Below are 57,671 nucleotides of genomic sequence, written 5' to 3' on the forward strand. Positions count from 1 at the left end.
TTCCTCTGCTTCCCCTGCTTCCCCTGCTTCTGCTGCTTCCTCCTCCTCTCCGCGGTGTGCTCCTCTCCCGGCTCTCTCCTCGTGAACCCCAGCCATGCGGCGAGCGCGGCCGCGCCCTCCCTCCGCCACGTCCGCAGCCCCAGGGCTCCCGGTACGCCCACCGCGAGCAGCCAGCCGCCGGTCGCCATGCCCGTCTGCCACCAGACCGGGCCGAAGCGGGTGAGCGCGCCGACACCCAGCGGGCCGCCGGCCAGTTCGGCGAGCGCCGCGAGCAGCAGCGCGCACAGCAGCGCCGCCCGTGCCACCACCCCGGCCGTGCGCCCGGCCGACCAGCGCCGCCTGGCCGCCCTCGCCGCCACGAACCACGCCACCGTCACCCCGGCCACCACCGGCACCACCCCGGCCAGCCAGTTCGCCGGGGTTCCGGGACCGTGCTGCGGCACCGCCGCCAGGAGCGGGAAGGGCGGGAGCAGCGGTGCCGGATCCGAGGCGAGGGGGTTCACGAGATGCCCGGTGCCGAGCGCGAAGCCGGGGCCCGCGGCGTACGACGCCGACCACACCGCCGCGTTCGGGATCAGCGAGACGCAGAGGAACAGGACCGCGCACCGGCCCGACCAGCCCTCCGTCAGCTGCAGGAACGACGACCGCGCCACGTCGCCGTGCCCCACCAGTGACACCGCGAGCAGCAGCGCCCCGCCCCCGAAGAACACGGCCGTCCCGGCCAGGGACGCGCGGACGGCCGTACCCCACCGCACCCGCGTGTCGTGCCCGGGCAGCAGCCGGCGTGCCGCCCCGGGCAGCACCGGCACCAGACTCAGCAGTGGTTCACGCGGACGGCCGTACGCCGTCCACACCCCGGCGCCCGCCGCGGCCGTCGCGAGCAGCGGCAGACACACCGCCACCCATGGCCACTGGGGCCGCAGTTCGCCGCCGGACGCGTAGAGAGCGGCGCAGCCGCCGACGCCGAGGTAGCCGACGACGACCCCGGCCCATGCGGTACGGGCGCGGACCGGCGGCGGTACGCCGGCGTAGTCGCGTGGGTCCGGCGCGTCCACCGCGTCCCGCGCGCCCCGGTACAGCAGCAGCGCCGGAAGTGCGGGCAGCAGCAACGGCGTCACCCCGATGGGAGCCGGTACCGCGGACAGCGTGTCGGTGCGGACCAGTTCGACGCCGTGGGCGAGCAGCCACAGGGCCGCCGCGACGTGCAGCGCGCCGCCCGGACCGCTGTCGGGGTACGGCGAGCTGACCCACAGCGCGATCGCCAGCACGGCGAACGCGCCCAGCCCGAGCCCGGCCGCGAGCGCGCCGGCCGCCAGGCCGACGGCCAGTCTTGGGGAACGGTCGCGCACCCGGCGGAGCAGAGGCGACAACGACGGTCGGCGGGACAGCAACGACGGTCGGCGGGACGGCAACGACGGTCGGCGGGACGGCAACGACGGTCGGCGGGCGGTCATCCGAATCACGACCGCCATGCTCCCAACGACACGCGCTTTCCCGTCGTAACCGGCGAACAGCCGAAGTGTCGCTCAATATATGTTTATGTGCTTTTTCATAGGGAGGTGCGCCTGATGACACAGAGCTCTGCCCGTACCGACGAGGCCGGACCGTCCCCCGCCCTGACGCCCGCTCAGGCCTTCGACGCGCTCTACGCGTTCTGCGCCCCGGCCCTGGTACGGCAGACCTACCTGCTCACCGGCCGCCGGGAGCTGGCGCAGGAGGCGGTCGAGCGGGCCTTCCAACTCGCCTGGCAGAACTGGCCGCAGGTGGCCCGCGACCGGGACCCGGCCGGCTGGGTGCGGGCGGTGGCGCACGAGTGCGCGCTCTCCCCCTGGCACCGCTTCCGCCTGCGCTACCGCCACTCCGAACCCCCGCCGGCCGACGCGGCCGACCGCGCGCTCCTGGAGGCACTGCTGAAACTGCCGTCGACATACCGCCGCACGCTGCTGTTGTACGACGGCGTCGGCCTCGACCTGCCGGAGACCGCGGCGGAGACGGAGGCGAGCACACCGGCGGCGGCCAACCGGCTGACCCGCGCGCGGCGGCTGGTCGCCGACCGGGTGCCGGAACTCGCCGACCCCGCCGCGCTGAACCGCCGGCTCGCCGAACTGGCCTCCACGGAGCGGCTGCGGGCGGCCCAGCCGCCGCCCACCGTGCGGACCTACGCCGAACGGCAGACCCGTTTCTGGACCCGGTCCGCGCTCGCCTTCACGGCGACGATCATCGCGGCGACGACCCTCACGTTGCGGACGGCGCCGACGCACTACGAGGCACCGATCGGTCCGGCCCAGGCGATCAGCGGGGTCCCGGCGGAGGTGGGACTGGGACCGCTGTCCGCCGGGGAGCGGGCACTGCAGGCGAAGCTGCGGAAGTCGGCCGAGAACGGACCGGAGAGGTTGGTGCCGGTGGCGAGGTAGCCGTCGTTCGGGTGCGGGCCGGTGGGGGTTGCTCGCGCCCACGCGGCGGCAGCCGCAAATCGATACAGCCCCGCGCCCCTTACGGGGCGCTGCAAGCGCGGGCGAGCGAAACGCCGGTAGGCCCGTCCCCACCCCGGGGAACGGGCCTACCGACGTACCTCTATGGCGTTGTTCAGCCGGCCAGGATCTCGCGGGCCAGCTTCGCCGTCTCGGTCGGGGTCTTGCCGACCTTGACGCCCGCGGCCTCCAGGGCCTCCTTCTTCGCCTGGGCGGTACCGGACGAACCGGAGACGATGGCGCCGGCGTGGCCCATGGTCTTGCCCTCGGGCGCGGTGAAGCCCGCGACGTAGCCGACGACCGGCTTGGTCACGTTCTTCGCGATGAAGTCGGCGGCCCGCTCCTCGGCGTCGCCACCGATCTCACCGATCATCACGATCAGGTCGGTGTCGGGGTCGGCCTCGAACGCGGCGAGCGCGTCGATGTGCGTGGTGCCGATGATCGGGTCGCCACCGATGCCGACGGCGGTCGAGAAGCCGATGTCACGGAGCTCGTACATCATCTGGTACGTCAGCGTGCCGGACTTCGAGACCAGGCCGATACGGCCCGGCTTGGTGATGTCGCCCGGGATGATGCCGACGTTGGACTGGCCGACGGTGATGATGCCGGGGCAGTTCGGGCCGATGATCCGGGTCTTGTTGCCCTTCTTGCCGGCGTACGCCCAGAACGACGCCGAGTCGTGCACGGCGATGCCCTCGGTGATCACGACGGCCAGCGGGATCTCGGCGTCGATGGCCTCGACGACCGCGTCCTTGGTGAACTTCTCCGGCACGAAGATGACGGAGACGTTGGCGCCGGTGGCCTCGATGGCCTCCCTGACGGTGCCGAAGACCGGTACCTCGGTACCGTCGAAGTCGACCTTCTGTCCCGCCTTGCGCGGGTTCACGCCGCCCACGACGTTGGTGCCGTCGGCCAGCATGAGCTTGGTGTGCTTCATGCCCGTGGCGCCGGTCATGCCCTGGACGATGACCTTGCTGTCCTTGTTGAGCCAGATAGCCATGGTGTGTTGTGTCCTCGTCCTGAGTGCTTACTTGGCGGCGTTTGCCAGCTCGGCGGCCTTGTCGGCGGCGCCGTCCATGGTGTCGACGCGCTGCACCAGCGGGTGGTTGGCGTCGGTGAGGATCTTGCGGCCCAGCTCGGCGTTGTTGCCGTCGAGGCGGACGACGAGCGGCTTGGAGACGTCCTCGCCGCGGTCCTCCAGAAGCTTCAGGGCCTGCACGATGCCGTTGGCGACCTCGTCGCAGGCGGTGATGCCACCGAAGACGTTGACGAAGACCGACTTGACGTCGGGGTCGCCGAGGATGATCTCCAGGCCGTTGGCCATGACCTGGGCGGAGGCGCCGCCGCCGATGTCGAGGAAGTTGGCGGGCTTGACGCCGCCGTGCTTCTCACCGGCGTACGCCACGACGTCCAGGGTGCTCATGACGAGACCGGCGCCGTTGCCGATGATGCCGACCTCGCCGTCGAGCTTGACGTAGTTGAGGTTCTTCTCCTTGGCGGCGGCCTCGAGCGGGTTGGCCGCGGCCTTGTCGTGGAGCTCCGCCCAGTCCGCGTGGCGGAACTCGGCGTTGTCGTCCAGCGACACCTTGCCGTCCAGGGCGATGACGTCACCGGAGGCGACCTTCGCCAGCGGGTTCACCTCGACGAGGAGGGCGTCCTCCTTGATGAAGGTGTCCCACAGCGTGACCAGCACGTCGGCGACCTTGTCGGCGACCTCGGCCGGGAACTTCGCCGCGGCGACGATCTCCTTGGCCTTGGCCAGGTCCACACCGTCGATCGCGTCGATCGGGGTCTGGGCGACGGCGTCGGGGCGGGTGGCCGCCACCTCCTCGATCTCCATGCCGCCCTCGACGGAGGCGATGGAGAGGAAGGTGCGGTTGGCACGGTCGAGGAGGAAGGAGACGTAGTACTCCTCGAGGATCTCCGGGGCGGTCTCGGCGATCATCACCTTGTGGACCGTGTGGCCCTTGATGTCCATGCCGAGGATGTCCGTCGCCCGGGCGACGGCCTCGTCCGCGGAGGCGGCCAGCTTGACGCCACCGGCCTTGCCGCGGCCACCGACCTTCACCTGCGCCTTGACGACGGACTTGCCGCCCAGACGCTCGGTGATCGCGCGCGCCGCCTCAGGCGTGTCGATGACTTCACCGGCCAGCACCGGTACATCGTGCTTGGCGAAGAGGTCCCTCGCCTGGTACTCGAACAGGTCCACGCGCTTCCGTCCCTATCAGTGATCTCGCGGTTCGTTGGATGCGTGGGCGTGCCGCGAAGGGCAACGTGACGTCCGCGTGTGTCACAAGGGGGGCGCACACGGTGTCCGAGCGCGCGGCATGTCCGTCTCGCAGGTTATCGCCGCTCACGGGGGCTCCCTAAATCGAGGGTCACACCTGAGCGGTGATACCTGTCACATGATGCCGGGTATCCCGGGTTCTCGTGGCACGGCGTGCCGTCTTACGTGCGATGTGCGAGGCCTCACCGGGCTGGGGTTGGCCCGGTGAGGCCTCAGGCCCCTCGCGGGGATGGGCGGCCGGTCCCCGCCCCTGGGGGACCGGCCTGCCCGTACCGGGGGGTGACGGACCGGCCGGACCGACGGCATTCGGCCGTCCGGGCGACCACCCCCCGGAGTCAGACGGAGTACGTCCCGGCGTCCTGCTGACCGCCGACGTACTCCGGGCTCACGGCCCCACCGGCCACGCCCCGCACGGCCTCCTGCACGACCTCCTGCACGGCCTCGGGAACGAAGGAGGGGAGGGGGCCGAACAGGTGGTCGACGCCGTCCCCTGGGACAGCCGGGGAGGCGGTGTCCACGACGGCCACGGTGACCTCGGCGGCCGCGGGGTGGGGGGTGTGCGCGACCCGGGCGGCACGCGCGGTTCCGATCTCGGCCTGCGGCTGAGGCTGGACGTGGGCATGGGCGTGAGGCTGGGCGTGGGCCTGGCTCCGGGCCTTCTCGCCCGCCTTCTCGCCCGCGCTCCCCCTCTCCCTTGCCTTTGCCGCGCGGGCCGCCCGGGCGCCGTAGATGGCCTCGGCGGCCCGGATCTTGGCGGCGACGGTACGGCCGGTCTGGCCCGTGGTGGCCTCCGGTCCGGCGGCGGGTGTGAAGACGGAGCGGCGGATGTTCTTGTTCATGCGTACGTCAGTCCTTCGGGGCTCCGGTGCGTTCGGGACGCGGCCGCGGAGCCGGGAGGCTTCCGGGGGTGCTGGAAGCGCGGCTGGGGACATCGCCGTCCGGAGAGGTTCGGAGGAGGAGCCGAGGGAGGGTTCCAGGGGTCCGGACGGGCGGGCAGACCTGTTCCGCCCCCGCGCGACAGGTCTGTGGCGGGGAAGGGGGTCGCCGGCCCTAGCCGGGGAAGACGGGGATGTCCCGGTACCTGTCCGGGGTCCCGGCGGCGTCCAGACGCGCGGCGGCACCGGGCACGAGCCTGAGCGGCGCCCGGTCCGTGAAGGTCACGGCATACGCGTCACCGTGTCGGGAGGGGCTGCCGTCGACCGCCGACTTGCCCAGCGCGCCGTCCGGGTCTCCGGTGGGCGCGGGGTGGGTGGGAGCGTCGACGGCGCGGGCGGCACGGTGGCCGCCGGTGTGTGCCGCCGTGTCGGGCGCGAAGGCCACGGCGGTGATCCGCGGCCCGTACGACACGGCGGTGGTCGCCGCCGCTTCCTTTTCCGTGCGGGGCTTGTCGTGCCCGGCGTCGTGCGTGACCGGCGTCCGCGGCTGCGCGGGGCCTGGCGCGGGCGTCACCGGTGCCGGTGTCGGTGCCGACTCGACCGGTGGCTCGGAGACGACGGGAAGCTCCGGCACCTGAACCACGGGCAGCTCCGTCACCTGCCGCACCGTCTCGGTGAGCGTCTCGGTCAGGGCCGAGGTGACGGGAGAGTCCACGGCGGCGGCCACCGTGTCGGTCACGGACCGGACGACCTCGTGGACGCCGTCCACCACCGGCACCACCGGCACCCGATGGGGCGTCACCGCATCCCGCGGCGGCGCCTTCTGGGGCACGACCGACGCCAACGACGCCAACGACGGAGTCGCAGGCACCCCCTCGGCCGCCTGCGCCTGCTGCCCGCAGAGGAAGCCGAGTGCGAGGAGTCCACCGACCAGCAGCGCCAGTTGCAGCGCACGCCGTCCCGGCGCCGTGCGCAACACGCGCACGACGGCACCGGGCACAACTGCTGGCGAAGTCAAGACGGGGAGGATCCTCCCGTGCGGCGGAACAGAGCAGAGGGGGCCCAACGGCGTGAAGGCCGGTGAAAGAGCCGTGGAGACTTCGATCCTTGCACGGGACTCCGGAGGTTGCGCAAGCCCCCCGTTACCGATGGATGGTCATGTCCGTTTTGACGACCGGTGCCGGACATCGCCGAGTCGACAAGTCACCCCCGGGACGCGGCATCACACGGTGTCCGGCACCGGAATCGGCCGCTTCTCGATCGCCGCCGCCATCACCTCGGGGAAGAGATCGGGCGTGCAGGCGAACGCCGGTGCCCCCAGCGCCGCGAGCGCGGCCGCGTGCTCCCGGTCGTAGGCCGGCGCCCCCTCGTCCGACAGCGCCAGCAGCGCCACGAACTGCACCCCCGACGCCTTCATCGCCGCGACCCGCTTCAGCATCTCGTTCCGTATCCCGCCCTCGTAGAGGTCGCTGATGAGGACGACGACGGTCTCCGCCGGCCGGGTGATCTGCGACTGGCAGTACGCCAGCGCCCGGTTGATGTCCGTACCGCCGCCGAGCTGGGTGCCGAACAGGACGTCCACCGGGTCGTCCAGCTGGTCGGTGAGGTCGACCACCGCGGTGTCGAAGACGACGAGCCGGGTGTCGATCGACCGCATGGACGCCAGCACCGCCCCGAACACCGAGGCGTACACCACCGACGCGGCCATCGACCCGGACTGGTCGATACAGAGCACCACCTCCTTCTTCACCGACTGCGACGCCCGCCCGTACCCGATCAGCCGCTCCGGCACGATCGTCCGGTACTCCGGCAGGTAGTGCTTGAGGTTGGCCGCGATGGTGCGGTTCCAGTCGATGTCGTGGTGGCGTGGCCGGTTGATGCGGGCGCTGCGGTCGAGGGCGCCGGTGAGGGTGGCCCGGGTGCGGGTGGCCAGCCGCTTCTCCAGGTCCTCGACGACCTTGCGCACGACCGCCCGTGCCGTCTCCTTCGTCGTCTCCGGCATCGCCTTGTTGAGCGAGAGCAGGGTGCCGACCAGGTGCACGTCCGCCTCCACCGCCTCCAGCATCTCCGGTTCGAGCAGCAGCGAGGCCAGCCCCAGCCGGTCGATGGCGTCACGCTGCATGACCTGGACGACGGAGGACGGGAAGTAGGTCCGGATGTCCCCGAGCCAGCGCGCCACCGACGGCGCCGACGCGCCGAGCCCCGCCGAACGCTCCCGTCCCGACTGCGGTCTGTCCCCTTTCCCGTACAGCGCGGCCAGCGTCCCGTCCATCGCCGCGTCCCGCCCCGACAGCGCGCACCCGGTGCCGTCGGCGGCCTCGCCCCCGAGCACCAGCCGCCACCGCCGCAGCCGCTCCCGCGCGGGACCGCCGGTTTCGGCGCCGGCGCCGGCGCCGGTGTCGGCGTCGGTGTCGGCGTCGGTCACGTCCGTGGTCATCTCCCCGCCCCCACAAGGTCGTTGTCCGGTTCCTCTGCTTCTTCTGCTTCGAGTACATCGAGGCCGAGCAGCAGGCGCAGCACCGGCAGTACGGCGTCGGCGCGCCCGGTGTCCGCCTCGGCGCCGAAGCCCGGCGCCCCGCCGGTCTGCCCCGCCCCCTGGAGCCGCTCCCCCGGGCCACGGCGCACCAGTTCGCCGATCGTCCGGCGCACCCCCGGCTCGTACACCGAGAACGTCCGCCGCAGCAGCGGCAGCACGTCCGTGAACGCCTCCGCCGGCACCCCGGTCAGCCAGGCGTCGACCAGGCCGAGCAGCCGCTCGTCGTGCACCAGCAGCATCCCGCCCCCGCCGCTGCCGCCCACGAACCCCTCGATCCAGGCGGCCGCGTCCGCCGGCGGGGTCCCCGGCGAGAGCACCAGCCCCATCAACCGCGCCGCCTCCTCCGGACCCAGCTCCCCCTCGTCCAGCAGAATCCGCACGGCCCGCCCGCGCAGCACCCCGGGCACGGTCTCCCGCCCGGACAGCGTGCGCAGCACGGCCCGCCAGCGGCGCCGCAGGTCACGATGGCCGGAAGGGGACAGGACACCGGTGCCGTCCTCCGATGCCGCCGCGGTCTCGGTCTCCGTGTCCGTCTCCGTCTCGCCGAGCAACCCCACCGCCGTGTGCACCGCGTCCACATGGCCCCGCATCTCCTCCGCCGCGTCCGCGTCGAGGGCGGCGCAGGCCGGTGGGAGCCCGACGAAGACCCGCTCGGCGAGGCCCGCGGCGACCTCGGCGAGCGCGCGGGTGTCGGTGCCCCGGACGTCGCCGTAGCGCAGGGAGCGGACCAGGGCCGGCAGGGCCTGGGCGAGATGGCCGACGTCCGTGTCCAGCGCGGCCCGGTCGGCGAGCGCCCGCATCACCACCGGCAGCGCGTCCGGCAACCCGGCGAGCAGGCAGTGCTCGGCGAGCCCGGTGACATCGGCGAGGGCACTCGCGTGCACCGCGTCGGCCTCGGCCCTGGCCGTCGCCGCGCCCTCGACGGTCGTCCCCCACACCCCGGCCTCGGCCACCCGCACCGACAGCTCCGGCTCCCAGCACAGCCGCCACGTCTCCCGGAACGTGCCCGTGCTCCCCCGCGACCGCACCGGCTCGCCCCAGCCCACGCCGAGCAGCCGCAGCCGGTGCAGCAGCCGGCTGCGCCCGGCGTCGGTGTCCTTGCGCAGGTCGAGCTCCAGCTCCCGCTCCAGCGCCTCCGGTTTGAGCCTGAGCCGGCGCTGCTCCCGGACCAGGTCCCGCTGCAGCGGCACCGCGGGCGCCGCCTCCGGCACCTCCCCCAGCACGTCCCCGACCACCAGCCGGTCGTGCACCAGCGCCAGCGGGACGTCCGAGCCCTCGCACAGCACCGCCCGCACCGCGTCGGTGGTCTCGCCGAGGCCGGGCAGCGGGCGGCCGCGCATCACGGCCAGCGTCTCGGCCAGCCGTACCGCTTCGATGACATGGGCCGAGGAGACGATCCGGTCCTCCTCGCGCAGCAGTCCGGCCACCTTGGTGAGCCACCGCTCCACCGGCCGGTCCGGGGCGCGGAACAGATGTCCGTACCAGCCCGGCGAGTCGACACCGGCGCCGTATCCGCTCGCCCGGGCCAGCCGGCGGTTCGTCCACGGCACCCAGGTCATGTCCGCCTTGACCTTGGGCAGCCCCTTCAGCAGCTCCCGGTCGGCGGCGACGGTGCTCTTCGCGCGCAGCGCCGGCACGTGCCACGCCCCGCACACCACCGCGACCCGCTCCCCGAACTCCCGCTGCGCTGCGCGCAGTCGCAACCGCATATGGGCCTCCCGCACGGGATCCCGGTCGCGGCCGCCGGCCCCGTATGTCTCCCGCAGCGCCTCCATCGCCTCCTCCACCGCGGCGAACGGCGCGAACACGTCCCGCTCCCCGGCCCCGCCCCGGTGCTCGACGACGTCCTCCCACCAGCGCTCGGGATCGTCGTAACCGGCGGCCTCGGCGAGGGCGGCGAGAGGGTCGACGCGCAACTGCCGGTCGGTGGCGGACTCGTCGGCCGCATCGGGCTGCTGCCGCCCGGCGTCGGGCTCATCGGCCGCATCGGGCTTCCGCTGCCCGGCACCGGGCTCGTCGGGCTCTGTGTCGGGGATCGCGACCGCTTCCCCTTCTTCCCTCCCCCAGGCCAGCGTGTGCGTGGCCGGCAGGTCGATGAAGCGGGCCGGGACCTCGTGCTCCAAGGCCCAGCGGACCGCCACCCACTCGGGGCTGAAGTCCGCCAGCGGCCAGAACGCGGAGCGGCCGGGCTCGTCCACGGCGTGCGCGAGGAGCGCGACCGGTGGCCGCATCTCCGGGTCGGCGGCCAGCGGGATGAGCGCGTCGGCCTCGGGCGGCCCCTCGATCAGCACGGCCGGCGGCCGGGCGACGTCCAGCGCGGCCCGCACCGCCCGCGCGGAGCCGGGCCCGTGGTGCCGTACCCCGAGCAGCAGCGGCCCGGGGCCGGGCGACCGCCGCCACGCCGTGTCGTCGCTCATGCGCTCACCTCGCGGCAGGCGCGGTAGAAGTCCTTCCAGCCGTCCCGCTCGCGGACGACCGTCTCCAGGTACTCCTGCCAGATGACCCGGTCGGCGGCCGGGTCGCGGACGACGGCCCCGAGGATGCCGGCCGCGACGTCGCCGGCCCGCAGCACGCCGTCCCCGAAGTGGGCCGCCAGGGCGAGGCCGCCCGTGACGACGGAGATCGCCTCGGCCGTGGAGAGCGTGCCGCTCGGCGACTTGAGCTTGGTGCGGCCGTCGGCGGTGACGCCGTCGCGCAGCTCGCGGAAGACGGTGACGACCCGGCGGATCTCCTCGATGCCCTCGGGCACGGCCGGCAGGTCCAGGGAGCGGCCGAGCTGGTCGACGCGGCGGGCGACGATGTCGACCTCGGCGTCCGGGCTCTCCGGCAGCGGCAGCACCACGGTGTTGAAGCGGCGGCGCAGGGCGCTGGAGAGGTCGTTGACACCCCGGTCGCGGTCGTTGGCGGTGGCGATCAGGTTGAAGCCGCGGACCGCCTGCACCTCCTGGCCGAGCTCGGGAATGGGCAGGGTCTTCTCGGACAGGATCGTGATCAGCGTGTCCTGCACGTCGGCGGGGATCCGGGTCAGCTCCTCGACTCTCGCCGTCATCCCCTCCGCCATGGCCCGCATGACCGGGCTCGGTACGAGGGCGTCCCGGCTCGGGCCGTGGGCCAGCAGCTGCGCGTAGTTCCAGCCGTAGCGGATGGCCTCCTCGGGGGTGCCGGCCGTGCCCTGCACCAGCAGGGTCGAGTCGCCGCTGACGGCGGCCGCCAGGTGCTCGGAGACCCAGGTCTTGGCGGTGCCGGGCACGCCGAGCAGGAGCAGGGCGCGGTCGGTGGCGAGGGTGGTGACGGCGACCTCGACGATGCGGCGCGGGCCGACGTACTTCGGTGTGATCACCGTGCCGTCCGGCAGCGTGCCGCCGAGCAGATAGGTGGCGACCGCCCACGGCGACATCTTCCAGCGGGCCGGGCGGGGCCGGTCGTCCTGCGCGGCCAGCGCCGCCAGTTCGGCCGCGAAGGCGTGCTCGGCGTGCGGCCGCAGAGCCTCCGCGTCCGCGGCAGCGGCGGCGCCCGCGCTCCCGGTCACAGTCACGGTCGCGGTCGCGGTCGCGGTCGTACTCGTGTACGCGTTGGTCGGGTCGGTCGGTTCCACGGACACAGTCATGGCTGAGGCCCCCTCCAGCTCGGCCGGTTCGGATCTGGTGTCCACCGTGCACCACGCCACTGACAATCGCTCTGACCTGCACGAACATGCCCGTCGGGGCGATTGTCAGTGGCGGGATCTACCTTCGATGGCATGACTCAGCAGGGGGTGCGCTGGAGTGCGGACCAGGTGCTGGCCTTGGCGCCTGACGCCGCGTCACGCAAAGCGGGAAGCAAACTCGGAGCGGCCGGGCCGTGGTCCGGGGCCGGGAGTTGTGAGGAGGGGACGGTATGGGGACTGTGCAAGGGCAGCGGCAGCAAGCCGTACCAGACGATCGTGGACATCGCCGACCCGGCGGGTCCCGCCTACAAATGCAGTTGCCCGAGCCGGAAGTTCCCCTGCAAGCACGCCCTCGGACTGCTCCTGCTCTGGGCGGGCGAGGACGACTCGGTGCCGGCGGTGCGGCAGCCGCCGGACTGGGCCGAGCAGTGGATCGCGGGCCGGCGCAAGCGCGCGGAGGACAAACGGCCGGCGGACGGCGGGAGTTCCCCGGCCGCCGCTGACCCGGAGGCGGCCCGGCGGCGGGCGGAGAAGCGGGCCGAGCGGGTCACGGCGGGTGCCACGGAGCTGGAGCAGCGCCTGTCCGACCTGCTGCGCGGCGGCCTGGCCGCGGCCGAACAGGCGGGGTACGGACTGTGGGAGGAGACGGCGGCCCGCATGGTCGACGCCCAGGCCCCCGGACTGGCCGCACGGGTGCGGGAGTTGGGGGCGATACCGGGCTCCGGTCCGGGCTGGCCGGTGCGGCTCCTCGAGGAGTGCGCGCTGCTGCACCTCCTCGACCAGGCCTGGCTGCGCCGGGACCGGCTCCCGGCGGGCCTCGCGGCCACGGTCCGCTCCCGTGTCGGCCTGCCCGCCCCGGCGGACGGCCCGCCGGTGCGCGACCGCTGGCTGGTCCTCGCCCAGTACGACACGGCGGACGCGAAGCTGACGACCCGCCGGATCTGGCTGCACGGCGCCGACTCGGGCCGTACGGCACTGCTCCTCTCCTACGGCGCGGCCGGCCGCGCCCCCGAGCTGGCGCTGCCGGTCGGCCTCGCCCTGGAGGCGGAGCTGTCCGCCTATCCGGGCGCGGGGCAGCACCGGGCGGCGCTGGGTGAGCGGTTCGCCGCACCCGCACCCCTGTCGACACGGCCGCCGGGCGTGCCGACGGCGCAGGCGGTGGCCCGGTACGGGGAGGCGCTGCGCGAGGACCCGTGGCTGGAGTCGGTGCCGGTGACGCTGGCCCGGGTCGTGCCGGTCCGGGACGGCGACTCCTGGCAACTGGCGGACGCCGAGGGCGAGTCCGCGCTGCCGCTCGCTCCCGCCGCCCGTTCGGGGCCGGGGCTGTGGCGGCTGGTCGCGCTCTCGGGCGGCGCCCCGGTCACGGTCTTCGGCGAGTGCGGCCACCGCGGCTTCACCCCGCTGACGGCCTGGCCGGAGACGGCGGGCGAGGCGGTACCGCTGTGCTGACCCGGCCGGCACCCGAACCGGATACCCGGCACCACCGCACCGCACCCGAACCGACTCGCGGAACTCGCGGAACTCAGGGAAACGGAAGGGGAACCCCGTGACCACTTGGGAGGATCTCGTCACCACCGCTCTGCTGGGCACGGACCGGCGTCCGCCGGCGACCGGCGGGCCGGGCCGGGAGGCTCCGGTGACCCTGCTGGACGAGGCGGCCGTGGCGACCGTACGACGACGGGCCGGGCTGCGTCCGGCACCGGCCGCGCCCCGCCCCGAACCGGCCGCCGAGGACCCGCGTCCCGCGCTGCCGGCCGCCGCGGCCCGCCGGCTGGCGATGCTGCTCTCCGACCGTCCCGGCATCGCGGCCGGCAGCCGCCGGGGCACCTCGCCCGACCTGATGGAGCTGCTGCCGCAGTGGCTCGCGGCGGCCAACACACGCGGGTTCGCCGCGCCCCCGCAGACGCTGCCCGCACTGCTGGACGCGGCCCGGGGCCGTACCGACCTGCGGCCCGCCGCGCTGGCCTTCGCCGGACCGCGCGCCCTGTGGCTGGCCCGGCTCAACCAGGACTGGCGGTTCGCCCTGCGCGCGGCCCCGGGCGGCGGCGCGGCCCTGCCCGGCCCCGAGGACGCCGACGCGATACGGCAGCTGTGGCAGGAGGGGCTGTTCGCCGAGCGGGTCGCGCTGCTGGCCGCGCTACGGGCCCGGGCGCCCGAGGCGGCACGCGAGCTGCTGGCCGGGACCTGGGCGACGGAGCGGGCCGAGGACCGGCTGATGTTCCTGGACTCGCTGCGCACGGGACTGGCCGCCGGGGACGAGCCGTTCCTGGAGCAGGCGCTGTCGGACCGGAGCCGCAACGTGCGGACGACGGCGGCGGAGCTGCTGTCCGCGCTGCCCGGCTCCGCACTCGCCGGGCGGATGGCGGTGCGGGCCGGATCGTGCGTGGCGGTCGACCACACCGGGGACGGCCCGGCGATCGCGGTGGAGGCACCGCCGGAGTGCGACCCGGGGATGGAACGCGACGGGGTGGTGGCCAAACCGCCGGCCGGGCGCGGCGAACGGTCGTGGTGGCTGGGGCAGTTGGTGGAGGCGACCCCGCTCTCCACCTGGCCGGCGCGGCTCGGCGGCCGTACGCCCGGGGAGATCGTGGCGCTGCCGGTGGCGGACGGCTGGCAGGGCGAGCTGCACGCGGCCTGGTGCCGGGCCGCCGTACGGCAGCGGGACGCCGAGTGGGCGCGAGCGCTGCTCGGGGTTCCGGCGGCACCGGAGGCGGGCGGTCCGGGCGCGGTGTCCCTCGCCGAGCGGGCCAAGCTGCTGGGCACACTGGAGGGACCGGAGCGGGCCGGCTGGGTGGCCGGCTTCATCGCGGCGCACGGCCTGTCGGAGGCGTTCCAACTGCTCGGCGTGTGCGCCGTACCGTGGTCCGCGCCGCTCGGCCGGTCCGTGGTGGACGCCCTCAACATCGCGCGGGACGCGGGGAGTTACCCGTGGAGCTTCAGCGGGGTGATGGGCCTGGCCGAGCGCTGCCTGGATCCCGCGGAAGCCGGCCGCCTGGACGCACTCCTCGCGGTACCGGACGAACGGGAGGACGCGTCCCCGGGAGCCGGCGGCTACTGGGCGGAGGCCTTCCAGCGCCTGGTGACGACACTGAGACTACGAGCAGCCATGCTCGCGGAGCTCAACCCACCCGCCCCGTAAGGGGCGCCCGAGGGGCGCCCCGAAAGGGGCGCGGGGAACTGCGCGACCAGCCACGACGGCGCCGCAGCCCACACCCGACCCGCACCCCCCAAAGTCGGCCCCCCGCGAACGCGGCCTACGCCTCTGTCGGCTGCCGGACGTTCTCCCGCACCCACTCCACGATCGACGCCGTCGTCGCCCCCGGCGTGAAGATCGCGGCGACGCCCTTCTCCTTGAGGGGGGCGATGTCGTCCTCGGGGATGATGCCGCCGCCGAAGACGAGGATGTCCTCGGCATCGCGCTGCTTGAGGAGGTCGATGACCGCGGCGAACAGGGTGTTGTGGGCGCCGGAGAGGATGGAGAGGCCGATGGCGTCGGCGTCCTCCTGGATGGCCGTGTCGACGATCTGCTCCGGCGTCTGGTGGAGCCCGGTGTAGATGACCTCCATGCCCGCGTCGCGCAGCGCCCGCGCGATGACCTTGGCTCCGCGGTCGTGGCCGTCGAGCCCCGGTTTGGCCACCACCACACGGATCGGGCCGGCTGCCACACCCATCACTGCCTCCATCACCATGAAACGAACACGCCACCATCCATGCGTACCGAGAAGTACCGCACATTCGGCGCGTTCCGCCACCCGTCCCAAGTGAACGAACGTTATCTCCAGCATCCCGCAACCGGCAGTTTCGCGGAGGTTACAGAGGGGGAAATCACACACAGCGGGACACGTCAGGGAGCCGCAGCGTGGTCCGCGGGGACGGTACGGGCACGCGACGCGGCATGTCGTCGTACCCGGCCACCCCCGCCACCTCCGCCCGGCCTCCCCATGAGGGCACACGGGGGACGGAGCCGTCCTCGGCGTGCCGACAGGAGGTCGGCCGATGAAGGTCACCGAGGTACTGGACCCTTTTCTCCCGTTCTGCCGCCGCCTCCTGCCCAGCAGTCTCGCCGGCCTGTCGCTGGCCCTCCTGAAGTCGACCGCCCTGGAGGCCGCGATCCTGGCCGGGCATCTCCTGCTCTACCCGACGGGCCTCACCCCGGAGCGCCGCCCGCCCGCACCGCCGGCACCGTCCGCGGAGCCTGACGGCACGGTCCGGCTGCCGGTGCGGCCGGCCCCGCCGGTCGTGCTGCTGCACGGCTTCATCGACAACCGCTCGGTCTTCGTCCTGCTGCGCCGCACCCTCGCCCAGCACGGCGGCCAGCGCGTCGAGTCACTCAACTACTCGCCGCTGACCTGCGACATCCGCACCGCCGCCGAACTGCTCGGCCGGCACATAGAAGAGATCTGCGAGCGCACCGGCAGCGGCCGGGTCGACATCGTCGGGCACAGCCTCGGCGGGCTGATCGCGCGCTACTACGTCCAGCGCCTCGGCGGCGACCTGCGCGTCCGCACCCTGGTGACGCTCGGCACCCCGCACTCCGGCACCCGGGTGGTGCCGCTCGCGGACGCGCACCCGATCGTGCGGCAGATGCGCCCCGGTTCGGAGGTGATCGAGGAGCTGACCAGGCCCGCACCCGGTTGCCGTACCCGGTTCGTGAGCTTCTGGAGCGACCTCGACTCGGTGATGGAGCCGGTGGAGACGGCCCGTATCGACCACCCGGACCTCATGGCGACGAACGTGCGGGTGACCGGGATCGGCCACCTCGCCCTGCCCGTCCACCCGGCGATCGCGTCCGGTATACGGCAGGCCCTCGACGAGACGTATGCGGAGGAGCGGATCGCGGGCGGTCTGACGGTGGCCTGAGGGCGAACCGGGCGGGCGAGGACCGTCCGGCAGAGCCCGTTTGGCCCCACCCGCGCTCGAACACTCCTCGAACACAAGGCCAAACCCGCGCCCGTCGTCCCCCGAAACACGGGCGAATGCCCGTTTCCCGAAACAGCGAAACCTGTTGAAGATTGTCGCGCCCGTATACCGCCGGGTACAGTCGCCGCACTGCTCTGGCAGCCCCTGTTGTCGAGGCGAAAGAGAAGTTGGTGAACGACCGTCACCCGTCGGGGACCATGACCACCCCGGCCCCGGCTTCCGACGCCGATCCGGCGCACTACGCGCCGTACGGCACCCAGGAAGCCCAGTACGGCGACTTCACCACGTACGGCGACCACACCGCCACCGGCGCCTCGTTCCACAGCGACCCGCTCTTCGGCAGCCTCCCGGGCGAGAGCCAGGCCACCGGCGCGTACGACGCCACGCAGTGGCAGACGGCCGGCGGCCAGACGCTGAACTACGACCCGTACGCGGCCCAGCACCACGCCGCCTACGACTCCGGCGCCTACGACAGCACCGCGTGGACCGTCCCGGCACCGGCGCAGGAGACGGTCGCCGACACCGGCGGCCACTGGGACGCGAGCGCCTGGCTCCAGCCCGACCAGTCGGCCATGGCCGGTGCGACCCAGCAGTGGGAGTGGGGCACCCAGGCCTTCGACACCGGCGTGTACGACGCCACGCAGTGGAACTCCGACGGCACCCCGGTACAGACCGCCAGTTCCTCCGACGAGTCGGCGACCCAGATGTTCGAGCAGCTCCCCTACGAGGAGTTCGGGGAGTTCGGGGAGTCCACGGAGAACTTCCCGGGCGACGGGGAGCTGACCGCGACCGGCGAACTGCCTGAAGTAACGCCACTGCTGGACGACCAGGAAGAGGTCACCCCGGTCGTCCCGGTCACGCCGTCGGCGACGACCCGCGCGGGGGCGCGTTCCCGCCGCCGTACGCCTCCCAAGCGGTCCGCGCTGCTGACCGTCGCCGTGCCCTCGGTGTGCGTGATGGGGGTCGCCGGGATCGCGGCCGCCTCCGTCGGCAGCCTGACCGACGACGGCAAGGACACCACGGCCTCCGCCTCCGACACGCAGTCGGTGAAACCGTCCGCCGCCAACAGCAAGCTGGACGCCCAGCTGCGGACGCTCTCGGCGGGTGCCGACGACTTCGCCGACCGGGCCAGCCGGACGCAGGAGCGCATCGACCTCAAGGCCCAGCAGGAGTCCGAGAAGAAGAAGGCCGCGGCCGAGGCGGCCCGCAAGGAGCGGCTGCGCCCGAAGTACGTGCTGCCGGTCACGCAGAGAGGGCTCAGCGCCTACTTCGGCCAGGCCGGCGTGAACTGGATGTCCGTCCACACGGGCATCGACTTCCCCGTCTCCTACGGCACGACGGTGATGGCCGCGACCGACGGCGTCGTCTCCACGAAGTGGAACAGCGCCTACGGCAACATGATGATCGTGACGGCGAAGGACGGCACGGAGACGTGGTATTGCCACCTCTCGTCGTACCGCGTCGCCGCCGGTACGACCGTGAAGGCCGGCGATCCGATCGCGTACTCCGGGAACTCCGGCAACTCGACCGGTCCGCACCTGCACTTCGAGGTGCGGCCGGCCGGAGGCGCCGCCATAGACCCGCTGCCGTGGCTGCGCAGCCACGGGCTCGACCCGACCTGATCGGCGGGCCCCGCCGCAGCGGGGCCCGGAACTACAGCTTCTCCACCGGCGCGTACCGCAGCAGCAGCCGCTTCGGCTTGGCGTCGCCGAAGTCGATCGTCGCCTCCGCGTTTCCACCCGTGCCCTTCACCGCGACGACCGTGCCGAGGCCGAACTGGTCATGGGTGACGCGGTCGCCGACGGCCAGCGAGACCGCCGGCTTCTCCGAGGTCCGCCGGGTGGCGAAGCCGGACGCACCCGAGGCCGAGGAACGCGAGCGGCTGGAGGAGAGCGAGGCCGCCACGCCCGCCGCGGGCCCGGCGGAGACCGGCGCCATCGCCCCGGTCCGCTTCCACTCCAGATACGCGCCCGGGATCTCCTCCAGGAAGCGCGAGGGCGGGTTGTACGACGGCTGGCCCCAGGCGCTGCGCATCGACGAACGGGTGAGGTACAGCCGCTCCCGCGCACGGGTGATGCCGACGTACGCGAGCCGCCGCTCCTCCTCCAGCTCCTTGGTCTGGCCGAGGGCGCGCATGTGCGGGAAGACGCCGTCCTCCATGCCGGTCAGGAACACCACCGGGAATTCGAGGCCCTTGGCGGTGTGCAGGGTCATCAGGGTGATGACGCCGTCGCCGTTCTCGTCCTCGTCGGGGATCTGGTCGGAGTCGGCGACCAGGGCCACCCGCTCCAGGAAGGCGGCGAGCCCGGCCGGCTGCTCGCCCTCGCCCTCGCCGGACTCCTGCTCGAACTCCAGCGCCACGGAGGCGAGTTCCTGGAGGTTCTCGATGCGGGTCTCGTCCTGCGGGTCCGTCGAGCTCTGCAACTCGGCCAGGTACCCGGTGCGTTCGTAGATCGCCTCCAGGACCGTGGCCGGTCCGGCGCCGGACTCCACGACCGTACGGAGGTCCTCCATCAGCGTGTTGAACCGCTTGACCGCGTTCGTCGACCGCGCGGCCATGCCGTACGCCTCGTCGACGCGCTTGAGCGCCTGCGGGAAGCTGATCTTCTCGCGCTGGGCGAGGGCGTCGATCATCGCCTCCGCGCGGTCGCCGATACCGCGCTTGGGGACGTTCAGGATGCGCCGGAGGGGGACGGAGTCCTCCGGGTTGGCCAGCACCCGCAGGTAGGCCAGGACGTCCCGGACCTCCTTGCGCTCGTAGAAGCGGACGCCGCCGACCACCTTGTAGGGCAGGCCGACGCGGATGAAGATCTCCTCGAAGACACGGGACTGGGCGTTGGTGCGGTAGAAGACGGCGACATCGCCCGCCTTCGCCTCGCCCGCGTCCGTCAGACGGTCTATCTCCTCGGCGACGAACTGCGCCTCGTCGTGCTCGGTGTCGGCGACGTAGCCGGTGATCTGCGCGCCCGCGCCCGCGTTGGTCCACAGGTTCTTCGGGCGGCGGGACTCGTTGCGCTCGATGACCGCGTTGGCGGCGGAGAGGATCGTCTGTGTGGAGCGGTAGTTCTGCTCCAGGAGGATCGTCGTCGCGTTCGGGTAGTCCTCCTCGAACTGGAGGATGTTGCGGATCGTCGCGCCCCGGAAGGCGTAGATCGACTGGTCGGCGTCACCGACGACACAGAGCTCGGCGGGGGGCAGGTCGTGCTCGCCGGACGGGGTGTCGGTCTCGCCGGCGCGCGCGCCGGTGCCGACCAGCTCGCGCACCAGGGCGTACTGGGCGTGGTTGGTGTCCTGGTACTCGTCGACCAGGACGTGCCGGAAGCGGCGGCGGTAGTGCTCGGCGACGTCGGGGAAGGCGCGCAGCAGGTTGACCGTCGTCATGATCAGGTCGTCGAAGTCGAGGGCGTTCGCCTCGCGCAGCCGCGACTGGTACATGGCGTAGGCCTGGGCGAGGGTCTTCTCGAAGCCGTCGGTGGCCTGGGCGGCGAAGTCCTCCTCGTCGATCAGCTCGTTCTTCAGGTTGCTGATCTTGGCGCTGAAGGACTTCGGCGGGTACCGCTTCGGGTCGAGGTCCAGGTCGCGGCAGACCAGGGCCATCAGGCGCTTGGAGTCGGCCGCGTCGTAGATCGAGAAGGAGGAGGTGAAGCCGAGCTTCTTGCTCTCCCGCCGGAGGATCCGCACGCACGCGCTGTGGAAGGTCATCACCCACATCGCGTTCGCGCGCGGGCCGACGAGGTGCTCGACCCGCTCCTTCATCTCGCCCGCGGCCTTGTTGGTGAAGGTGATCGCGAGGACCTGGCCCGGGTGCACCTGGCGCGCGCCGAGCAGGTGGGCGATGCGGTGGGTGAGGACCCGGGTCTTGCCGGAACCGGCACCGGCCACGATGAGCAGCGGGGAGCCGGCGTGCACGACGGCCGCCCGCTGGTTCTCGTTCAGCCCGTCCAGGAGCGCGGCCGGGTCCAGGGCCGGGCGGGCGGCGCCGTCGCGGTAGTAGGCGTCCCGGTCCGGGGGCACGTCGAACTTCCCGCCGAACAGATCGTCCGGAATCGACTCCGGAGTGTGCTCGTCCTCGGGCGGCGGCGGAGGTTCCTCGTCATGGCCGCGGGGGGCCTGGAGGCTCGCCAGGAAGCTGTCGTCAAAGAGGCTGCTCATCGCTCTCCGAGTCTAGGGCGCCCCACCGACAACCGGCCGCCGCCCCGAAAACTCGCCCGGGTAACCGAACAGATCCGCTCCGTCACGGCAGGCCGAAACACACCACGGACCCGCGAGTGCCCACCGCAAACCACCGGCACCCTTCCGGACAAGTCGCCCATTCCACCCCATATGAGCCCACCTGAACGAGCCCTAACAACAAGGTCACGAAAATGTATCGGGCATATCGCGCATCAAACTTCACAGAGGCCACACGAGTTGGTTAGCGTGCCGGACAGGCCGTACGACCTCCACCGGCGAACATCGCCGGGCCGCACGGCCTCCGCCGAGTCCGGGGCGCCGCCGCGCATCCGGAGCCGGGGACCCACACCGATCCCGGGGTGAATCGGTCCCGCCTCCCCTCCGGGGAGCGGACCGTAGGGCAACCCTTCCGAACCACCCGCCCGAACCCGACAGCTAACTCGGTAGGCGGAACACTGGAAGGAGTCGCCTCAGTTGGCGTCGCACCGCAAGTCCCGGCCGTCAGGAACGCGCGCGGCGGGCATACGCACCCCCGCGCTGGCCACCGCCGCCCTCACCTCCGTGGCCCTGTTCTCCCAGACGGCCGAGGCCGCACCCTCCGCGGACGGCAAGCCGAGCCTGGAGGAGGTGGAGAAGAAGGTCGACGCCCTCTACCGGCAGGCGGAGTCGGCGACCGAGAAGTACAACGCGGCCAAGGAGCGCACCGGCGAGCAGCGCAAGCAGGTCGACACCCTGCTCGACGACGTCGCCGAGCGCACGGACCGGCTGAACAAGGCGCGTGAGGAGCTGGGTTCGTTCGCCGCGGCCCAGTACCGGACCGGAGCCGACGCCCCCGACACGGCGACCCTCCTGCTCGCGGACACCCCGCAGGACTACTTCGACCAGACGCAGCTGATGAGCCGGCTGACCTCGCGCCAGAAGGACGCGGTCGACGACTACGTCACACAGCAGTCCGCGACCATGAAGAAGCGTCAGGAGGCCGCCCGGAGCCTCGAAACGCTCACCGAGACGCAGGACGACCTCAAGACCGCCAAGACCACCGTCCAGACGAAGCTGGCCTCCGCGCGGGAGCTGCTGTCGCAGCTGACGGCCGCGGAGAAGGCCCGGCTGGCGGCGATCGAGAAGCAGCAGGAGGAAGCGGCGGCCCGCAAGGCGGCGGAGCTGGCGAAGCAGCAGGCCGCGGCCGCCGACCAGGAGGCCTCGTCGTCCTCGACGTCGAGCGGCTCCTCCTCGGGCTCCGGCTCCTCCTCCGCCTACGCCACCAAGGCCGCCAAGGCGATCGCCTTCGCCCGCGCGCAGATCGGCAAGCCGTACGTGTGGGGCGCCACCGGCCCCGGCTCCTACGACTGCTCCGGGCTCTCCCAGGCCGCCTGGAAAGCCGCGGGCGTCTCCCTGCCGCGCACCACCTACGACCAGGTGAACGCCGGCACCACCGTCTCCCTCGCCGACGCCCGACCCGGCGACCTGGTCTTCTTCTACGACGACGTCAGCCACGTCGGCATCTACATCGGCAACGGCATGATGATCCACGCCCCCAAGCCCGGCGCGTACGTCCGGGAGGAGTCGATCTACTACGGCGGCGAGTCGATCATCCACAGCGTGGTACGCCCGGCCTGACCCGCCGGGGGCGCCCACCCCCCCCTCGGGCGCCCCCCTGTCACTCCCCACACCTGCACTCACCCCAACGATCCGAGCACCACCTCGCGCATCCCCCTCCTCACGCGCCTCGTGCCACTCCCCTCACGCCCCCAGCGCTCCGAGCGCCACCCCGCACTTCCCCCGACACGCGCCCCCGACCTTCTCCTCACGCCCCCTCGCACCCCACCGAGCCCGAGCGGCGCGCCTCGCACGCCACCGAGTCCGAGCGGGGTGCGCTCGCGCCCCTGTCCCGCGACCGCGGGGTTTTCGGGCTGCACGCGCGCGTGGCCCGTTCGTGCTGTGGTCGGCCCTCCCTAGCATCAGCGGCATGTCCGGTATTTCCCCCCTCTGCGCCTGGTGGGCGCAGCGTCCGCCGGCGGCCGGGGCCGCTGTGATGGCCACCGGCATCATGTCGGTGGGCTTGCACCTGGCGGGGGCGGAGACCGTGTCCCGGGTGGCGCTGGTGCCGGTCTGTGTGATGTGGGTGGGGCTGGCCGCGGACTTCGTCGTACGGCTGGCGCTCGATCGCCGGCGGTGGGCGGCGGAGGCGCGGACGCCGGGCGCGCTCACCGCCGTGGCCGCGACGACGGTGCTGGGGACGCGGTTCTCGGCGCTCGGGTGGCAGACCCTCGCCGAGGCCCTGCTGGCGCTGTCGGCGGTGCTGTGGCCGCCGCTGCTGGTCCTCGTCGTGCGGCACTGGAAGCCGCGGATGCCCGGCGCGGTGTTCCTGGCCTGTGTGGCCACGCAGGGCCTGGCCGCACTGGGAGCGACGCTGGCGGCGGCCGTGACCACGGCGTGGCTCGCCCACCTCTCGCTGGTCCTCTTCTGGCTGGGGCTGGCGATGTACGGGCTCGCCGTGCCCCGGTTCGAGTGGCGGCAGCTCGCCGAGGGGCCCGGTGACCAGTGGGTGGCGGGCGGCGCGCTCGCGATCTCCGCGCTGGCCGGGGCGAGGCTGCTGGCCGCCGACAGTGCGCGGCTTTACCTGTGGAACGACGACGACCGCGGTGTCCTGCGCACGGTGACGGTGGCGCTGCTGGTCCTGGACCTGGCCTGGTACGTCGTCCTGCTGGCCGCGGAGGCGGCGTGGCCCCGGCTCCGTTACGACGTGCGCCGCTGGGCGACGGTGTTCCCGATGGGGATGACGGCGACGGCGACGCTCTCGGTCGCGGCCGCCGTCGGCGGCCCGTGGCTGAAGTGGCCGGGGCGGGTGCTGGTGTGGGTCACGGTGGCGGCCTGGCTGACGGTGGCGGCCGGCGCGGCGGCGGCCGCCCGTGCCGGCCTCAGGAAGGCCCGCTGAGGATGCCGGGGATCAGGTCCACAGGACGGCGATGAAGATGTTCGCCACCGTGAGCAGTCCCACCAGCCCGAAGGCGCCCTTCTCCACCTTCTCGTCGTCCCGTTTCACGTAGACGAGTCCGAGGATCACGATCAGCAGGGCGAGCTTCACGCCGATCTTGACGGTGTTGACGTGGTGGTCGTCGGCCTCGTTGAGGCCGACCAGGATCACGCCGGTCGCGAGCATGGTGAACGCGCCGTGCAGCATCCCGGGGACGAACCGGGCCGTGCCCTGGCCCATCGCCTTCATCTGGGTGAGGAAGCCGCCGAGGAGCGCGGCGATGCCGATGATGTGCAGGCCGACGAAGAGATGGATGAGTACGTCCATGGCTCCGGAGCCTAGTCAGGGCCGTACGGGGCACCGGGCACCGCCCCCTCCCTCCACGCCCGCCATGCCGCATATATGCACCCCATAGCACCCCGCGTCCCCCGTCAGCCCCGGAACCGCCTCTTCGGTCATCCCGTCCCGAGAAGCCGACGGCTCCGGACCGGAATCCCGGTCACATACCGTCGGGTAACGATCCGGTCACGCCAATTCCGCGCATCGCGTTACCGAGCCGACACACGCGGGCCTAGCGTCCTCCCCCAGGTGACCGACTCCCCACCGCCGCCCGGGCCAGGGGCGGCAGTCGGACACCTCCGCCGAGAAGGTCCGGCGGCGGTCCGTTCCCCCTGTGCGGGCCGCCGCCGGACGCGCAATCCGCAGTCCCCCGCGGCCGTACGGGCGCTCCCCTGGCGTTCGGACGGGCGGGACGGCGGTCGTACGAAAGGACGGGACAGTCCAGGTGGCAGCGCACCGCAAGCCCCGACAGCGCTCGCTCAGCGGCAACACGGCCCGCACGGCCGTCACCCTCGCCCTGGCGGGCGCGGCCACCGCGACGGCTTTCGAAGGGACCGGAAACGCCGAGCCGCAACTGACACCGGCGCAGGTGAAGGCCAAGGTGGACCAGCTGTACCAGGAGGCCGAGGCGGCCACCCAGAAGTACGACGGAGCGAAGGACAAGGCCGACTCGGCCGAGCGGCGGCTGAAGTCACTGCAGGACGAGACCGCCCGCGCGCAGGAGCAGCTCAACTCCGCCCGGGACGCGCTCGGTTCGACGGCGGCCGCGCAGTACCGCGACGGTGGCATCGATCCGGCCTGGCAGCTGGCGCTGTCCAGCGACCCCGACCGGTACCTGGACGACGCGGCGTTCGCCGAGCGGGTCGGCGACCGGCAGGCCGGGGCGGTGGCACGGGTGCGCCGGCAGCTGCGGGAGATCGAGCAGCTGCGCGGCGCGGCGCACGTGGAGCTGACCTCGCTGCGGTCCCGGCAGGCCGAGCTGAAGCGGCAGAAGACCGCCGTCAACGGCAAGCTCGGCGAGGCCCGGCGGCTGCTGTCACAGCTGTCGCCGGGGCAGCGGGCGGCGCTCACAGCGGACGACGGCACCGGACGTGCCTCGCGCTCGGCGTCGGACGGCCGCGCCCCCCTGGCCGCCGACAGCGTCGCCGCCCCCGACTCCCGTGCCGCGGCCGCCGTCGCGTACGCCTACTCGAAGCTCGGCAGCCCCTACGTCTGGGGCGCGACCGGCCCCGACGCCTTCGACTGCTCGGGCCTCGCCCAGGCCGCCTACCGCTCCGCCGGCGTCTCCATCCCCCGCACCACCTACGCCCAGATCGACGCCGGCCGCCGCGTCTCCCGCTCCGAACTCCAGCCGGGCGACCTGGTGTTCTTCTACTCTGGCATCAGCCACGTCGGCATCTACATCGGCAACGGCCAGATGATCCACGCGCCCAACCCGTCGGCGCCGGTGCGGATCGCCCCGATCGACGAGATGCCGTTCGCGGGGGCCACGCGGGTCGTGTGAGCCCCCGGCGGGTCTCCGTGAACGCAGGACCCTCGCGGACCCGCCTCAGACCAGGCGCCGCGCCGTCGCCCAGCGGGTCAGCTCGTGCCGGTTCGACAGCTGCAGCTTCCGCAGGACCGCCGACACATGGGACTCGACCGTCTTGACGGAGATGAACAGCTGCTTGGCGATCTCCTTGTAGGCGTAGCCGCGCGCGATGAGGCGCAGGACCTCGCGCTCGCGCTGGGTGAGGCGGTCGAGGTCCTCGTCGACCGGCGGGGCGTCGGTGGAGGCGAAGGCGTCCAGGACGAACCCCGCGAGCCGTGGCGAGAAGACGGCGTCGCCCTCCTGGACCCGGAAGATCGAGTCGACCAGGTCGGTGCCGGTGATCGTCTTGGTGACGTAGCCGCGGGCACCGCCCCGGATCACGCCGATCACGTCCTCGGCCGCGTCCGACACGGACAGCGCGAGGAAGCGCACCGGCTGCTCGGCGTCCGCCATCAACGGGGCGCACCGGCGCAGTACCTCGACCCCGCCGCCGCCCGGCAGGTGCACGTCGAGGAGGACCACCTCGGGCCGGGTCGCGGTGATCACCGAGACCGCCTGGTCGACGTCGGCGGCCTCGCCGACCACCTCGACGCCGGTCTGCTCGGTCTGGCCGATCTCGGCCTGGACGCCCGTCCGGAACATCCGGTGGTCGTCGACGAGGACCACACGCACCCGACGCCCTGCCTTGTCCGCGCCTTCCGCCGGGCCGTTCGCCGGGCCGTTCGCCGGGCCGTTCGCCTCGGTCGCGTCGCTCATGACGTCTTCTCCGCCCTCTCCATCTCCAGCTCGACCTCCGTGCCGCCGCCCGGCACGGACCGCAGCCGTGCGGTTCCGCCGTGGCGCTCCATGCGGCCGATGACCGATTCTCTGACACCCATGCGGTCGGCGGGTATCGAGTCGAGGTCGAAGCCGGGACCACGGTCGCGGACGGAGACGAAGACCGTCCTGCCCTCGACTTCGGCGTAGACCTGGACGGCGCCGCCGTCGCCACCGTACTTGGCCGCGTTGACCATCGCCTCGCGCGCGGCCTGCATCTGTGCGCCCGTCCGTTCGTCGAGCGGGCAGTCCCCGACCACCACGACCTCGATGGGGACGCCGTGCTTGTCCTCCACCTCCGCCGCGTTGCGCCGCACCGCGTCGGCGAGGGTGGTGGGCTCGTCGGCCTCGTCCTTGCCGGTGCCCTCGGGTTTGTAGAGCCAGGTGCGCAGGTCGCGCTCCTGGGCGCGGGCGAGGCGGCGCACCTCGCCCGCGTTCTCCGCGTTGCGCTGGATCAGGGTGAGGGTGTGCAGCACGGAGTCATGGACATGGGCGGCGACCTCGGCGCGCTCCTGGGCGCGGATGCGCATCAGCCGCTCCTCGGAGAGGTCCTGGGTCATCCGCACGAGATACGGACCGGCGAGCAGCGTGATGCCGACGAGCACGGCGAGGGCCGCCTGGAGCACCGCGCCGATGTGTGCGGCCGAGCCCTGCATGACGAAGACGCCCGAGACGCCCGCGGTGACGAGCAGGACACCGACGCCCGCGCGCAGCAGCGTGAGCGTACGGCGCCGGCTGCCGACCTCGACCCAGCGGGCCCGGCGGGCGTTGTCCGCCTGGCGCCAGACCAGGGCGACACCGGCGGCGACCAGGACCATGGGAAGGAGATAGGCCTTGGCGCCGCCGGTCAGGTTGACGCTGCCCACGAACACCATGGACACGATGACCATGAGGAGCAGGGCGACGATCTGGCCGCGGTCCGGTTTGCGGGCGACGAGTCTGCGGCGGCCGTCCGCCGAGGTCTCGGTGGCGACCAGGGACGGCGGCTTCTGGTCGCCGACCCCGCCGACGCCGAGGGGTACGAAGAACCAGAACGCGGCGTACAGCAGCGCGCCGAGGCCGTTGGCCATGAACAGGCCGACGAAGACGAGCCGCACCCAGACCACGGGCAGGCCGAGATGCCCGGCGAGGCCCCGCGCCACTCCGCCGAGCCAGCGGCCGTCGCTGCTTCGGTAGAGCTTGCGCGGCGGCCGCGGGTCGTCGAGGGGCACTGCTGCGGCTTCCGGCATGCCATCGATGTTCACACGCCCGGAGTTGCGGAGCATCAGGGTAGGCCCCCGAGACTCCCCTGATCTTCCGGTTTCCCCGCGCCGGCTCCTGGTTCTCCTGCTGATTTTCCTGCTGGTTCCCCCGCGGCGCGGGCCCGGGTCTCCGTCGCCGCGGCGCCGTTCGAACGCTTCCCGGCCCGGCCTCGGGGCCGATTTCAGGGTTCGGCCAGGGTCATCCCGACTGCCGTTGCGGCGGCACGGCGGTCACCATTGACTCATGACTGATCACGAGCACGCCGCGACGGGTCCGGGACCCGGCCCCGGCCCGCGGCCCGCTGCGGGCACCGGGCCGTCGGATGCCGCGCCCGCCGCGACGGAGTCGGCCGCGACGGGGGCCGGCGCCGGCGGCGCCGGCACGGAAGCCGTCGACGCGGCCTCCCCCCGGTTCCGGCGCGATCGCCGGCACAAGATGATCGCGGGCGTGTGCGCGGGGCTCGGGCGCCACACCGACCTGGACCCGGTGATCTTCCGCATCACCTTGGCCGTGCTGGCCGCGACGGGCGGCATCGGCCTCCTCTTCTACGGCTTCGCCTGGCTCTTCGTGCCGTACGAGGACGACGAGGAGAACGAGGTCCGCAAGCTGCTGACCGGCCGGGTCGACGGTCAGGCCCTGGCGGCCGTGCTGTTCGCGCTGGTCGGCTGCGGAGTGCTGCTGAGCATGATCGGGAACGGCCAGGTGCTGGCGTTCGCCGTCGTCCTCTCCCTGCTGCTGGCCGGTGCCGGGTACTGGTCGCGGCGGCGCGGCGCCCCCGACCCCGACCCGCTGTCCGCCCAGGCCGTCGCCGACGCCCCGCCGGAGGCCCAGGCACCACCGATCCAGATCTCGTACCCCTCGTGGTGGCGCGACCCGATCGTCAAGGACGGCACACATGTCGGAGGTACCGGCTATCTGTGGGGCCCGGGCGACGCCCGCGGCCGGGACGCCCCGGGAGTCGACTTCCGGCTGAGCACCCCGTGGGTCCACGGCCAGGACACCCGCGCCCGGCAGACCCCGCCCCCGAAGCCGCGCGGACCGCGCTGGATCGGCGGCTGGATCTTCCTGTTCGCCCTGGTGGCGGGCAGCCTGGGCACGGGCCTGACATGGGACACACACCCGCTGGGCACCAGCCTCCAGACCGGTCTGGCCTGCGCGCTGATCGTGTTCGGGCTGGGGACGGCGCTCAGCTCGTTCCTGGGACGCACGGGGGCCGGCTCGCTGTTCCTGGCCCTGCTCACGGCGGCCCTGCTGGCGGTCGCGACGGCCCTGCCGTCCGACATCAGCACCCACTGGAGGCGGATGTCCTGGACCCCGGCCACGGCGGCGGAGGTGTCGTCGGCCTACGACCTCGGGACGGGTGTGGCCACGCTGGACCTGACGCACATACGCATCGCCGAGGGAAAGACGGTGTCGACGTCGGCCGAGGTGGGTGCGGGTCAGCTGAAGATCGTCGTGCCGGCGGACGCGACCGTGCGGATGAGCATCGACGTGGGGGTGGGCGACATCCAGTTGCCGGGGGACGACAAGAAGGACGTGGACGTGGAGCCGGGCAAGCACAAGGACGTGACGCTGCCGCCGACGAGCGGAGCGAAGAACGCGGGGACGCTGGACCTGGATCTCCAGGTCGGCGCGGGACAGGTGGAGGTGACCCGTGCTGCGGCATGAGTTCCAGCCCGGACGGCTGGTCGTCGGTGTCTTCCTGACGGCGGCGGGGATCGCCTACGCCGGTGACGCGGGCGGCTGGTGGGACACCGAGTGGTTCGCGGTCATCCCCGTGATGGTGGCCGGCCTCTTCCTGGCAGGGGTGACCGCGGCCCTGACCCGGGCGATACGCAGGCGCCGCGGTACACCGGAAAGCTAGGAGCAGAGCCGGCTAGAGGCCGAGGGAGGCCCGTGCGGAGCGGTGTCGGCGCCGGGCGCGGAGCATCGCGTCCAGGGAGAGGTAGGGGGCGCCGGCGAGGACCAGGGGCAGCCAGGCCATCAGGTAGGCGAGGTCGTTGCCGTAGTAGTACGGGGAGTTGGCCCAGCTGATGGTCAGCCAGAGGCTGAGCGAGATCAGCGCGCCGCCGAGCGCGGCCAGGCGGGCCAGCAGGCCGAAGAGGGTGCCGAGGCCCACGGCCAGCTCGCCGATGGCGATCGCGGTGCCGAAGCCGACGGGGTTCTTCAGCGCCAGGTCGACCAGGGCCGGGATCGCGGCTGAGTCACGGACCGCGCGCATGGTGTCGCCGATGGACCCGGACCCGCCGGATTTCAGGAAGGCGCTGTCGGTCAGCTTGTCCAGGCCGGCGTAGATGAAGGTGACGCCCAGGAAGATCCGCAAGGGAAGGAGGGCGTACCGGGTGGCGGTGTCCCGCAGTCCGCGGTCGCCGTCGAGATACGGGGGGTGCGTGTCCGAACGAATGCCGTGAGTCATCGCCAGTAACCGCCTCTCGCCGCTGTGCCCAGGCCCCTCAACAGACCATACGTACGACAACCGCGACCCGCTCAACCCTCTCCCGGACGTTTTTCCGAATTTCGGCCGGACCCAGACATGCGGGAGGGGGGAGAAAGGAGGGCAAGAAGGGGCAGATGTGGACTCGACCGGTTCTGGTCCGGGAGGCCCGAAGAGGTGACGGGGTGACGACGGAGGCGGGCGGTCCGTCACCCCCGGCGGTTCAGCCACTCCCCGGGGGGGCGTCGGCTCGTCGGCGGCTCAGCCGCGACAGGGCGTCGGCTCGTCGGCCGGTGCGGTCACTCCGTCACCTCGACCACGCACCGGTTGGTCGCCACTCCGGCCGCCGTCACCACCTGGACCTCGACCCAGCCGGGCTCCACGTCGGCCGGGACCGGAACGGTGAGGACATGGTCCGCGGGGTTGCGGAAGCCGCCGGTGACGGGGACCAGGGGGACGTGGACGTTGACGGCGCCGATACGGACGACCATGCGGGAGAGGCGGTCGGCGGTCTGAGCGCCGGGCGGGACGAAGCCGGTGCCGCGGATCTCGATGTCGTCGCCGGTGCGGATCGGAGCGTCCAGGTCACCGGCCTCGCGGGCCCGGACGACGGAGAGGATCACCGGGCGGCCGCCCTCGGCGTACTTGCCGGCCAGGTAGGTCGCGGCGGAGATCAGGACCACCGTCGCGAGGCCCCAGGGCAGGTCGGGGAGCTGGTCGGGGCGGCGCGCGAGCCGTACGGCGGCGAAGAGCAGGGCGACGGCGCTGATGACGACGTACTGGATGTCGGCGAAGGTGCCGCGGCCGGCGTCGTCGGTGAGCAGGTCGGCGGCGCGGGGGCGGTGGGCGCGCACCTTCTGCAGGCGCTGGCCGACGATGCGCAGGCCGACCACCCGGCGCACCAGGACCGCGATGCCGCAGACCACGGCGAGGACGGTCACCGCACCGGCTCCGCGCGCGAGGTCGAGACCGGAGATGAGGGCGTCACGTTCGGCGGGAGAGGAGGCGGCGGCCAGGCGGCCGGCCAGGACGAGGACGGCGTACACGACGAACAGGACCCAGGAGGCGGCGACGGTGCGGGAGGTGGACATCCGGTTGTCCTCGCCGATGACGGGGGCGAGCACCCCGCCGCGCGAGCGGTGGAACCAGGAGGCGGCGGTGAGAGCGAGGGCCACGACCAGGGCGGCGAGCAGTCCGGCGGTGCGGGCGCTGGTCCAGCCCGCGCCGATGGCGGTGAGGGACTGGGTGAGGAGCATGATCACGACGGCTGCCCAGACGGTGCACGCGGTGCGCAGCCAGAGGCGGGCGAGCCAGGCCTCACCCTCGGCACGGCCGCGTTCGGCGACCGCCTCGGCGGACTGGGTGAGTTCCTCCGAGACCCACTGGCGGGAGGCGGAGGCCGAATGGGCCACCGCCGCGGGCAGCCCCTGCCCGGCCGCGAACTCGTCGCGTTTGAGGAGGAATTCGGCGACCGCCCGCCGGTGCCCCTCGCGTGCCCCGTGCGGACAGTCCCCGCACGCGCAGCCACCCCCGTGGACACCCGAACCGGCGCCCTGCCTCGCCTCCTGCACCGCCACGCCCGACGCCCGCCTTCCCCACGCCCGGGGCACGCCGCGCAGGGCCCTCCCCGGGGCTCGACGACGCCGTGCAACTCCCTTGTGTCGAGAGCGAATTGTGCCCTACGCCACGCCATTCGCGAGCAGCAGGTTGGTCACGACGAGTGAAGGTACGGCAGACGTGTTGACCCGGCTGCGAGAATTTCCCCATGGCCGAGATCATCCAGCGGGACGGGACCTGGGCCTTCGACGGCAGCACAGTCCGGATCACGCCTGGACGCCACCGTTCCGTGCCGCTGTTCCGGCAGACCTACGGGGAGATCGCCGTACCCCTGGAAGCGGTGTCGGGGGTGGTGTACGAGCCGGAGCGCAAGCGGGGGCGGCTGAGGATGCGGCTGCGCGAGGGGGCGGACCCGTTGTTGCAGGCGACGGGCGGGCGGTTGCCGGAGGCGGCGGATCCGTACCGGCTGACGGTGGACGGGGACCGGTCCGGGGTGGCCGAGTACGTCGTGGCGGAGATCCGGCAGTCGCTGCTGCTGGACCAGGTCCCCAAGGAGCCGACGAAGACGTATCTGCTGCCGGGGCCGCCGGTGCCGGTGTCGGTGCGGTCGTCGGACGGCACGGTGTCGTTCGACGGTACGCAGGTGCGCGTCGACTGGGCCGACACCTCGGACCGGGTCAAGCGGGCCACCGGGCCCCGGATCATCGGCATCGGCGATCTGGTGCAGGTGGAGTGGCTGCCCAACTCCGGCCACGAGGACGGCTTCCTGCGGTTCGTGACCCGGGAGACGGTGTTCTCGAAGCTGCCTGCCGAGCGCGACCCGTACGCCCTCGACCTGTGGGGCAGCGTCCGCCGCGACCTGCTGACGGCGCTGGTCGCGGCGGCGGTCACGGCCCGGCTGCCGCATCCGTCGACCCGGCCGGGCACGGAGTACACCGACCGGAACCGGGACCGGCCCGCGGTGCCCGCGCCGCGCCGGTCGGCCGACCATCACGACGTCCTGCTGCGCCGGCTGCGGGAGCTGGGCGAGCTGCACCGGGACGGGGTGCTCACGGACGAGGAGTTCGCGCTGACGAAGGCGGCCGTGCTGCGGAGCTTCTGAGCGGCGGGCCAGGCGGGTCCGGCGAAGTCCGCTGCGGTTCGGCAGCGCCCCTTCGGGGCGCTGGGGGTACCCCCAGCCGAAGGCTGGGGGAGGAACTGCGCGACCAGCCACGACGGCGCCGCAGACGGCAGACGGCAGACGGCACATCGCGGCACTTCCAGCGGAGCGCTTAGCTGAGCAGGTCCGGTTCGCTGCGGCTGATGTCCTGCCACAGGGGCTGGTAGTTGATCCAGGCCACCAGGTCGCCGCCGAGCTGTTCCCGGGTGGCGACGGCGAGCTTGTGGTCGATGAGCAGCGGGCGGCCGGCCGCCTTGGCGGTCAGCTGGACCTGCGCGGACTTCTCCATCGACAGGAACCACCAAGCCGCCGCGTCCACCGAGTCGCCGACGGTCAGCAGCCCGTGGTTGCGCAGCACCAGCGCCTTGCGGGAGCCGAGGGCGGCGGCGATGCGGCGGCCCTCCTCGGCGTCGACGGCGACGCCGGTGTACGAGTCGTAGAGGGCGTGGTCCTCGTAGAAGGCGCAGCTCTCCTGGCTGATCGGGTCGAGCAGGTCACCGAGGGCGGACAGGGCGCGGCCGTGCACGGAGTGGCAGTGGGCGACGGCGACGACGTCCGGGCGGGCCGCGTGCACCTGGACGTGGACGGTGAAGGCGGCCTGGTTGACGTGGTAACGGCCCTCGATCACCTGGCCGTCCTGGTTGGCGAGGACCAGGTCACCGACGGTGACGTGCTTGAACGGCATGCCGAACGGGTTGACCCAGAAGCAGTTCGAGTATTCGGGGTCGCGGGCGGTGATGTGCCCCGACACCCCGTCCTCCAGTCCGGCCCGGCCGAAGATCCGCAGCGCGCCGGCGAGCCGCTCCTTGCGATGCCGGCGCTCGTCGTCGAGCGAGTCGTACATCGGCGGCATCGCGAACTGGAGTTGGTCGGTGGGCAGCGGAAGGGGCGGAGTCGGCCCGTGCATAGGTCCTCCAGCACTGGGTTTGTGTTACGGCCGGAAGTTACCGCCGGTCAGTGCAGGAAAACAGAGCTGTTCTGTAAAGATGACGCGCGCGAGCAGATCGCGACAGAAGATGTCGGGAATCGGCGGCTCAGCGACCCGTACGACACACGTCGAAGAGGTGGCGCCGCCGGAGCCGTGCCACCTCTTCTTCAGCTTCTTCAGCCTCTTCCGCACCGGGCGCGATCTGACGCGCCCGGGCCTACTCCCACTCGATGGTGCCCGGCGGCTTCGAGGTGACGTCGAGGACGACCCGGTTGACGTCCCGGACCTCGTTGGTGATCCGGGTGGAGATCTTCGCGAGGACCTCGTACGGCAGGCGGGACCAGTCGGCCGTCATGGCGTCCTCGGAGGAGACCGGGCGCAGGACGATCGGGTGGCCGTAGGTGCGGCCGTCGCCCTGGACGCCGACCGAGCGGACGTCCGCGAGCAGGACCACCGGGCACTGCCAGATGTCGCGGTCGAGGCCGGCCGTGGTCAGCTCCTCGCGGGCGATCGCGTCGGCCTCGCGGAGCAGGTCCAGACGCTCCTTGGTGACCTCGCCGACGATCCGGATGCCTAGACCCGGGCCCGGGAACGGCTGGCGCTGGACGATCTCCTCCGGCAGGCCGAGCTCCTGGCCGACCATCCGGACCTCGTCCTTGAACAGCTTGCGGAGCGGCTCGATCAGCTTGAACTCGAGGTCTTCCGGCAGGCCGCCGACGTTGTGGTGCGACTTGATGTTCGCGGTGCCGGTGCCGCCGCCGGACTCCACGACGTCCGGGTAGAGGGTGCCCTGGACCAGGAACTCCACGGCCGGGCCGGCGTCGGCGATGATCTCGGCCTGGGCCTGCTCGAAGACCCGGATGAACTCGCGGCCGATGATCTTCCGCTTCTGCTCCGGGTCGGAGACGCCGGCGAGGGCGTCGAGGAAGCGGGCTTCCGCGTCGACGACCTTCAGCTGGACGCCGGTCGCGGCCACGAAGTCCTTCTCGACCTGCTCGGTCTCGCCCTTGCGCATCAGGCCGTGGTCGACATACACACAGGTCAGCTGGGAGCCGATGGCCTTCTGGACGAGGGCGGCGGCCACCGCGGAGTCGACGCCGCCGGACAGGCCGCAGATGGCGCGCTTGTCGCCGACCAGCTCGCGGATCGCGGCGACCTGCTCGTCGATGACGTTGCCGGTGGTCCAGGTCGGCTTGAGGCCCGCGCCCCGGTACAGGAAGTGCTCCAGGACCTGCTGGCCGTGCGTGGAGTGCATGACCTCGGGGTGGTACTGGACGCCGTAGAGCTTCTTCTCGTCGTTCTCGAAGGCGGCGACCGGGACGACGTCCGTGGACGCGCTGACGGTGAAGCCCTCGGGGGCGGCGGAGCAGGCGTCGCCGTGCGACATCCACACGTGCTGCTCGGCGGGGGTGCCCTCGAACAGGGTGGAGGCCGTCTTGGAGACATGCAGGTCGGTACGGCCGTACTCGCGGGCGCCGGTGTTGTCGACGGTGCCGCCGAGGACCTGCGCCATCAGCTGGAAGCCGTAGCACATGCCGAAGACGGGGACGCCGGCCTCGAAGAGCTCGCGGTCCAGGCGGGGGGCGCCCTCCTCGTACACGGACGAGGGGCCGCCGGAGAGGATGATCGCCGCCGGGTTCTTGGCGAGCATCTCGGCGACCGGCATGGTGCTGGGCACGATCTCGCTGTAGACCCGGGCCTCGCGGACGCGGCGGGCGATGAGCTGGGCGTACTGCGCGCCGAAGTCGACGACCAGGACGGTGTCGGGAGCGGCGGCAGCGGGAGTCGCTGATGACACGGGGTGCCTTCCGGCGGTCGGGCGGGGGTCTGTGTCACCGATTCTAACGGGGTGGCTGTCGGGCACCTCGCCGTACGCCGGGGGCTCCGCCCCCGGACCCCCGGTCCCATGCCCACCCACCACCCGACTCGGCAAACCAGAAACTGACCGCCCCACCCGACCCGGCCAGCCAAAAGGCGCCCCCGGCCCGGTCGGCCAAAGCGCGCCCCCTGACCCGGTACGCCAAAGGCCCCCTGCCCCGGTGGGCCAAGAAGTAGCCCCCCTGACCCGCGGTACGCCAAAAGGTCCCCCCTGACCCGGTGGGCAAAAAGCCCCCCCGACCCGGTAGGCCAGGAAATAGACCACCTGACCCGGTAGGCCAGGAAGTAGCCCACCCGGCCCGGTCCGCCGGGGCGGTTCTGTGGCATACTCGCCCCCATGCTCACTCAGACGACCTTCCTCTTTACCTATGGCGACCGGCCCACCGGCTGCCATGGTCGTGCTGCTTGAGCTACTGACAAGCGACTTCCCCAGGCGCCCCGGGCCGACAAGGTCCGGGGCGCCTGGTGTTTCTCCGGATCCTGTCGCTCCGGGGCACCGCACCCCTTCCGACGAGGAGCCCCCATGAACGCGATCGACGTGACCGGTGCCCGTACCCCCGAGGCCGCCGAGGTGATCAGCGGTGCGCGGCAGCGCATCGACGCGCTCGACGACCGGATCATCGGTCTGATCCAGGAACGGATGGCCGTCTCCGCCGTTGTCCAGGAGGCACGGATCACCTCCGGCGGCCGCCGGGTGAACCTCTCCCGGGAGATGGAGATCCTCGGCCACTACAGCACGGCGCTCGGCAGGCCCGGCACCGCCCTCGCCATGACGCTCCTGGAACTGTGCCGGGGTCGCATCTGAGTCGGGCGGATCTGGAGTTCGGGGGCCTTCTCACCCGTACGGCGCGTGACCGGCCCGCGAACCGCTTCGTTGGTGGGGTGTCCGTGTCAGCCAGGGGCGGGCCCGAAAGAACCACGCGTGGCTTCACTGGGGCGATGAGGCGTACGGAACGTGCCGTGCGTCGTGGGACCTCGCTCCAGTCAAGTGACCGGACGGCAGGGGACAGCAGCCCGGTCACCCAAGAGACGGCCGGCTCCGGGGACGCCCGGGGCCGACCGGCGGAAAATTGCAAAAATGCATAAGGGCTGGGTCAAACGGTTGCGGAGGCCGCGTGCATCCAGCACGATGCGTAGAAGGCTCGCAAGGGTCTTCGGAGTTCCCAAGTCCCAGTTCAGGCAACGGAATTGCCGTGTGCCGACCGTCCGCCAAAGGTCGAGACCTGCCGTACGCCCCGAGCACGCCGGGGCGCCGACCCGAGGCTCGGACGGTGGTGCAGGGCGCGAGACCAGCGGCGCAACCCCCCGGCGCCGCTTCCAGGCACCGACGCTGCCCTGACGTCGGTGCTGACGAAAGAAGGGCCCCGCGGCTCCGACCCGCGGGGCCCTTCGCCTGCGCTCGGCAGACTAGGTACGGCTGACCGTGCCGCAGGCCTCCTGCTTGCCGATGTCGCGGCTGCGGTCGTACGGGTCGACGGACGGGCCGGTCGGGGCGGCGCTGCCGGTCGGCGCCTGGGACGGGAACTGCGGGTGCAGATAGCCGTCGTTGATGTCACAGGCCGAGTTGCCGGCGTCCTCGTCGTAGCGGAGGAGGGTCAGCCGGCCGGGAGTGACCTGGTACCGCGTGGGGTCGGGGAGTTCGGCGTCGATCACGCGGCGCACGATCGTGCGGGTGACCTCGGTGGAACCGCCCGCGCGGACGACCGGGTAGACGAAGGTGTAGTCGGCGTGCACGGCCACGCCCTCGAACTTGCCCTTCGCGAAGGTGATCCGGCCGCGCACCTTGACGACCTTCCCGGCCTGCTTCACGTCCTTCGGATCGAAGCGGCTGAAGAGGAACAGCGGGTCATGGGTCTTGCTCGGGCTGTGCAGCGAGGTCTTGAGGTTGTCGAGCACGTCGGGCTGCTTGGGGTCGAGCACCGAGAGGGCGGCCTCGGGACGGCCGCCGGCCACCACGTCGGGGTTCAGGTTGGCGTCGACCAGCAGCTTCTTGGTCTGCTGGAGGGCCAGTTCGACGCGGTCCTTCGGGATCGCTCCGAGCGCGGTGGCCTTCGGCAGCACGATGCCGGCCGCGCCGTCGGCCCAGCGCAGCGCCGGGGAACCGGCGAACGGATGGGCGAGCGTGGGGGTGTCGGAGGCGACGGCGGAGGGCGGGGCGGTCGGCGTGGTGGTCTCGGCGGGCAGGGGCGTGGTGGCGGTGTCCGTGCCGGCGGTCGAGCCGAAGGGGTCGCCGGGGATCAGGGAGGGCCGCATCGCCACGACGGCCACGGCGATCGCCAGCGGAACACCGATGACCGCCCATGTTCTGCGGCGGCGGGTGGCCCGCCCGTTCATCTCCTGCCAGGCGGGCCCGGTCCGCCACCCCTCGGGCTCCCCCTTGCGCTCCTTGAGCCGCTCGGTCACCTCGCGGGCACGTGCGGAGGGCTCCTTGGGGGCGGACTTGCGGATGTCCCGTTCGGTGTCCTGGAGGAACTGCTCCCACACCTCGTCGGATATGGAGGAGGACGACGGCTCGTCCCCCGACGATTCTTCGGACCGTCTGTCAGACATGACACTCTCTCGCTCGGCCGTTCGACGGGGGCGAGAATAGCCTTGGAGTCGACTGTGTCCATGCCATGCCCGGCAATTGGTTTCGAGCGGCGGCGATCCCGAGATCGAGTGATCCACGTCACATGAGGATGTGTGAATGTGGAGGCAACCATTCACACGACTTGCCGGTCACATCAGCGGAACCAGCGGTGACATCCATCCACCGCAGCTGATGTTACGGGGGTCCTCATGAAGCTTCGTCGGGTCATGGCCGCGGCGGCCGTCACGGCCGTCATCGCGCCGGTCGCCCTGCTGTCCGCGCCGGCCGCGTTCGCGGACGAGTCGCCGTCGGCGTCGGAGAGCGCGCCGAGCGAGATACCGAGCGACACTGCCTCGGCCTCGGCCTCGCCGTCCGACTCCGTCGCACCGAGCGACAGCGCGTCGGCGTCCGAGTCCGCGTCGGCCTCCGCCTCGCCCAGCGACAGCGCGAGCGCCAGTTCCAGCGCGTCCGCCTCCGCCGAGCCGTCCGAGTCGGCCGAGCCCAGCGAGGACCCGTCCGACCCGGACGTGCCGTACTGCGAGGACCTCGACGAGAACTTCGGCGACGCCAAGGTGTCCGCCGACATCAAGGGCCTGCCCGGCAAGATCGTCGCGGGCGACGGCTTCCACGGCTTCGAGCTGGTCGTGACGAACGAGTCCAAGACGGATGTCGAGGGCGTCGCCTTCTACGCCGAGATCGAGAACTACGAGCTCGACGAGTCGAAGTACCTCAGCCCGTACGTCGACCTGGAGTTCAAGAACCCCGACACCGGCTCCTGGGACCGGATCGGCAGCGACGACTGGGCCGGCGACTACTTCTTCTATGTACCGAAGCTGAAGTCCGGCGCGAGCGAGTCGGTCGACCTGCGGGTCTCCATCGACGCCAAGGCGCCCGCCGGTGACGCCTACTCCTTCGGCTCCGGCGCCTACCTCGACAAGGTCGACGGCCAGGACTGCATCGCCGAGGGCTGGGCCCAGTACGACTTCACGGTCCTCAAGGCCGGCTCGTCCAACCCGGACCCGGGTACGGCCACGCCGAGCGACAACGGCGGCAAGGACTCCGTGAAGAAGCCGCAGGGCAACGTCTCCGACCTGCCGACCGGCAACCTCGCCGACACCGGCTCCAGCTCGGCGCTCCCGGTCATCGGTCTGGTCGGCGGGGTCGCCGTCGTGGTCGGCGCCGGCGCGGTGGTCCTGGTACGGCGGCGGAAGGCCGGCACGGGCGCGGACGCCTGAGCCGCACAGAGCAAGGTCGCGCGAACCGTCGTAAGGCGGCGGTCGCGCACCGATCGAAGAGGGACCTGGGCTCGGAGGGGGGCACAGGTCCCTCTTCGGTGTCCGGCAACTTCTTCGGCCTGCTTCTTCGGCCTACTTCCTCCGCCTACTTCTTCGGCGGTACGGCCGGAATCCCGAGGAACGGCAGCCGCAGCGCGCCGAAGGCCTCGGCCGGGACCGCCGGACGGAGCGGCTCGACCGGCCGGAGGCGCTCGTACGGCTCGCCCTGCCGCGGCCGCGGGTCCGCCTCGCCGTTGTTGGGCCAGTACGACATCGCGCGCTCGGCCTGCGCCGTGATGGTCAGGGACGGGTTCACGCCCAGGTTCGCGGAGACCGCGGCGCCGTCCACGACCGAGATGCCCGGGTGGCCGTAGAGCCGGTGGTACGGGTCGATGACCCCGGTCTCGCGCGAGTCGCCGATGGGGCAGCCGCCGAGGAAGTGGGCGGTGAGCGGGGTGCCCATCAGCTCGCCGACATTGCTGCCGGCGAAGCCGTTGATCTCCTCGGCGAGCACGGTGGCCGCCTCCGAAGCGGCCTTGATCTGCTTGGGGTTGGGGGCGCCGTGGCCCTGCCGGGCGGTGAGCAGGCCCTTGCCGACGCCGTCCGGTTTCAGGTATGTCGTCAGGGAGTTGTCCAGCGACTGCATGACCAGGCCGATGATGGTCCGCTCCGACCAGCGCCGGTTGGAGAGCGAGCGCAGCACCAGGAGGGGGTGGCGGGCCGCGTTCGCCAGCCAGCCGAGGACGCGGGAGGAGCCCTCCGCGTACGGGACCTGGAGGATCGACAGGCCGCCCATCGCGTTGGAGCCCTTGCCGTAGCGGACCGGCTCGATGTGGGTGTTCTCGTCCGGGTGGACGGAGGACGTGATCGCGACGCCCCGGGTGAAGTCGGCCTTGGGCGTGCCGTGTGCCTTGCGGTAGCGGCGGTTGTCGGTCTGGGCGCCGACCAGGGCCTCGGAGTTGGTACGGGTGAGGTCGCCCAGACGGTCGGAGAGGTACGGCAGCTGGCCGCCGGCCTTCATGCGGTGCAGAAGGGTCTGGGTGCCGTAGGTGCCGGCGGCGATGACGACCCGGCGGGCCTTGAAGACACGGCCCTCGGCCTTCTTCCGGTCGTCCGTGGGCAGGGTCGCGACGGCGTAGCCGCCCTGTGAGTCGTCGGTGACGGAGACGACCGTCGTCATCGGGTGCACCACCGCGCCCGCCTGCTCGGCGAGGTGGAGGTAGTTCTCGTTGAGGGTGTTCTTCGCGCCGTGCCGGCAGCCGGTCATGCACTCGCCGCACTCGGTGCAGGCGTTGCGGGCGGGGCCCGCGCCGCCGAAGTAGGGGTCGGCGACCTGGTCGCCGGGGGCCGCCTTCGCCTCGCCGTCGGAGTCCTTGCCGTCGCCGAAGAAGACGCCGACCGGGGCGAGGTGGAAGGTGTCGCCGACGCCCATGCGTTGCGCCGCCGCCTTCAGGTGCACGTCGGACGGGGTCATCGTCGGGTTGAGCCGTACGCCGAGCATGCGCTGCGCCTGGTCGTAGTACGGCTTCAGCTCGTCCTGCCAGTCCGTGATGTCACGCCACTGGGGGTCGTCGAAGAAGGGCTTCGGCGGGACGTAGAGGGTGTTGGCGTAGTTGAGCGAGCCGCCGCCGACGCCCGCGCCGGCCAGCACCATGACGTTGCCGAGGAGGTGGATGCGCTGGATGCCGTAGCAGCCGAGCTTGGGGGCCCAGAGGTAGTTCTTGATGTCCCAGGAGTTCTTGGGGAGGGCTTCTCGGGTGAAGCGGCGGCCGGCTTCCAGGACGCCTACGGTGTAGCCCTTTTCTGTCAGGCGCAGGGCGGTTACCGATCCGCCGAATCCTGATCCGACGACTATGACGTCGTAGTCGTAGGTGTCCTGGGGCACGGGTGCTCCTCGTTGAGTTTCGCGTGCGGGCCGTCTGTGGTTGATCGCGCAGTTCCCCGCGCCCCCAAAAAAAGATGGGTCGGCTATCGCAGCCTCAGTGCCTTCATCACCCGGAGACTGGTGCTCATGAAGGCGGCGTACTTCTCGTCGTCCATGCCCAGTGAGGGGGCCATGGGAAGAAGCCTCTGCTGCGCCACGGTCTGCGCCTCGGTGTACTTGAGGATGCCCTCCGAGCCGTGACGGCGGCCCAGGCCCGAGTCCTTCATGCCGCCCATCGGGGACTGGACGCTGCCGTAGGCGGGGGCGTAGCCCTCGTTGACGTTGACCGTGCCGGTGCGCAGGCGGGCGGCGACGGCGCGGCCGCGGCTGCCGTTCTTCGTCCAGACCGAGGAATTGAGGCCGTACGGCGTGCCGTTGGCGTGCTCGACGGCCTCGTCCTCCGTCTTGAAGCGGTAGATCGAGACGACCGGGCCGAAGGTCTCCTCCGTGCAGACGGCCATCGCGTCCTCGACGCCGTCGAGGATGGTCGGCTCGTAGAAGTAGGGGCCGATGTCCGGGCGGGCGGTGCCGCCGGCGACGACGGTCGCGCCCTTCTCCACGGCCTCGTCGACATGCCGGGTGACGGTCTCCAGCTGCCGTTCCCCGACCAGGGACCCCATGTCGGCGCCGTAGGCGAGGGACCTGCCGAGGCGCATGGCCTTGGTGCGGGCGGCGAACCGCTCGACGAAGGCGTCGGCTATCGACTCGTGGACGTACAGCCGCTCGATGGAGATGCAGAGCTGGCCGGCGGAGGAGAAGCAGGCGCGGACCGCGCCCGCGGCGGCCTTCTCTATGTCGGCGTCGTCGAGGACCAGCATGGCGTTCTTGCCGCCGAGTTCGAGGGAGACGCCGACCAGGCGGGCCGCCGCGCCCTGCGCGACCTCGCGCCCCGTGCGGGTGGAGCCGGTGAAGGAGACGTAGTCGGCGTGCCGGACGACCTCGGGGCCGACGACCGGGCCCTCGCCGAGGACGACCTGGAAGACGTCGGCGGGCAGCCCCGCCTCGATGAGGAGATCGCGGGCCCACAGGGCGGTCAGGCAGGTCTCGGTGTCCGGCTTCATGACGACCGCGTTGCCCGCGGCGAAGGCGGGGAGCGCGTCGCCGACGGAGAGTTCGAGGGGGTAGTTCCAGGGGGCGATCTGGCCGACCACGCCCCGCGGGTGACGCAGTTCGGTCACGCGCGTGAGGGTGGGCATGGCGCCCGCGTGCCGCTTGGGGCGGAGGTAGGCCGGGGCCTTGCGGCCGTAGTGCCGGGCGGCGACCGCGACGGCCTGTACCTCTTCGTGGGCGTGCAGGCGGGCCTTGCCGGTCTCCAGCTGGATGAGGTCGAGGACCTCGGCCTGGCGGGCCAGGATCAGGTCGTGGAAGCGGAGCAGGACGGCGGCGCGCTGCCGTACCGGCACCTTCGCCCACACGGCCTGCGCGGCGCGGGCCGCGTCGAAGGCCTTGGCCACGTCCTCGGGGCTGGACTCGGGCAGGTCGGCCAGCTTCTCGCCGGTGAAGGGCGTGTGGTTGGCCGTGCGTCCGGAGCCGACGACGCCCTTGGTGAGCTGGGCGACCAGCTCGGGCGTGACCACGTCGGCCGCGGTTCGAGCCCCTGCGGGGGCGGGGGCGAGCGGGTTCGTGCCGGTGGGGGCCGGTGCGTGGGCCGGGGCCTGCGAGTCCGTCATGAGCCGCAGGGTATTCGGGAGCGGGGCCTTTGGGTACCCGTGGGTAACTCGGTTTCACGGACCGCACACACACCGCCAGTGATCACTGGCAGAGAATGTGCTGATCAGGGGGTTGGACGGGGACGATCAGCGCCGGTCAGCCACGTTCCGGTTTTTTGGCGAGGAGCAGGCCGAGGGCGGCGAGCGGGGTGAGGCGGCGTGGTTCCGGGGCCGTCGGGGGCGAGACGGGGGCGGCGGTGGGGGCGGCCGAGGCGGGGGCGGCCGGGACGGGGACGGCCGGGGCGGGGGCCGGAGGCGCGGTCACCCACTCCGGCAGGCTCACACCGGCGGCCTCGGCCAGCACCTCGGCGACATCGGCGGCCGCCGGCCGGGCCTCCGGTTCGGGGGCGCGCAGCCGCTGGAGCAGCGGTCCGAGGGGCCCCTCGCCCTCGGTGCTCTCCATGGCTGTACGGAGCAGGGCGCCCAGGGACCACAGGTCGGAGGCGGGCCCGGCGCCGCGCCCCGCACCGCACTCCGGAGCCACGAAGTCACCGCCGCACGGCTCCTGCTGTGCGGCGCCGATGCCGAAGTCGGTGACGACGACGCGCTCGCCGCCGGCTTCGAGGAGGACGTTGGAGGGCTTGAGGTCACGGTGGACGATGCCGACGCAGTGGGCGGCGTGCAGGGCACCGAGGACGGCGAGCCCGATACGGGCGGCCTCGGCGGGCGGCAGCGGGCCGCGGGCGGCGAGGGCGGCGTGCAGCGACTCCCCCGTCACCAGCTCCATGACGATCCAGGGGCGTTCGCCGTCCAGGAGTACGTCGTGGATGGCGACGGCGGCCGGATGGTCGACGCGGGCGGCGGCGCGGGCCTCGTGCAGCAGCCGGTGCGCGGCCCGTTGCCGCTCCTCGTCCGCCGGCTCACCGGTCAGGCGCAGCTCCTTGACGGCGACATGCCGCCCGTCCCGGGCGTCCTGCTCGTCACGGGCGCGCCACACCGTACTGGTGGGCCCGGAGCCGATGCGCTCGGCGAGCCGATAGCGCCCGCCGATCAGACGTCCCTCGACCGGCTGTTCGCCGTCTTCGCTCATGTCACATGAGTACCTTGCGCACCATGCCCTTGTCGAAGCGGCGCGGTCAGAGGTCCGCCGGCCGCAGGCCCCATCCTGTGGAAGCGCCCACGACTGTCCCACGGCTGCCCCACGGCCGTCCCATGTCGGTGCGTGTCAGGCCGAGTTGGCCGTGAACGTGTCCACCGCGACGTCGAAGTACTCCCGCGCCTCCCGCACCTTCCCGACCGGCGCCGACACCCACACGTCGTACAGCTGTCCGCCCTCCTCCCAGCAGAGGTCGTAGGTGTGCCGCGGTCCCTCCGTCGCGCTGAAGCCCTTCCAGGTGAACTCCCAGAACGCGGCGGGGTGTCCGGAGTGAGTGGTGTCGGTGACCCGGCCGTCGTGGTACCCGGGGTTCGTGCTCGGTCCCTCGGCCGCCGCCCGCCGCATCACCCCTCCGGGTCCGCCGGTCTGCGGCTCGGAGACCTTGATGCCGAGCCGGAAGGTCTGCCCCGGCGACATGTAGAAGACGCGCTCGCCCTGCGGGTCGCGGGTGAAGCCCTCCGGTACGGCGAGGGCGAAGCCGGCCGGGTCCTGCGCGAGGCGGTAGCCGGAGGGCGCGGTGCTGGAGTGGGCGGTGGGGGGCGGCAGGGCGGTCGACGAGGGGGTGAGGGTGGTGGAGGAGGAGGGCAGGGCGGTCGAGGGGAGCCCGGTGGGCGAGGCGGTCGCCGGGTGCGATGCGGAGACGGCCGTCGTACCCCCGGGACCCGGGGTGGTGCCGCCCCCGCCGCCGTTGAACAGCAGCGTGGCCGCCGACACCCCCGCCCCGGCCATCGCTGCGACCAGCAGCGCGGCGACCAGCACCCCGCGCGTGGAGGTGGGCCGGGGCGGCACGGCCGGTTCCGGGGCCGGCGGCCACGGAACGTCCCGCTGGGTCGGCGTGTACGACGCGGCACCCGCACCCTGCGCCGTGTCGGCGCCCGTCACCGCCCCCGTCTCCAGGAACCCGCGCAGCATCCGCTCGGCCTCCGCCGCGCCCAGCCGCCGCTCGGGATCCCGCTCCAGCAGCCCCCGTACGACCGGCAGCAGCGGCTCGGCCTGGGACGGTGGCCGGATCTCGTCGGAGACCACGGCGTGCAGGATCCCGCCGAGCGAGTCGCGCCGGAACGGCGACTCGCCGCTGAGCGCCGCGCACAGCAGCGCGCCCAGCGACCACAGGTCGGCCGCCGGGCCGGACCGCGAGCCGGACATCCGCTCGGGCGCGGTGTACTCGGGCGAGCCGACGAAGGAACCGGTCTCGGTGAGCGTGGTGGCCCCCGCGACCTGGGCGATGCCGAAGTCGGTGAGCACGACACGCCCGGTGGCCGCCTCGACGAGCACGTTCGCCGGTTTGATGTCCCGGTGCAGCACCCCCGCCCCGTGCGCCGCCCGGACCGCGCTCAGCAGGGCGATCCCGATCCGCGCGGCCTCACCGACGTCCACCGGCCCGATTCGTGAGATCCGGTCGGCGAGCGAACCGCCGTCGATCAACTCCATGACGATGTAAGGCCGTCCGCCGTCCTCGACCACGTCGTGCACGACGATGATGTGCGGGTGGTGCAACTGGGCGACGGCCTGCGCCTCACGCAGGGTGCGTTCGCGGCGCAGCCGGGCGTCGTCGTCCGAGCGGGAGTCGTCGACGGTGAGCTCCTTGACGGCGACCTGCCGTCCCAGTAACTGGTCGGTCGCGCGCCATACGACACCCATCCCGCCCCGCCCGAGCCGCGTTTCCAGGCGATAACGCCCCGCGATCAGACGGACGGCGTCCCCGTCGGTCCCCATGGCCCCATGATGCCGCACCGGACGCGAACCTTCCGGACGGTGACAAGCCAAGACACCTGACCGGAACACCGCTTCCGGAACACTCCTCCCGGAACACCGCTTTCCGGAACACCGCTTTCCGGGCCGTGGAGCCGCGTCACCCGGACGAGCCCGGCTCCGCCCAGCTCTGCAGCACCCACTTGAACTGCTTCTCGGTCGTCGCCCAGTCCTTCGCCGGCGACGACATGTAGATCGCGTACTCGGCGCCCGCCCGTGAGTAGTACGTCTCCTCGACCGCACGCCGGGGCCCGGCCACGTTCGCCCCGTCCTTCTTCAACGCGGTCCAGGTGTACTCCCACAGCGACCCGTCCCGGTCCCGGTACAGGTTCTGCTCCAGGGTCACGCGACGGTAGTCGACCAGCCGCTGCAACTGCTGTTCCAGATCCAGCTGGTGCGCGTTCGCGTTGGCGAAGTCGGGCGAGCCGTCGATGGCGATGCGCACGAAGTGCTTGCCGCCGTCGGGCGTGTAGTCGACCTGCTTGAGCTCGCTGTCGACGTCGCCGCCGGTGCCGTAGACCTTGCGCTTCCAGCCCTTGGGCAGGGAGAGGCTGAAGCCGAACGGGTCGTGCACGGTCTGCCAGTCGGTGGGGACCGCGCCGTCCGGGGCCGTGGTCGCGCCGCCCGTGGAGGACGAACCGGAGGTGGCCGGCGAGGCCACGCTGCCGCTGCCGTCCTGCTGCCCGAAGTCCCACTTCTGCAGGGCCACGGCCGTGCCACCGCCGAGCAGCGCGGCCAGCGCGACGACGAGCGCGAGCGTCCGCAGCCGGCGCCGCTTGGGCTGCACGGAAACGGGTGCGGACGACGGGCCGACGACCGTCGGCCCGCGCAGGGAACCGCCGAAAGGCCGCTGCCCCTCATAAGAACCGCCGGAAGAACCGCCGACGGAACCGCTGTACGAACTCCCGTACGAGTTGCTGCCGTTGGAGTTGCTGCCGTACGAATTGCCGGCGTACGAGTTGCCGGCGTAGGGGTCGCTGCCGTGCGAGCCCCCGTACGGAGTTGCCGCCCCCTCCCGGAAGGTCTCGTACGAGCCGCCGGAGTCCAGTCGCGTCCCGCCGCCGCCGCTGATCTGCGACTGCGTCGGTACGTACGCCTGCGCCGTGCTCGGGCGCCGCCCCTCCGCCGCCTCCGCGAGCATCTGCTCGACCTCTTCGGGGCCCGGCCGCTGCGCAGGCTCCTTGCGCAGCAGGGCCGTGATGACCGGCTCCAGCGGGCCCGCGGCGCGCGGCTCGGTGGCCTCGTCCTCGACGACCGCCTGCATGGTGGTCAGCGGCGAGGTGCGGCGGAACGGCGAGCGCCCCTCCACCGCCGTGTACAGCGTCGCGCCCAGCGCCCACAGGTCGGAGGACGGCCCCGGATCGTGCCCGCGCACGCGCTCCGGAGCGAGGTAGTCGACGGATCCGACGACTTCCCCGGTACGGGTGATCGTCGTGTCGCCCTCGATCTGCGCGATGCCGAAGTCGGTGAGGAGGACCCGGCCGTCCCGGCCGAGCAGTACGTTGCCCGGCTTGACGTCCCGGTGCAGCACCCCGGCGCTGTGCGCGGCGCGCAGCGCGCGCAGCACCCACAGCCCGATCCGCGCCGCCTCCCGCGGCTCGACGCGCCCGCGCTCCTTGACCTCGTCGGCCAGCGACTGGCCCTCGACCAGCTCCATGACGATCCACGGGCGGCCGTCGTGTTCGAGTACGTCATGGACGGTGACGACGGCGGAGTGGTTGATACGCGCCGCGGCCCGGGCCTCGGCCCGGGTGCGGGCCAGCAGGACGGACTGGTCGCTCTCGGAGACGTAGAGCGCGGCCGTCAACTCCTTGATGGCGACCGCCCGGTGCAGCACTTCGTCATGGGCGCGCCACACCCGGCCCATGCCGCCGCTGCCGATGATGTCGGCCAGCCGGTAGCGGCCCGCGATGAGCAGGCCCTGCATCTGATTCACGTTGCCCCGCAATGCTCTTGTCAGGGTCAGACTAAGGACCACCCCGCGGTCAGGGAACCAGTGGGGTCCCACGGAGACAGCACTGTGACGGTTCTCGCTTTCCTTACGGAAAGTGAGCCAAATCCCCTCATCGGAAAGGGAACCAACCGCACCGGGAACGCGTCGGACGCCGCTCAGCCCGTGTACTTGTACGTCGACGACGCCTGCTCGTACAGCGTGGTGACCTCGTCCCGCTGGGACTCCGGGCCGCGCACCTGCACGATGTGGTACCTCCCGTTGATCAGGAAGACCATGTTGCGCACGAACAGGTCGCCCTCCTGGCTGTCCGTCCAGGTGAACTGCCCCTCCGCCGACACCTGCTGGCCCACCGTGATGGTCCGCAGCCCGCCCGCCGTGGCCCAGCTGGAGTCCCGGTACGGCTGCAGCTCCGGTTCCTTGTCCCGCTGGTACGTCATCGGGTCGCTGCCGTAGCTCGCCGCGCTGTCCCGTCCGGCCACGACGATCAGCTCGAACTTCCCGTGCGAGTAGATCACCTGGCCGCTGCCGTTCCTCGGGGTGCGGCTCCAGCCTTTGGCGACGGCGATCCGGAAGCCGTTCGGGTCGTCGCGCAGGGTGAACCCGTCGGCGGCGTCGGCGCCACCGGTCGAACCGGCGGTGGTCTGGGTCTCGGTGGACGGGGTCGAGGTGGGCGTCGGCGTCGGTGTCGGCGTGGGCGTCGCACTCCGGCCCGGTGCGGGACTCGCCTCGCCGGCCGCGCCCGTCCGGTCGCCGGCCGCCGCGCCGTCGTCCGCGCTGCCCTTCTTCGGCAGGAACAGCATGGCGTACGCGACCGCCGCGGCCAGCAGAAGCAGGACCAGCAGAAGCAGCGTGCGGCCCAGTCTGCGCGGGGACCCGGCCTCCTGCCGGGCTCGCTTGTGCCGGCCGTGCGTCGCCGGGAGCCCGGCCCGGCGCCTGCGGACCAGCTCACCGCGGCGCCGGATGATCGGCAGCCGCTTGGGGTCGGCGGGCGGGGCGGCGACGACATGCGTACCGGCGTCCGGCTCGGGCGCGGACCGCACCAGCGAGCGCAGCCAGCCGCGCAGCTCCTCGAAGTCCAGCCGCTCGATGGGGTCCTGACGCAGCAACGACTCCACGACCGGCCGGAGCGACCCGCACTCCTCCGCGAAGGCGGGCGGCTCCGAGCACACCAGCTGCACCAGCTCGGCCGTCGACTCCTCCGGATACGGCGCGTGCCCCTGCACCGCCCGGAACAGCAGCGCGCCCAGCGCCCACAGGTCGGTGGCCGGGCCGATGGGCGCCGCCAGCTGCCAGTTCTCGTGCACGGGAACGGCCTGCTCCGGCGCCCAGCGCTCGGTCACCGGCCCCACCACGGTCATCCGCACCTGCCGCGCCCGTTCGGCGGCCAGCGCGGTGGCGGGCCCCCGCCGCCCGGCTACGACGGCGGCGGGCTCGCCCCAGCGGGCGGCTGGTCCGGTGCCCTGCGCGGGCACGACGACGTGCGGCTGTCCTTGAACGCCCCGGAGTTCGGCGCCGGCCCGGGGGGCGGTCGCGCCGGTACCGGTCAGGGGCGTGCCGGGCATGCCCGCGCCGGGTCCGGTGGCCGGGAGCGCGGTGCGTTCCTGGCCGGGGGCCGCCACCGGGGGCGTGCCGGGGCGGGGTGCGGCGCCGTGCCAGGGCGACGGCGCGCCGCCCACCCCGTACGGGTCGGCTATCTGACCGGGCGACACCCCACCGGCGGACCGCTGCTCCCCGCCCGGGGCCTGCGCCTGCCCGTTCGCGTACGGCGGTTGCGCCACGCCGTTGGCATACGGCTGCTGGGCCGCCCCGTTGGCGTGCCCCGGGCCCCCGGGGCCGTACGACGGCTGCGGTGTGGGCGCCGCGGTCTCGCCCTCGGCCGGCGGCCGGGCACCGGGCAGCGCGGCCCGCCCGTTCTGCTGGGCCTCCTGGACCCGGGCGGCGGCCCTGGCTCCCGCCCGGTACGCGGCGATCGCCCCGGCCCTGGCGGCCCGGATGTCCGCACCGGTCTCCAGCGCCCGCCGCTCCACAGCACCCGGACCGGCACCGCCCGGAGCAGAACCGGCCGGACCGGCACCGCCCGGTCCCTCGTCCGGACCGGCCCCCGGCAACCCGCCGGCGACCCGCGCCTGAATCGCCGCACGCCGAGCGGCCTCGGGATCGGCCTCCGGCGCGCCGGGCGCCCGCTGCGCGCCGCCCGTACCACCGGCCGCACCACCGACGCTCCCGATGCCCCCGACGGCGAGAGCACCCGAGCCGGCCGAACCGCCCGAAACGCCTGAACCGGGCGAGCCGGTCGGGGTGCCAGGCGGGTTGCCGGGCGGGTTACCGGCCCGGTTGCCGGGCGTGGCGGAACCTTCCGCCTCCCCGACCCGCCGACCACCGGCGGCCGCCACGCCGCTCCCGCCGCCCTCGACGCCCTCGCCCTCCTGCGCCGGCACCGGGTCGTACCCGCACAGCGCCTCCTCCGCCGCCCCGACCGCGAGGCCGGTCAGCATCACCCGGCCGTCGTCGCAGACGAGGACCGTGCGGGCGGTGATGTTGCGGTGCACCCAGCCGTGGGCGTGCAGGACCCGGAGCGCCATCAGCACGTCGGAGGCGACCTCGGCGGCCCGGTACGGGCTCAGCGGCTGCTCGGCGAGGACCGCCGCCAGCGACCGCGCGGCGACCGACTCGCTGACGATCCACAGCGAACCGCCCTCGGCGAACACGTCGAAGACCTGGTCGAGCCGGGGATGGTCGGGGATCCGGGCGGCGGCCTGCGCGGCCTCCACGGCGCGCCGCACCACCGGGTCGCTGGGCCGGCGTGTCGCGGTCCGTGCCGTCGGCGGCCGGCGGGCGCCACGGTCACGCGCCGTGAACCCCTCCGGCAACCCCTCGGCGTCCAGCACCTCCGCCTCGACGACCTCCGGCAACGGCACCTGCCGGACGAACACCTCCTGCCCGCTGTAGGTGTCGAAGGCCCGCGTCTCGGTGTGTTCGTACTCGTCGGAGGGGGGCAGCGGCAGGCGGTAGCGGTCGGCGAGTACCCGACCCGCGTAGTCGTCCACGTTGCCTCCCCCGGCCGCCCGGTTGGTCAAATCCGTTCGTTTCGCGGCCCGTTCTGTATGCATACCTGGATGCGTACGGTCCGCAACCACTCACGATACGTGCCGGAGGCAATTCGCATTGTGGGGATGCGAATTTGTCACTTGGGGTCGAAGGACGCCGTCAGCGTCTTCCAGGTGTCCTTGCGCAGCTCACTGCTCCAGTCGTCGGCCTTCGCGGTGTACATCAGCGCGTACCCCTGCGTGGAGCTGACGACGAACCCCCGGTCGATGGTCCGGTACTCGGTGCCGCCGTCCACGTAGGTGAACTCCCAGTCGGCCGTGTTCCAGCCGCGGTAGCTCACCTCTGCTATGCGGATCTTCTGGTACTGGGAGCGCACCATGTAGCGCTCCTGGTTCTTCCAGTCCGCCACCGGGTCGTCCTTGGGCGTGCTCGTCCAGGCGATCAGCAGCTTCCGCCCGTCGGGCCCGGTGAACCGGTCCCCGGCGGAACTGCTGGTCTGGAACTTCCAGCCCTTGGGCAGCCCGATCGAGTACCCCTGGCCGCCCTTGTACTTCGACACCACCGGCGCGCTGCCACTGCCACTGCCGCTGCCACTGGAGTTCGACGCCGACGCGTCGTCGCCGGACTCGTCCGAGCCGTCGCTCCCGGAGGTCTGGGCCGCCGACGCGTCCCCGTCCGCCACCGTGCCGCCGCTCGTGTCCTCCTTGGTGGAGGAACCGGAACCGGACTTCGAACCGGAACCGGAACCGGCGCTCGCGCTCGCCCCGGAGGTCGCCACCGCCTTGGAACCGCCGCTCTTGCCGCTCCCCTTGCTGTCCCCCTCGCCACCGTTCAGCACGATGGCGAGCACGGTACCGAGCACCGCGAGCACCACCACCACGGCGATGATCACCAGGGTGCGCTTCGGCACCACATCGGTGAGCGGGGCCTTGGGCACGGGCCGGGGCGCCAGGTCCAGATCCGGCGGCGGCATCACGGGCCACCCCGAACCGGCCTTGCCCGCCGCGGGCTTGGTCCCCGCCGGGGCGGTGGCGGCGCCGGACCCTCCGGCAGCGGCCGGACGCGCGCCTCCGACCGGCCCCGAGGCCGAACCGGTGACGACCGGAGCCGGGGCGGCGCCGGCCTCGGCGCCCGCGCCGGTGCTCTTCGTCCGGGTCGCGGCCGCGGCACCCGCCGCCCCCGCGGCCTTCCGCACCGACCGCAGCGCCCCGCGCAGCTTCTCCCCGGCCTCCTCGCCCCGCTTGGCCCCGGCGCCCTTCTCCTCCTGCGGCGCATCGGGCTGCGGAGGCAGCGGTACGACCCGGGTGGCGTCCGCGGGCGCCTCCTCGGGCGCGTTGATGACCGCGTTGAGCATCGCCCGCGCACCCGCGTCGTCCAGCCGCTTGGCCGGGTCCTTGTTGAGCAGCCCGTAGATGACGTCCTTCAGCGGTCCCGCGTTCTTGGGCTCCTCCAGCTGCTCGGTCATCACGGCCGTCAGCGTGGCGATCGCCGACCCCTTGTCGTACGGCGGTGCGCCCTCGACCGCCGCGTACAGCAGGCCGCCCAGCGACCACAGGTCGGCCGCCGGGCCGGGCTTGTGACCGCGGGCCCGCTCCGGGGAGATGTAGGAGGGGGCGCCGACGAGCATGCCGGTGGAGGTGATGGACGGGTCGCCCTCGACCTGGGCGATACCGAAGTCGGTGAGTACGACGCGGCCGTCGCCCTCGGAGATCAGCACGTTGGACGGCTTCACGTCCCGGTGCAGGATGCCCTCGCGGTGCGCCGACCGCAGCACGTCCAGGACCGCCAGCCCGACCTCTGCCGCCCGCTTCGGGTCCAGCAGGCCGTCCTCCCGGATGACCTCGGCCAGCGACTTGCCCTCGACCAGCTCCATCACGATCCAGGGCCGGTCGTCCTCGTCGACCACGTCGAAGACCGTCACCGCGCTGTTGTTGCGGATCCGGGCGATCGCCTTGGCCTCGCGCAGGGTGCGCGTGATCAGGCGCCGCTTCTCCTCCTCGTCGATGTTCGACGGGAACCGCAGCTCCTTGACGGCCACCGTCCGGCCGAGGGTCTCGTCCTCGGCCCGCCACACCGTGCCCATGCCGCCGCGGCCGAGCACTCCTCCCAGCCGGTACCGCCCGGCGAGAAGACGCTCGCTGTTGCCCTGACGAGTCTCCTGACGAGAAGTCCCCGCCCGCTCCGCCTCCGACATGCGTCCCCTCATGACAACCCGCCCTGACAGAGCCTTCATTGTCCCTCACCCGACAAGTGCCCAACGCCCAGGGGCCCCCTGACCGCACATCGGGGCCGGCCGACCGGAACCCCCGGTGACGAGGGCGTCACACGGGTAGGAATGATGGGCCGCCAGAAGGGAGGAACCCGGATGCCGTCGCTTCGGACACTGATGGCCATACCGGTCTCTCTTGCCCTGCTGTTCGCCCCGCTGACGGCCGTCTCGGCATCCTCGGCGGAGGCCACGGACCCGCTCCTGTCACAGTTCGTCACCAAAGGCGGAGCCCCCGCCGCCGCTCTCCTGGACCGCGACGGCGACGACGTCCGCTATGCGGCCGCCGGCCGGGGCATCGCCCGTGCCGACCGCTTCCGCGCCGGCAGCATCACGAAGACCTTCATCGCCACCGTCGTCCTGCAACTGGCCGCGGAACACCGGCTCTCCCTGTCCGACCCCGTGGAGCGGTACCTGCCGGGGCTGCTGCGCGGACGCGGCGTCGACGGGCGCGGGATCACCCTGCGGGCCCTGCTCAGCCACACCGCCGGGCTCGCCGACTTCACCACGGTCACCCGGGGTGCCGTCCCCCTGACCCCGCTTCAGGCCGTACGCGTCTCGCTCTCCCTCCCTTCGACCCGGCCGGGTCACTACGCGTACTCCAGCACCGACTACGTCGTACTCGGCATGGTCATCCGTCAGGCCACCGGCCACTCGTACGCCACCGAGGTCCGGCGCCGCATCATCACCCCCCTCCGTCTGACGGGCACGTCCCTCCCGGGCGCCCGCACCACGCTGCCCTCCCCGCACGGCCGCGCCTACGCGGCCGACGGCTCCGACGTCACCGAGCTCGACCCGCGCGTGGCCGGCGCGGCGGGTGAGCTGGTGACCACGCTCGACGACCTGGACCGTTTCTACGCGGCGCTGCTGGACGGCGAGCTGCTGCCCCCGCGCCGACTGCGCGAGATGCTCGACACCCGTGCCGCACAGGGCGCGTACGGCCTGGGGATCTTTCCTGTGAAGCTGCCGTGCGGGACCACGGTGTGGGGGCACAACGGCCGGATCGCGGGCAGCTATGTGCGCAGCGCTGCCTCGATCGGCGGCCGGCATGTCCTCACGTTCCGGGTGAACACGACGGCGATCGCGGACCCGGACCTCGAACCCGCACTGCTCGCGGCCGAGTTCTGCCCTCGCACCGGGTAGAACGGCCGGGGGCCGAAGGGAGATCCCGACACCGGGTCGCTCGATCGGGTGCGGTCCGAGGGTCGAGTGGCGCGGATGGCCCGGCGCCGCCGGAAACCGCCGTCGTGGCTCAGCGCCATTGCGGCGGAGAAGGATCTCCGGCGGCCGACCGGCAAGCAGGACCGGGGACCACGTGCTGCGGCGCAGCGGCACCCGCACTCGCACCCGACCACCCGACACCCGACACCCGACACCCGACAGGCTGCACCCGGCAGGCCGCACCCCGCCATGGCCCTGTGGCCATGGCCCCCGCCCGGCCGGGATCTACCGCGGCACGATGTCCGGCGCTCCCAGTCTTGCCGCGTCCGCCGTCAGGTCGTCCGGCTGGAGTTGGGACTCGCGTTCCGCCTCCACGCGCTTCTCGTAGTGCTCGACCTCCCGCTCGATCTGGTCCTTGTCCCAGCCGAGGACCGGTGCCATCAGCTCGGCGGCCTCGCGGGCGCTGCGGGTGCCGCGGTCGAAGGTCTCGATGGAGATGCGGGTGCGGCGGGTCAGGACGTCGTCGAGGTGGCGGGCGCCCTCGTGGGAGGCGGCGTACACGACCTCGGCGCGCAGGTAGTCGTCGGCGGCCGAGAGCGGCTCGCCCAGACCCGGGTCGGCGGCGATGAGTTCGAGCACCTCGTCGGCCATCGAGCCGTACCGGTTGAGCAGGTGCTCGACGCGCACCACGTGCAGGCCGGTGCGGGCGGCGATCCGGGCCCGGGCGTTCCACATCGCCCGGTAGCCCTCCGCGCCGAGCAGCGGGATGTCCTCGGTGACGCACTCCGCGACCCGCATGTCGAGCCCGTGCACCGCCTCGTCGACGGCGTCCTTGGCCATCACCCGGTACGTCGTGTACTTGCCGCCCGCGACGACCACGAGCCCCGGCACCGGATGCGCGACCGTGTGCTCGCGCGAGAGCTTGCTGGTGGCGTCGGACTCGCCGGCCAGCAGCGGACGCAGACCGGCGTAGACGCCCTGGACGTCGTCGCGCGACAGCGGCACCGCGAGCACCGAGTTGACGTGGTTGAGGAGGTAGTCGATGTCGGCGCTGGAGGCGGCCGGGTGGGCCTTGTCCAGGTCCCAGTCGGTGTCGGTGGTGCCGACGATCCAGTGCCGGCCCCAGGGAATGACGAACAGGACCGACTTCTCGGTGCGCAGGATCAGGCCGGTGGTGGAGTGGATGCGGTCCCTGGGGACGACCAGGTGGATGCCCTTGGAGGCGCGGACGTGGAACTGGCCGCGCTCGCCGACCATCGCCTGCGTGTCGTCGGTCCACACCCCGGTCGCGTTGACGACCTGCTGGGCGCGGATCTCGTACTCCCCGCCGCCCTCCACGTCCTGCACCCGGGCCCCGACGACCCGCTCGCCCTCGCGCAGGAACCCGGTCACCCGCGCGCGGTTGGCCGCCTTCGCGCCGTAGGACACCGCCGTGCGCACCAGGGTCGCCGTGTAGCGGGCGTCGTCCATCTGGGCGTCGTAGTACTGGATGGCGCCGACCAGGGCGTCCTTGCGCAGCGCGGGCGCGACCCGCAGGGCGTGACGGCGGCTCAGGTGGCGGTGGGCGGGCAGGCCCCGGCCGTGGCCGCGGGCCATCGACATCGCGTCGTAGAGCGCGACGCCCGAGCCGGCGTACAGGCGCTCCCAGCCCTGGTGCTGGAGCGGGTAGAGGAAGGGCACCGGCTTGACCAGGTGCGGGGCGAGGCGCTCCAGGAGCAGGCCGCGCTCCTTGAGGGCCTCGCGGACCAGGGCGAAGTCGAGCATCTCCAGATAGCGCAGGCCGCCGTGGATCAGCTTGCTGGACCTGCTGGAGGTGCCGGACGCCCAGTCGCGGGCCTCCACGATGCCGGTGTTCAGGCCCCGGGTGGCCGCGTCCAGCGCGGTGCCCGCGCCGACCACTCCGCCGCCCACCACCAGCACGTCCAACTCGCGCTCGGCCATGGCCGCCAGGGACTCCGCACGCTGCTCCGGCCCCAGTGTCGCTGTCCTCACCGCTGCCTCCCGCTCTGCCGCCATCGGTCATCGCTCGCCACGGCCGTCGCTCGCCGTGGGTCACCGGTCGTCGTCGGTCACGTCGGCCGCGCCCGGCGGGCATGGCCCCTGCCCAAATTCTGACCGGCTTGCCCGACTTCAGCCACCACTCACCCCCAGCCTGTGGACAACGGTCACCGAACCCACGGAAGACACATGAACACAATCCCGCATAACGGTCATATTTACTCCTAGTCTGACCGTGCGCCTCGCTCATCCTGTCCACAGGGCTTGCGCACCTGTCCCGCTTCGGTTACTGGGAAGGACGGCCCACGCCATGCCCGCAGACCTCGCCGTCATCGGACTCGGTCCCTACGGCCTGCCCCTGGCCCAGGCCGCCGTGGCCGCAGGCATCTCCACGATCGGCTACGCCACCGGCCCCGAGGCGGGCTCGCTCAGCCCCGCCGAGCTGCGCCGGATGCTCGCGAAGGGCTTCCGGGTGGTGGAGGACCCGGCCCAGCTGGGGCGGGTGCGGACCGCGGTGATCTGCGCGCCGACCCCGCGCGGCGCCGACGGCGGGCTCGACCTGAGCCAGGTTGAGGCCGCCGCGCGCACCCTGGCCGCGCGGCTGCGTCCGCACACGACGGTGATCCTGGAGTCCCCGGTCCATCCGGGGACGACGGAGGACTTCCTGCGGCCCCTGCTGGAGAAGGGCTCGGGCCTGCGCGCGGGCCGCGACTTCCACCTCGCCTATTCGCCCAGTCGGGTGGATCCCGGCAACCGCGACTTCACGCCGGCCAACACCCCGAAGGTCATCGGCGGCCTCACGCCCGCGTGCACGGAGTCGGCCGCCACGTTCTACGGCCGGCTCACCGACAAGGTGGTACGCGCGCGTGGCCCCCGCGAAGCCGAGACCGTGCAGCTCCTGGAGACCAACTTCCGGCACGTCAACATCGCCCTCGTCAACGAGATGGCCGTCCTCTGCCACGACCTGGGCGTCGACCTGTGGGACGTCATCCGCTGCGCGGAGACCAAGCCGTTCGGCTTCCAGGCCTTCCGCCCCGGCCCCGGCATCGGCGGGCACGGCGTCGCCCAGGACCTGTCCGGCCACGCGAGCCGCGGCCTGCGCATGGTGGAACTGGCCCAGCAGGTCAACAGCCGGATGCCGGGGTACGTCGTGC

41 protein-coding genes and 1 riboswitch (1 of these 42 running past the window's edge) are annotated in these 57,671 nt (G+C 72.6%); of the genes, 15 read left to right on the forward strand and 26 right to left on the reverse strand.

Going from position 1 to position 57,671, the window contains the following annotated elements; genetic code table 11:
* The coding region (locus KVT45_RS43315) for a DUF6350 family protein (RefSeq protein ID WP_308311040.1) at nt 1-1,349 on the reverse strand (1,349 nt) is incomplete at its 3' end.
* 219 nt (nt 1,350-1,568) lie between these two features.
* Here KVT45_RS43315 and KVT45_RS43320 point away from each other — a divergent pair.
* On the forward strand, nt 1,569-2,414 hold the full coding sequence (locus KVT45_RS43320) for an RNA polymerase sigma factor (protein WP_217555025.1): 846 nt from the start codon (nt 1,569-1,571) through the stop codon (nt 2,412-2,414).
* 172 nt (nt 2,415-2,586) lie between these two features.
* On the opposite strand, the gene sucD is transcribed toward KVT45_RS43320, so the two are convergent.
* From sucD to KVT45_RS43355, 7 genes are all read right to left on the reverse strand, one after another.
* A complete protein-coding gene (gene sucD / locus KVT45_RS43325; RefSeq protein ID WP_217555026.1) occupies nt 2,587-3,471 on the reverse strand; it encodes a succinate--CoA ligase subunit alpha in 885 nt (294 codons plus the stop codon).
* A 27-nt stretch (nt 3,472-3,498) separates the two neighbouring features.
* Entirely contained in the window at nt 3,499-4,680 is a 1,182-nt protein-coding gene (gene sucC, locus KVT45_RS43330; protein ID WP_089099338.1) for an ADP-forming succinate--CoA ligase subunit beta, read from the reverse strand.
* A gap of 413 nt (nt 4,681-5,093) precedes the next feature.
* Nucleotides 5,094-5,597, reverse strand: a complete 504-nt coding sequence (locus KVT45_RS43335; protein WP_217555027.1) for a hypothetical protein — start codon at nt 5,595-5,597, stop codon at nt 5,094-5,096.
* Between the two features lie 211 nt (nt 5,598-5,808).
* Entirely contained in the window at nt 5,809-6,618 is an 810-nt protein-coding gene (locus tag KVT45_RS43340; protein ID WP_217555028.1) for a hypothetical protein, read from the reverse strand.
* Nucleotides 6,619-6,855: 237 nt separating this feature from the next.
* A complete protein-coding gene (locus KVT45_RS43345; RefSeq protein WP_254648206.1) occupies nt 6,856-8,070 on the reverse strand; it encodes a VWA domain-containing protein in 1,215 nt (404 codons plus the stop codon).
* Nucleotides 8,067-10,586, reverse strand: coding sequence for a DUF5682 family protein (locus KVT45_RS43350; RefSeq protein ID WP_217555029.1), 2,520 nt, complete (start codon nt 10,584-10,586; stop codon nt 8,067-8,069). Before KVT45_RS43350 ends, KVT45_RS43345 begins: the two co-directional genes overlap by 4 nt.
* Nucleotides 10,583-11,776 (reverse strand): AAA family ATPase, encoded by a 1,194-nt coding sequence (locus KVT45_RS43355; RefSeq protein ID WP_217555031.1) that lies wholly within the window; start codon nt 11,774-11,776, stop codon nt 10,583-10,585. The genes KVT45_RS43350 and KVT45_RS43355 overlap by 4 nt, the downstream gene beginning before the upstream one ends.
* A 132-nt stretch (nt 11,777-11,908) precedes the next feature.
* On the opposite strand from KVT45_RS43355, the gene KVT45_RS43360 reads away from it, so the two are divergent.
* Nucleotides 11,909-13,264 carry an SWIM zinc finger family protein gene (locus tag KVT45_RS43360; protein ID WP_217555033.1) on the forward strand — a complete coding sequence of 452 codons (1,356 nt, stop codon included), beginning with the start codon at nt 11,909-11,911 and terminating at the stop codon, nt 13,262-13,264.
* A gap of 97 nt (nt 13,265-13,361) precedes the next feature.
* Nucleotides 13,362-14,954: a DUF5691 domain-containing protein gene (locus KVT45_RS43365; RefSeq protein ID WP_217555035.1), complete on the forward strand. Its 1,593-nt coding sequence runs from the start codon at nt 13,362-13,364 to the stop codon at nt 14,952-14,954.
* A gap of 115 nt (nt 14,955-15,069) precedes the next feature.
* Here KVT45_RS43365 and KVT45_RS43370 read toward each other — a convergent pair whose 3' ends face one another.
* Complete coding sequence (locus KVT45_RS43370; RefSeq protein ID WP_217555037.1) at nt 15,070-15,486, reverse strand: cobalamin B12-binding domain-containing protein; 417 nt, start codon at nt 15,484-15,486, stop codon at nt 15,070-15,072.
* 325 nt (nt 15,487-15,811) lie between these two features.
* On the opposite strand from KVT45_RS43370, the gene KVT45_RS43375 reads away from it, so the two are divergent.
* Both KVT45_RS43375 and KVT45_RS43380 read left to right on the forward strand, forming a co-directional pair.
* Entirely contained in the window at nt 15,812-16,675 is an 864-nt protein-coding gene (locus KVT45_RS43375) for a triacylglycerol lipase (protein WP_217555038.1), read from the forward strand.
* Nucleotides 16,676-16,905: 230 nt separating this feature from the next.
* A complete protein-coding gene (locus tag KVT45_RS43380) occupies nt 16,906-18,357 on the forward strand; it encodes a M23 family metallopeptidase (RefSeq protein ID WP_217555039.1) in 1,452 nt (483 codons plus the stop codon).
* 31 nt (nt 18,358-18,388) lie between these two features.
* Here KVT45_RS43380 and pcrA read toward each other — a convergent pair whose 3' ends face one another.
* Entirely contained in the window at nt 18,389-20,887 is a 2,499-nt protein-coding gene (gene pcrA / locus KVT45_RS43385; RefSeq protein ID WP_217555040.1) for a DNA helicase PcrA, read from the reverse strand.
* 313 nt (nt 20,888-21,200) lie between these two features.
* Nucleotides 21,201-21,375: riboswitch (cyclic di-AMP (ydaO/yuaA leader) on the forward strand.
* Between the two features lie 7 nt (nt 21,376-21,382).
* On the opposite strand from pcrA, the gene KVT45_RS43390 reads away from it, so the two are divergent.
* Together KVT45_RS43390 and KVT45_RS43395 are read left to right on the forward strand one after the other, a co-directional pair.
* Nucleotides 21,383-22,525, forward strand: a complete 1,143-nt coding sequence (locus KVT45_RS43390) for a C40 family peptidase (RefSeq protein WP_217555041.1) — start codon at nt 21,383-21,385, stop codon at nt 22,523-22,525.
* Nucleotides 22,526-22,874: 349 nt separating this feature from the next.
* The gene (locus KVT45_RS43395; RefSeq protein ID WP_217555042.1) at nt 22,875-23,843 is read left to right on the forward strand and encodes a tellurite resistance/C4-dicarboxylate transporter family protein; all 969 of its coding nucleotides are present in this window, start codon (nt 22,875-22,877) and stop codon (nt 23,841-23,843) included.
* Nucleotides 23,844-23,855: 12 nt separating this feature from the next.
* Here the strand turns inward: KVT45_RS43395 and KVT45_RS43400 are convergent, their stop codons facing one another.
* Nucleotides 23,856-24,209: a hypothetical protein gene (locus KVT45_RS43400; protein ID WP_217555043.1), complete on the reverse strand. Its 354-nt coding sequence runs from the start codon at nt 24,207-24,209 to the stop codon at nt 23,856-23,858.
* Nucleotides 24,210-24,666: 457 nt separating this feature from the next.
* Between KVT45_RS43400 and KVT45_RS43405 the strand changes: the two genes are divergently transcribed.
* Nucleotides 24,667-25,725 carry a C40 family peptidase gene (locus KVT45_RS43405; protein WP_217555044.1) on the forward strand — a complete coding sequence of 353 codons (1,059 nt, stop codon included), beginning with the start codon at nt 24,667-24,669 and terminating at the stop codon, nt 25,723-25,725.
* 45 nt (nt 25,726-25,770) lie between these two features.
* Here KVT45_RS43405 and KVT45_RS43410 read toward each other — a convergent pair whose 3' ends face one another.
* On the reverse strand, nt 25,771-26,508 hold the full coding sequence (locus KVT45_RS43410) for a response regulator transcription factor (protein ID WP_089099354.1): 738 nt from the start codon (nt 26,506-26,508) through the stop codon (nt 25,771-25,773).
* Entirely contained in the window at nt 26,505-27,797 is a 1,293-nt protein-coding gene (locus KVT45_RS43415) for an ATP-binding protein (RefSeq protein WP_217555045.1), read from the reverse strand. Before KVT45_RS43415 ends, KVT45_RS43410 begins: the two co-directional genes overlap by 4 nt.
* Nucleotides 27,798-28,053: 256 nt before the next feature.
* Here KVT45_RS43415 and KVT45_RS43420 point away from each other — a divergent pair, with 256 nt between their 5' ends.
* Together KVT45_RS43420 and KVT45_RS43425 are read left to right on the forward strand one after the other, a co-directional pair.
* The gene (locus KVT45_RS43420) at nt 28,054-29,478 is read left to right on the forward strand and encodes a PspC domain-containing protein (protein WP_217555047.1); all 1,425 of its coding nucleotides are present in this window, start codon (nt 28,054-28,056) and stop codon (nt 29,476-29,478) included.
* Nucleotides 29,465-29,674 (forward strand): hypothetical protein, encoded by a 210-nt coding sequence (locus KVT45_RS43425; protein ID WP_089099356.1) that lies wholly within the window; start codon nt 29,465-29,467, stop codon nt 29,672-29,674. Before KVT45_RS43420 ends, KVT45_RS43425 begins: the two co-directional genes overlap by 14 nt.
* A gap of 12 nt (nt 29,675-29,686) precedes the next feature.
* Here the strand turns inward: KVT45_RS43425 and KVT45_RS43430 are convergent, their stop codons facing one another.
* Nucleotides 29,687-30,226, reverse strand: a complete 540-nt coding sequence (locus KVT45_RS43430; protein WP_089099357.1) for a DoxX family protein — start codon at nt 30,224-30,226, stop codon at nt 29,687-29,689.
* 317 nt (nt 30,227-30,543) lie between these two features.
* A complete protein-coding gene (locus KVT45_RS43435; RefSeq protein WP_217555048.1) occupies nt 30,544-31,821 on the reverse strand; it encodes a hypothetical protein in 1,278 nt (425 codons plus the stop codon).
* A gap of 188 nt (nt 31,822-32,009) precedes the next feature.
* On the opposite strand from KVT45_RS43435, the gene KVT45_RS43440 reads away from it, so the two are divergent.
* On the forward strand, nt 32,010-32,903 hold the full coding sequence (locus KVT45_RS43440; RefSeq protein ID WP_217555049.1) for a DUF4429 domain-containing protein: 894 nt from the start codon (nt 32,010-32,012) through the stop codon (nt 32,901-32,903).
* Nucleotides 32,904-33,072: 169 nt separating this feature from the next.
* Here the strand turns inward: KVT45_RS43440 and KVT45_RS43445 are convergent, their stop codons facing one another.
* On the reverse strand, nt 33,073-33,867 hold the full coding sequence (locus KVT45_RS43445) for a class II aldolase/adducin family protein (protein ID WP_217555050.1): 795 nt from the start codon (nt 33,865-33,867) through the stop codon (nt 33,073-33,075).
* Nucleotides 33,868-34,105: 238 nt separating this feature from the next.
* Complete coding sequence (guaA, locus tag KVT45_RS43450; RefSeq protein ID WP_217555051.1) at nt 34,106-35,686, reverse strand: glutamine-hydrolyzing GMP synthase; 1,581 nt, start codon at nt 35,684-35,686, stop codon at nt 34,106-34,108.
* A 603-nt stretch (nt 35,687-36,289) separates the two neighbouring features.
* On the opposite strand from guaA, the gene KVT45_RS43455 reads away from it, so the two are divergent.
* Nucleotides 36,290-36,571, forward strand: a complete 282-nt coding sequence (locus KVT45_RS43455) for a chorismate mutase (RefSeq protein WP_217555052.1) — start codon at nt 36,290-36,292, stop codon at nt 36,569-36,571.
* A gap of 602 nt (nt 36,572-37,173) precedes the next feature.
* Here the strand turns inward: KVT45_RS43455 and KVT45_RS43460 are convergent.
* Nucleotides 37,174-38,316, reverse strand: coding sequence for a hypothetical protein (locus tag KVT45_RS43460; RefSeq protein WP_217555053.1), 1,143 nt, complete (start codon nt 38,314-38,316; stop codon nt 37,174-37,176).
* Between the two features lie 228 nt (nt 38,317-38,544).
* Here KVT45_RS43460 and KVT45_RS43465 point away from each other — a divergent pair, with 228 nt between their 5' ends.
* Nucleotides 38,545-39,570: an LAETG motif-containing sortase-dependent surface protein gene (locus tag KVT45_RS43465; protein WP_217555055.1), complete on the forward strand. Its 1,026-nt coding sequence runs from the start codon at nt 38,545-38,547 to the stop codon at nt 39,568-39,570.
* Between the two features lie 145 nt (nt 39,571-39,715).
* Here the strand turns inward: KVT45_RS43465 and KVT45_RS43470 are convergent, their stop codons facing one another.
* From KVT45_RS43470 to KVT45_RS43500, 7 genes are all read right to left on the reverse strand, one after another.
* Nucleotides 39,716-41,494, reverse strand: coding sequence for a GMC oxidoreductase (locus tag KVT45_RS43470; RefSeq protein ID WP_217555057.1), 1,779 nt, complete (start codon nt 41,492-41,494; stop codon nt 39,716-39,718).
* 83 nt (nt 41,495-41,577) lie between these two features.
* The gene (locus KVT45_RS43475; protein WP_217555059.1) at nt 41,578-43,203 is read right to left on the reverse strand and encodes a succinic semialdehyde dehydrogenase; all 1,626 of its coding nucleotides are present in this window, start codon (nt 43,201-43,203) and stop codon (nt 41,578-41,580) included.
* A gap of 136 nt (nt 43,204-43,339) precedes the next feature.
* Nucleotides 43,340-44,272, reverse strand: a complete 933-nt coding sequence (locus KVT45_RS43480; protein WP_217555061.1) for a serine/threonine-protein kinase — start codon at nt 44,270-44,272, stop codon at nt 43,340-43,342.
* Between the two features lie 135 nt (nt 44,273-44,407).
* On the reverse strand, nt 44,408-46,054 hold the full coding sequence (locus KVT45_RS43485; protein ID WP_217555063.1) for a serine/threonine-protein kinase: 1,647 nt from the start codon (nt 46,052-46,054) through the stop codon (nt 44,408-44,410).
* Between the two features lie 136 nt (nt 46,055-46,190).
* A complete protein-coding gene (locus KVT45_RS43490) occupies nt 46,191-48,017 on the reverse strand; it encodes a serine/threonine-protein kinase (protein WP_217555064.1) in 1,827 nt (608 codons plus the stop codon).
* A 182-nt stretch (nt 48,018-48,199) separates the two neighbouring features.
* Nucleotides 48,200-51,091: a protein kinase gene (locus KVT45_RS43495; protein ID WP_217555065.1), complete on the reverse strand. Its 2,892-nt coding sequence runs from the start codon at nt 51,089-51,091 to the stop codon at nt 48,200-48,202.
* Between the two features lie 137 nt (nt 51,092-51,228).
* Nucleotides 51,229-53,286 carry a serine/threonine-protein kinase gene (locus KVT45_RS43500; protein ID WP_217555075.1) on the reverse strand — a complete coding sequence of 686 codons (2,058 nt, stop codon included), beginning with the start codon at nt 53,284-53,286 and terminating at the stop codon, nt 51,229-51,231.
* 171 nt (nt 53,287-53,457) lie between these two features.
* Between KVT45_RS43500 and KVT45_RS43505 the strand changes: the two genes are divergently transcribed.
* Nucleotides 53,458-54,501 carry a serine hydrolase gene (locus KVT45_RS43505; protein ID WP_217555066.1) on the forward strand — a complete coding sequence of 348 codons (1,044 nt, stop codon included), beginning with the start codon at nt 53,458-53,460 and terminating at the stop codon, nt 54,499-54,501.
* 303 nt (nt 54,502-54,804) lie between these two features.
* Here the strand turns inward: KVT45_RS43505 and KVT45_RS43510 are convergent, their stop codons facing one another.
* Nucleotides 54,805-56,511 carry a glycerol-3-phosphate dehydrogenase/oxidase gene (locus KVT45_RS43510; RefSeq protein ID WP_089099374.1) on the reverse strand — a complete coding sequence of 569 codons (1,707 nt, stop codon included), beginning with the start codon at nt 56,509-56,511 and terminating at the stop codon, nt 54,805-54,807.
* A gap of 316 nt (nt 56,512-56,827) precedes the next feature.
* Between KVT45_RS43510 and KVT45_RS43515 the strand changes: the two genes are divergently transcribed.
* Nucleotides 56,828-57,671, forward strand: the 5' portion of a protein-coding gene (locus KVT45_RS43515; protein ID WP_217555067.1) for a nucleotide sugar dehydrogenase. The gene runs 365 nt beyond the window's last position; only the first 844 of its 1,209 coding nucleotides appear in the window; it begins with the start codon at nt 56,828-56,830; the stop codon falls past the right edge of the window.

Origin of the sequence: Streptomyces sp. GbtcB6 (assembly GCF_019091475.1) — a bacterium.
In the GTDB taxonomy this organism is placed as follows: domain Bacteria; phylum Actinomycetota; class Actinomycetes; order Streptomycetales; family Streptomycetaceae; genus Streptomyces; species Streptomyces hyaluromycini.

What these genes read in the sequence shown, in the direction of transcription:
- KVT45_RS43320 (WP_217555025.1), top strand. Translation starts at nt 1,569, where the DNA reads ATGACACAGAGCTCTGCCCGTACCGACGAGGCCGGACCGTCCCCCGCC.
- sucD (WP_217555026.1), bottom strand. Translation starts at nt 3,471, where the DNA reads ATGGCTATCTGGCTCAACAAGGACAGCAAGGTCATCGTCCAGGGCATG.
- KVT45_RS43335 (WP_217555027.1), bottom strand. Translation starts at nt 5,597, where the DNA reads ATGAACAAGAACATCCGCCGCTCCGTCTTCACACCCGCCGCCGGACCG.
- KVT45_RS43345 (WP_254648206.1), bottom strand. Translation starts at nt 8,070, where the DNA reads ATGACCACGGACGTGACCGACGCCGACACCGACGCCGACACCGGCGCC.
- KVT45_RS43350 (WP_217555029.1), bottom strand. Translation starts at nt 10,586, where the DNA reads ATGAGCGACGACACGGCGTGGCGGCGGTCGCCCGGCCCCGGGCCGCTG.
- KVT45_RS43355 (WP_217555031.1), bottom strand. Translation starts at nt 11,776, where the DNA reads ATGACTGTGTCCGTGGAACCGACCGACCCGACCAACGCGTACACGAGT.
- KVT45_RS43360 (WP_217555033.1), top strand. Translation starts at nt 11,909, where the DNA reads ATGACTCAGCAGGGGGTGCGCTGGAGTGCGGACCAGGTGCTGGCCTTG.
- KVT45_RS43370 (WP_217555037.1), bottom strand. Translation starts at nt 15,486, where the DNA reads ATGGGTGTGGCAGCCGGCCCGATCCGTGTGGTGGTGGCCAAACCGGGG.
- KVT45_RS43375 (WP_217555038.1), top strand. Translation starts at nt 15,812, where the DNA reads ATGAAGGTCACCGAGGTACTGGACCCTTTTCTCCCGTTCTGCCGCCGC.
- pcrA (WP_217555040.1), bottom strand. Translation starts at nt 20,887, where the DNA reads ATGAGCAGCCTCTTTGACGACAGCTTCCTGGCGAGCCTCCAGGCCCCC.
- KVT45_RS43395 (WP_217555042.1), top strand. Translation starts at nt 22,875, where the DNA reads ATGTCCGGTATTTCCCCCCTCTGCGCCTGGTGGGCGCAGCGTCCGCCG.
- KVT45_RS43400 (WP_217555043.1), bottom strand. Translation starts at nt 24,209, where the DNA reads ATGGACGTACTCATCCATCTCTTCGTCGGCCTGCACATCATCGGCATC.
- KVT45_RS43410 (WP_089099354.1), bottom strand. Translation starts at nt 26,508, where the DNA reads ATGAGCGACGCGACCGAGGCGAACGGCCCGGCGAACGGCCCGGCGAAC.
- KVT45_RS43415 (WP_217555045.1), bottom strand. Translation starts at nt 27,797, where the DNA reads ATGCCGGAAGCCGCAGCAGTGCCCCTCGACGACCCGCGGCCGCCGCGC.
- KVT45_RS43420 (WP_217555047.1), top strand. Translation starts at nt 28,054, where the DNA reads ATGACTGATCACGAGCACGCCGCGACGGGTCCGGGACCCGGCCCCGGC.
- KVT45_RS43430 (WP_089099357.1), bottom strand. Translation starts at nt 30,226, where the DNA reads ATGACTCACGGCATTCGTTCGGACACGCACCCCCCGTATCTCGACGGC.
- KVT45_RS43440 (WP_217555049.1), top strand. Translation starts at nt 32,010, where the DNA reads ATGGCCGAGATCATCCAGCGGGACGGGACCTGGGCCTTCGACGGCAGC.
- KVT45_RS43445 (WP_217555050.1), bottom strand. Translation starts at nt 33,867, where the DNA reads ATGCACGGGCCGACTCCGCCCCTTCCGCTGCCCACCGACCAACTCCAG.
- KVT45_RS43455 (WP_217555052.1), top strand. Translation starts at nt 36,290, where the DNA reads ATGAACGCGATCGACGTGACCGGTGCCCGTACCCCCGAGGCCGCCGAG.
- KVT45_RS43460 (WP_217555053.1), bottom strand. Translation starts at nt 38,316, where the DNA reads ATGTCTGACAGACGGTCCGAAGAATCGTCGGGGGACGAGCCGTCGTCC.
- KVT45_RS43465 (WP_217555055.1), top strand. Translation starts at nt 38,545, where the DNA reads ATGAAGCTTCGTCGGGTCATGGCCGCGGCGGCCGTCACGGCCGTCATC.
- KVT45_RS43475 (WP_217555059.1), bottom strand. Translation starts at nt 43,203, where the DNA reads ATGACGGACTCGCAGGCCCCGGCCCACGCACCGGCCCCCACCGGCACG.
- KVT45_RS43480 (WP_217555061.1), bottom strand. Translation starts at nt 44,272, where the DNA reads ATGAGCGAAGACGGCGAACAGCCGGTCGAGGGACGTCTGATCGGCGGG.
- KVT45_RS43485 (WP_217555063.1), bottom strand. Translation starts at nt 46,054, where the DNA reads ATGGGGACCGACGGGGACGCCGTCCGTCTGATCGCGGGGCGTTATCGC.
- KVT45_RS43490 (WP_217555064.1), bottom strand. Translation starts at nt 48,017, where the DNA reads ATGCAGGGCCTGCTCATCGCGGGCCGCTACCGGCTGGCCGACATCATC.
- KVT45_RS43500 (WP_217555075.1), bottom strand. Translation starts at nt 53,286, where the DNA reads ATGTCGGAGGCGGAGCGGGCGGGGACTTCTCGTCAGGAGACTCGTCAG.
- KVT45_RS43505 (WP_217555066.1), top strand. Translation starts at nt 53,458, where the DNA reads ATGCCGTCGCTTCGGACACTGATGGCCATACCGGTCTCTCTTGCCCTG.